At 58.7% G+C, this 55837-nt stretch carries 57 protein-coding genes and 1 pseudogene (2 of these 58 only partly in view); 21 read left to right on the top strand and 37 right to left on the bottom strand.

Annotated elements, in window-relative coordinates; translation table 11 throughout:
• Window positions 1-1000: the 3' portion of an excinuclease ABC subunit UvrC gene (gene uvrC, locus OP500_RS01620; RefSeq protein WP_274069978.1), read on the top strand. Its footprint begins 857 nt before the window's first position; the window shows 1000 of its 1857 coding nt (coding positions 858-1857); its start codon lies off the left edge, out of view; it ends in the stop codon at window positions 998-1000.
• A gap of 106 nt (window positions 1001-1106) precedes the next feature.
• On the opposite strand, the gene ftsX is transcribed toward uvrC, so the two are convergent.
• The gene (gene ftsX / locus OP500_RS01625; protein WP_274070055.1) at window positions 1107-2021 is read right to left on the bottom strand and encodes a permease-like cell division protein FtsX; all 915 of its coding nucleotides are present in this window, start codon (window positions 2019-2021) and stop codon (window positions 1107-1109) included.
• Entirely contained in the window at window positions 2015-2668 is a 654-nt protein-coding gene (locus OP500_RS01630; protein ID WP_274069979.1) for a cell division ATP-binding protein FtsE, read from the bottom strand. The genes ftsX and OP500_RS01630 overlap by 7 nt, the downstream gene beginning before the upstream one ends.
• 275 nt (window positions 2669-2943) lie before the next feature.
• Here OP500_RS01630 and infC point away from each other — a divergent pair, with 275 nt between their 5' ends.
• The 3 genes from infC (at window position 2944) to rplT (ending at window position 4167) form a co-directional block, all read left to right on the top strand.
• Window positions 2944-3465: a translation initiation factor IF-3 gene (gene infC, locus OP500_RS01635; protein ID WP_328516363.1), complete on the top strand. Its 522-nt coding sequence runs from the start codon at window positions 2944-2946 to the stop codon at window positions 3463-3465.
• Window positions 3466-3600: 135 nt separating this feature from the next.
• The gene (rpmI, locus tag OP500_RS01640; RefSeq protein ID WP_002232040.1) at window positions 3601-3798 is read left to right on the top strand and encodes a 50S ribosomal protein L35; all 198 of its coding nucleotides are present in this window, start codon (window positions 3601-3603) and stop codon (window positions 3796-3798) included.
• Window positions 3799-3810: 12 nt separating this feature from the next.
• Window positions 3811-4167 (top strand): 50S ribosomal protein L20, encoded by a 357-nt coding sequence (rplT, locus tag OP500_RS01645; RefSeq protein ID WP_197902937.1) that lies wholly within the window; start codon window positions 3811-3813, stop codon window positions 4165-4167.
• Between the two features lie 212 nt (window positions 4168-4379).
• Here rplT and iscA read toward each other — a convergent pair whose 3' ends face one another.
• The 4 genes from iscA to OP500_RS01665 all read right to left on the bottom strand — a co-directional run bounded on the left by iscA (window position 4380) and on the right by OP500_RS01665 (window position 7484).
• Window positions 4380-4700, bottom strand: a complete 321-nt coding sequence (iscA, locus tag OP500_RS01650) for an iron-sulfur cluster assembly protein IscA (RefSeq protein WP_238745135.1) — start codon at window positions 4698-4700, stop codon at window positions 4380-4382.
• A 112-nt stretch (window positions 4701-4812) separates the two neighbouring features.
• The gene (locus OP500_RS01655) at window positions 4813-5541 is read right to left on the bottom strand and encodes an amino acid ABC transporter ATP-binding protein (RefSeq protein ID WP_274070057.1); all 729 of its coding nucleotides are present in this window, start codon (window positions 5539-5541) and stop codon (window positions 4813-4815) included.
• 52 nt (window positions 5542-5593) lie between these two features.
• Window positions 5594-6373: a 16S rRNA (adenine(1518)-N(6)/adenine(1519)-N(6))-dimethyltransferase RsmA gene (gene rsmA, locus OP500_RS01660; protein ID WP_274069982.1), complete on the bottom strand. Its 780-nt coding sequence runs from the start codon at window positions 6371-6373 to the stop codon at window positions 5594-5596.
• Between the two features lie 160 nt (window positions 6374-6533).
• A complete protein-coding gene (locus OP500_RS01665; RefSeq protein ID WP_274069983.1) occupies window positions 6534-7484 on the bottom strand; it encodes a YheT family hydrolase in 951 nt (316 codons plus the stop codon).
• Between the two features lie 322 nt (window positions 7485-7806).
• On the opposite strand from OP500_RS01665, the gene gdhA reads away from it, so the two are divergent.
• A complete protein-coding gene (gene gdhA, locus OP500_RS01670; RefSeq protein ID WP_274069984.1) occupies window positions 7807-9144 on the top strand; it encodes an NADP-specific glutamate dehydrogenase in 1338 nt (445 codons plus the stop codon).
• A 364-nt stretch (window positions 9145-9508) separates the two neighbouring features.
• Here the strand turns inward: gdhA and OP500_RS01675 are convergent, their stop codons facing one another.
• The gene (locus OP500_RS01675) at window positions 9509-12184 is read right to left on the bottom strand and encodes a S8 family serine peptidase (RefSeq protein WP_274069985.1); all 2676 of its coding nucleotides are present in this window, start codon (window positions 12182-12184) and stop codon (window positions 9509-9511) included.
• 333 nt (window positions 12185-12517) lie between these two features.
• On the opposite strand from OP500_RS01675, the gene OP500_RS01680 reads away from it, so the two are divergent.
• The 3 genes from OP500_RS01680 (at window position 12518) to OP500_RS01690 (ending at window position 16339) form a co-directional block, all read left to right on the top strand.
• Window positions 12518-13660 carry an aminotransferase class V-fold PLP-dependent enzyme gene (locus OP500_RS01680; protein ID WP_274069986.1) on the top strand — a complete coding sequence of 381 codons (1143 nt, stop codon included), beginning with the start codon at window positions 12518-12520 and terminating at the stop codon, window positions 13658-13660.
• Window positions 13661-13760: 100 nt separating this feature from the next.
• On the top strand, window positions 13761-15560 hold the full coding sequence (lpdA, locus tag OP500_RS01685; RefSeq protein WP_238746151.1) for a dihydrolipoyl dehydrogenase: 1800 nt from the start codon (window positions 13761-13763) through the stop codon (window positions 15558-15560).
• Window positions 15561-15655: 95 nt separating this feature from the next.
• A complete protein-coding gene (locus OP500_RS01690) occupies window positions 15656-16339 on the top strand; it encodes an SIR2 family NAD-dependent protein deacylase (RefSeq protein WP_238746149.1) in 684 nt (227 codons plus the stop codon).
• A gap of 46 nt (window positions 16340-16385) precedes the next feature.
• On the opposite strand, the gene OP500_RS01695 is transcribed toward OP500_RS01690, so the two are convergent.
• From OP500_RS01695 to accD, 20 genes are all read right to left on the bottom strand, one after another.
• Window positions 16386-17315 (bottom strand): 3-oxoacyl-[acyl-carrier-protein] synthase III C-terminal domain-containing protein, encoded by a 930-nt coding sequence (locus tag OP500_RS01695; protein ID WP_238746147.1) that lies wholly within the window; start codon window positions 17313-17315, stop codon window positions 16386-16388.
• On the bottom strand, window positions 17312-18583 hold the full coding sequence (locus tag OP500_RS01700) for a F390 synthetase-related protein (protein WP_238746145.1): 1272 nt from the start codon (window positions 18581-18583) through the stop codon (window positions 17312-17314). The genes OP500_RS01695 and OP500_RS01700 overlap by 4 nt, the downstream gene beginning before the upstream one ends.
• Window positions 18580-19386 (bottom strand): MBL fold metallo-hydrolase, encoded by an 807-nt coding sequence (locus OP500_RS01705; protein WP_238746143.1) that lies wholly within the window; start codon window positions 19384-19386, stop codon window positions 18580-18582. The genes OP500_RS01700 and OP500_RS01705 overlap by 4 nt, the downstream gene beginning before the upstream one ends.
• On the bottom strand, window positions 19361-20341 hold the full coding sequence (locus OP500_RS01710) for an NAD-dependent epimerase/dehydratase family protein (protein ID WP_238746141.1): 981 nt from the start codon (window positions 20339-20341) through the stop codon (window positions 19361-19363). The genes OP500_RS01705 and OP500_RS01710 overlap by 26 nt, the downstream gene beginning before the upstream one ends.
• A 111-nt stretch (window positions 20342-20452) precedes the next feature.
• A complete protein-coding gene (locus OP500_RS01715) occupies window positions 20453-21523 on the bottom strand; it encodes a GNAT family N-acetyltransferase (protein ID WP_274069987.1) in 1071 nt (356 codons plus the stop codon).
• A complete protein-coding gene (locus OP500_RS01720; protein WP_274069988.1) occupies window positions 21520-22650 on the bottom strand; it encodes a carbamoyl-phosphate synthase large subunit in 1131 nt (376 codons plus the stop codon). Before OP500_RS01720 ends, OP500_RS01715 begins: the two co-directional genes overlap by 4 nt.
• Window positions 22651-22730: 80 nt before the next feature.
• Window positions 22731-23996 (bottom strand): UDP-N-acetylglucosamine 1-carboxyvinyltransferase, encoded by a 1266-nt coding sequence (murA, locus tag OP500_RS01725; RefSeq protein WP_238746135.1) that lies wholly within the window; start codon window positions 23994-23996, stop codon window positions 22731-22733.
• Window positions 23997-24322: 326 nt separating this feature from the next.
• On the bottom strand, window positions 24323-25249 hold the full coding sequence (locus OP500_RS01730; protein WP_238746133.1) for a MetQ/NlpA family ABC transporter substrate-binding protein: 927 nt from the start codon (window positions 25247-25249) through the stop codon (window positions 24323-24325).
• 131 nt (window positions 25250-25380) lie between these two features.
• Entirely contained in the window at window positions 25381-26058 is a 678-nt protein-coding gene (locus tag OP500_RS01735) for an alpha/beta hydrolase-fold protein (RefSeq protein ID WP_274069989.1), read from the bottom strand.
• A 35-nt stretch (window positions 26059-26093) separates the two neighbouring features.
• Complete coding sequence (locus OP500_RS01740; RefSeq protein ID WP_274069990.1) at window positions 26094-26717, bottom strand: LysE family transporter; 624 nt, start codon at window positions 26715-26717, stop codon at window positions 26094-26096.
• A gap of 60 nt (window positions 26718-26777) precedes the next feature.
• Complete coding sequence (locus tag OP500_RS01745; RefSeq protein WP_274069991.1) at window positions 26778-27266, bottom strand: hypothetical protein; 489 nt, start codon at window positions 27264-27266, stop codon at window positions 26778-26780.
• A gap of 61 nt (window positions 27267-27327) precedes the next feature.
• The gene (locus tag OP500_RS01750; protein ID WP_274069992.1) at window positions 27328-27759 is read right to left on the bottom strand and encodes a hypothetical protein; all 432 of its coding nucleotides are present in this window, start codon (window positions 27757-27759) and stop codon (window positions 27328-27330) included.
• 132 nt (window positions 27760-27891) lie between these two features.
• Window positions 27892-28743, bottom strand: a complete 852-nt coding sequence (gene folD / locus OP500_RS01755) for a bifunctional methylenetetrahydrofolate dehydrogenase/methenyltetrahydrofolate cyclohydrolase FolD (RefSeq protein ID WP_274069993.1) — start codon at window positions 28741-28743, stop codon at window positions 27892-27894.
• Between the two features lie 278 nt (window positions 28744-29021).
• Window positions 29022-29609 carry a hypothetical protein gene (locus OP500_RS01760; RefSeq protein ID WP_274069994.1) on the bottom strand — a complete coding sequence of 196 codons (588 nt, stop codon included), beginning with the start codon at window positions 29607-29609 and terminating at the stop codon, window positions 29022-29024.
• Between the two features lies 1 nt (window position 29610).
• Window positions 29611-30114: a hypothetical protein gene (locus OP500_RS01765; RefSeq protein WP_274069995.1), complete on the bottom strand. Its 504-nt coding sequence runs from the start codon at window positions 30112-30114 to the stop codon at window positions 29611-29613.
• A 97-nt stretch (window positions 30115-30211) separates the two neighbouring features.
• Window positions 30212-30658, bottom strand: a complete 447-nt coding sequence (locus tag OP500_RS01770; protein WP_274069996.1) for an ASCH domain-containing protein — start codon at window positions 30656-30658, stop codon at window positions 30212-30214.
• A 94-nt stretch (window positions 30659-30752) separates the two neighbouring features.
• Window positions 30753-32267, bottom strand: a complete 1515-nt coding sequence (gene msrAB, locus OP500_RS01775; RefSeq protein WP_255778260.1) for a bifunctional peptide-methionine (S)-S-oxide reductase MsrA/peptide-methionine (R)-S-oxide reductase MsrB — start codon at window positions 32265-32267, stop codon at window positions 30753-30755.
• A 464-nt stretch (window positions 32268-32731) separates the two neighbouring features.
• Window positions 32732-33799, bottom strand: a complete 1068-nt coding sequence (lptG, locus tag OP500_RS01780) for an LPS export ABC transporter permease LptG (RefSeq protein ID WP_274069997.1) — start codon at window positions 33797-33799, stop codon at window positions 32732-32734.
• Entirely contained in the window at window positions 33796-34908 is a 1113-nt protein-coding gene (gene lptF, locus OP500_RS01785) for an LPS export ABC transporter permease LptF (RefSeq protein WP_274069998.1), read from the bottom strand. The genes lptG and lptF overlap by 4 nt, the downstream gene beginning before the upstream one ends.
• 188 nt (window positions 34909-35096) lie before the next feature.
• The gene (accD, locus tag OP500_RS01790; protein WP_238746116.1) at window positions 35097-35960 is read right to left on the bottom strand and encodes an acetyl-CoA carboxylase, carboxyltransferase subunit beta; all 864 of its coding nucleotides are present in this window, start codon (window positions 35958-35960) and stop codon (window positions 35097-35099) included.
• 214 nt (window positions 35961-36174) lie between these two features.
• On the opposite strand from accD, the gene ubiG reads away from it, so the two are divergent.
• Complete coding sequence (gene ubiG, locus OP500_RS01795; protein ID WP_274069999.1) at window positions 36175-36897, top strand: bifunctional 2-polyprenyl-6-hydroxyphenol methylase/3-demethylubiquinol 3-O-methyltransferase UbiG; 723 nt, start codon at window positions 36175-36177, stop codon at window positions 36895-36897.
• Window positions 36898-36983: 86 nt separating this feature from the next.
• The gene (locus OP500_RS01800; RefSeq protein WP_274070000.1) at window positions 36984-37487 is read left to right on the top strand and encodes a hypothetical protein; all 504 of its coding nucleotides are present in this window, start codon (window positions 36984-36986) and stop codon (window positions 37485-37487) included.
• A gap of 124 nt (window positions 37488-37611) precedes the next feature.
• Here the strand turns inward: OP500_RS01800 and OP500_RS01805 are convergent, their stop codons facing one another.
• On the bottom strand, window positions 37612-38307 hold the full coding sequence (locus OP500_RS01805) for an SIMPL domain-containing protein (protein ID WP_274070001.1): 696 nt from the start codon (window positions 38305-38307) through the stop codon (window positions 37612-37614).
• Window positions 38308-38483: 176 nt separating this feature from the next.
• Here OP500_RS01805 and OP500_RS01810 point away from each other — a divergent pair, with 176 nt between their 5' ends.
• The gene (locus OP500_RS01810; protein ID WP_274070002.1) at window positions 38484-39677 is read left to right on the top strand and encodes an amino acid aminotransferase; all 1194 of its coding nucleotides are present in this window, start codon (window positions 38484-38486) and stop codon (window positions 39675-39677) included.
• A gap of 400 nt (window positions 39678-40077) precedes the next feature.
• Window positions 40078-41637, top strand: coding sequence for a TerC family protein (locus OP500_RS01815; protein WP_274070003.1), 1560 nt, complete (start codon window positions 40078-40080; stop codon window positions 41635-41637).
• 117 nt (window positions 41638-41754) lie between these two features.
• Here OP500_RS01815 and OP500_RS01820 read toward each other — a convergent pair whose 3' ends face one another.
• Window positions 41755-41985, bottom strand: coding sequence for a YdcH family protein (locus tag OP500_RS01820; RefSeq protein WP_274070004.1), 231 nt, complete (start codon window positions 41983-41985; stop codon window positions 41755-41757).
• Window positions 41986-42123: 138 nt separating this feature from the next.
• Here OP500_RS01820 and tmk point away from each other — a divergent pair, with 138 nt between their 5' ends.
• Window positions 42124-42747 (top strand): dTMP kinase, encoded by a 624-nt coding sequence (gene tmk / locus OP500_RS01825; protein ID WP_274070005.1) that lies wholly within the window; start codon window positions 42124-42126, stop codon window positions 42745-42747.
• A 240-nt stretch (window positions 42748-42987) separates the two neighbouring features.
• Here the strand turns inward: tmk and OP500_RS01830 are convergent, their stop codons facing one another.
• The 3 genes from OP500_RS01830 to OP500_RS01840 all read right to left on the bottom strand — a co-directional run bounded on the left by OP500_RS01830 (window position 42988) and on the right by OP500_RS01840 (window position 45702).
• Window positions 42988-43908, bottom strand: a complete 921-nt coding sequence (locus OP500_RS01830) for an ABC transporter substrate-binding protein (RefSeq protein WP_274070006.1) — start codon at window positions 43906-43908, stop codon at window positions 42988-42990.
• A gap of 282 nt (window positions 43909-44190) precedes the next feature.
• Window positions 44191-44922: a histidine phosphatase family protein gene (locus OP500_RS01835; RefSeq protein WP_274070007.1), complete on the bottom strand. Its 732-nt coding sequence runs from the start codon at window positions 44920-44922 to the stop codon at window positions 44191-44193.
• Between the two features lie 189 nt (window positions 44923-45111).
• On the bottom strand, window positions 45112-45702 hold the full coding sequence (locus OP500_RS01840) for a phosphatase PAP2 family protein (protein WP_274070008.1): 591 nt from the start codon (window positions 45700-45702) through the stop codon (window positions 45112-45114).
• Window positions 45703-45830: 128 nt separating this feature from the next.
• Between OP500_RS01840 and OP500_RS01845 the strand changes: the two are divergent.
• Window positions 45831-46220: pseudogene (locus tag OP500_RS01845) on the top strand (UbiX family flavin prenyltransferase); the annotation flags it as partial.
• A gap of 515 nt (window positions 46221-46735) precedes the next feature.
• On the opposite strand, the gene OP500_RS01850 reads toward OP500_RS01845, so the two are convergent.
• Window positions 46736-47524 (bottom strand): hypothetical protein, encoded by a 789-nt coding sequence (locus OP500_RS01850; protein ID WP_274070009.1) that lies wholly within the window; start codon window positions 47522-47524, stop codon window positions 46736-46738.
• Window positions 47525-47937: 413 nt separating this feature from the next.
• Here OP500_RS01850 and OP500_RS01855 point away from each other — a divergent pair, with 413 nt between their 5' ends.
• From OP500_RS01855 to OP500_RS01880, 6 genes are all read left to right on the top strand, one after another.
• Complete coding sequence (locus OP500_RS01855) at window positions 47938-48285, top strand: hypothetical protein (protein ID WP_274070010.1); 348 nt, start codon at window positions 47938-47940, stop codon at window positions 48283-48285.
• A gap of 304 nt (window positions 48286-48589) precedes the next feature.
• Window positions 48590-49561, top strand: a complete 972-nt coding sequence (locus tag OP500_RS01860) for an ABC transporter substrate-binding protein (protein WP_238746091.1) — start codon at window positions 48590-48592, stop codon at window positions 49559-49561.
• 165 nt (window positions 49562-49726) lie between these two features.
• Entirely contained in the window at window positions 49727-50524 is a 798-nt protein-coding gene (locus OP500_RS01865) for an ABC transporter permease (protein ID WP_238746089.1), read from the top strand.
• A 1-nt stretch (window position 50525) separates the two neighbouring features.
• Complete coding sequence (locus OP500_RS01870) at window positions 50526-51224, top strand: ABC transporter ATP-binding protein (protein ID WP_238746087.1); 699 nt, start codon at window positions 50526-50528, stop codon at window positions 51222-51224.
• Window positions 51217-52437: an NnrS family protein gene (locus OP500_RS01875; protein WP_238746085.1), complete on the top strand. Its 1221-nt coding sequence runs from the start codon at window positions 51217-51219 to the stop codon at window positions 52435-52437. The genes OP500_RS01870 and OP500_RS01875 overlap by 8 nt, the downstream gene beginning before the upstream one ends.
• A 265-nt stretch (window positions 52438-52702) precedes the next feature.
• The gene (locus tag OP500_RS01880; protein WP_274070011.1) at window positions 52703-53053 is read left to right on the top strand and encodes a hypothetical protein; all 351 of its coding nucleotides are present in this window, start codon (window positions 52703-52705) and stop codon (window positions 53051-53053) included.
• A gap of 109 nt (window positions 53054-53162) precedes the next feature.
• On the opposite strand, the gene aat is transcribed toward OP500_RS01880, so the two are convergent.
• The 4 genes from aat to fur all read right to left on the bottom strand — a co-directional run bounded on the left by aat (window position 53163) and on the right by fur (window position 55435).
• Window positions 53163-53891, bottom strand: a complete 729-nt coding sequence (gene aat, locus OP500_RS01885) for a leucyl/phenylalanyl-tRNA--protein transferase (protein ID WP_238746081.1) — start codon at window positions 53889-53891, stop codon at window positions 53163-53165.
• Window positions 53892-53951: 60 nt separating this feature from the next.
• Window positions 53952-54338 carry an MAPEG family protein gene (locus OP500_RS01890; protein WP_238746079.1) on the bottom strand — a complete coding sequence of 129 codons (387 nt, stop codon included), beginning with the start codon at window positions 54336-54338 and terminating at the stop codon, window positions 53952-53954.
• 102 nt (window positions 54339-54440) lie between these two features.
• On the bottom strand, window positions 54441-54932 hold the full coding sequence (locus OP500_RS01895) for a DUF302 domain-containing protein (RefSeq protein WP_238746077.1): 492 nt from the start codon (window positions 54930-54932) through the stop codon (window positions 54441-54443).
• A gap of 77 nt (window positions 54933-55009) precedes the next feature.
• Window positions 55010-55435: a ferric iron uptake transcriptional regulator gene (gene fur, locus OP500_RS01900; protein ID WP_238746075.1), complete on the bottom strand. Its 426-nt coding sequence runs from the start codon at window positions 55433-55435 to the stop codon at window positions 55010-55012.
• Window positions 55436-55651: 216 nt separating this feature from the next.
• Between fur and OP500_RS01905 the strand changes: the two genes are divergently transcribed.
• A protein-coding gene (locus OP500_RS01905) for an outer membrane protein assembly factor BamE (protein WP_238746073.1) crosses the window boundary here: on the top strand, window positions 55652-55837 show its 5' end (the start). Its footprint extends 198 nt past the window's final position; only the first 186 of its 384 coding nucleotides appear in the window; its start codon is at window positions 55652-55654; the stop codon falls past the right edge of the window.

Raw genomic sequence — 55837 nt, forward strand, 5'->3', positions numbered from 1 at the left:
CAAAAACTTCTTTCCCGACACCCGCCACGACCCCGATCCCAACGGCCAGGACTACGCCGAAGCCTTCGCCGCCCAGCACTATCTGGGCAAAACCAAGCCCGATCTCGTCATCAGCAATTTCAGGCTGCCTGAAAGCCTGCAGGAAGCCGTCAGCAGCGAGCACGGCAAGGCCGTCCAATTCGTTTCCAACACGCGCGGCGAGCGCAAAGTATGGCTCGACATGGCGGTGCAGAACGCCCGCCTTGCCCTGTCGCGCCACCTGCTGCAAAACAGCAGCCAGATCCGGCGCACCGCCGCGCTGGCCGAACTCATCGGCCTGCCCGAAGCCGAATTGCAGCGGCTCGAATGCTTCGACATCAGCCACACCCAGGGCGAAGCCACCGTCGCATCCTGCGTGGTGTACGACGAACACGCCATCCAGCCCGCCCAATACCGCCGCTACAACATCACCACCGCCAAAGCCGGCGACGACTACGCCGCCATGCGCGAAGTGCTCACCCGCCGCTACGGCAAACTCGCCGAAGCCCAGGCCAACGGCGAAATCGTGCGCTGGCCGGACGCCGTGCTGATCGACGGTGGCAAAGGCCAAATCGGCATGGCGCTCGAAGTTTGGGAAGAACTCGGCCTGAGCATCCCGCTGATCGGCATCGCCAAAGGCCCCGAGCGCAAAGCCGGCTTGGAAGAACTGATCCTGCCCTTCCAAAACCGCACCCTGCGCCTGCCCGACAACAGCCCCGCCCTGCACCTGCTGCAAACCGTGCGCGACGAATCCCACCGCTTCGCCATCACCGGCCACCGCAAAAAACGCGACAAAGCCCGCATCACATCGTCGCTCAACGACATCGCCGGCATCGGCAGCAAACGTAAAGCCGCCCTGCTCACCCGCTTCGGCGGCCTGCGCGGCATCCAGGCCGCCAGCATCGACGACCTTGCCCAAACCGAAGGCATCAGCCGCGCACTGGCGGAAAAGATTTACGCCGCGCTGCACACGCATGCGTAAATGCAAAAAGGTAGCCTGAAAACGGTTTAAGCGGTTTTCAGGCTGCTTTTGCGGCGAAACACCCGTTTCAGGCAGCCTGAAACGGGTGTTGTGCGTTTGGGCGGGTTTAATGGCGCCGCGCTTTGAAGCCGATCAGGTGGCGGCGGGTGGCGGCCCAGGCGCCGGCGATGCCGAGCAGGCAGACGACGATCAGCACCGATACCGTTTCCCACCAATAGAAAGTGCGCCACTGCAGATTGATGCCGTAGGGCTGGAAAATCTGGGTAATCAGCGGGCGGGTCTGCGCCATCAGCCAGGTGCACAGGATAAGGCTGAGCAGGGCGGAAAGCAGGCTCTGCCAGGCGGCCTGGTAGAGAAAGGGGCGGCGCACAAAGGAAGAGGGCGCGCCCAGCAGTTTGGTGATTTCGATTTCTTCTTTGCGGCTGAGAATCTGCAGGCGGATGGTGTTGTGCGCCACCAGCACGAAGGCAAAGCCCAGCGTTACCGCCAGAAACCAGAAAATCTGGTTGGCCAGGGTGTTGAGACGGTAGAGGGTCTGCATCCATTCCTGGTCGAGCTGGGTGCTTTCCACCATCGGATAGGCGGCAAGGTCTTTTTGCAGCGCGAGCACCGCCTGCGGGTCGGCATCGGCGGGGGTGATGACAAAGGCGTCGGGCAGCGGGTTTTCGTCGAGCATCGACACCACTTCCTGCGTGCCCATCGCCGCTTTCATTTCTTCCAGCCCTTCGGCTTTGGCAACAAAACGGCTCTCTTTTACCCGCGGGTCGCCGGCGAGCAGTTTTTGCACGGCGTCGGTATCCGCGCCGGCGGCGCCCATGTCCATATACAGGGTGATCTGCGGCACGCCGCTTAGGCGGTCGAGCACGTTTTTGCTGCTTTGCACGCCCAAGTAGAGCGTTAGCGGCAGGGTCATGGCGATGGCGAGCATGGCGAGTATCATCAGCGCGGCCAGCGGCTGTTTGAAGAAATAGGCGGCGGCGCGGCGGGCGCTTTCCCAATGGAGCGACAGATAATTCATGATGCGAACCTGCCTTCCTGCAGGCGCAGGATGCGGTGGCCGTAGTCCTGCATCAGGGTTTCGTCGTGCGCCGACACGATGACGGTGGTGCCGGCTTCGTGAAAGGTTTTAAACAGTTCCATAATGTCGAGCGCGTAGGCACGGTCGAGGTTGGCCGAAGGTTCATCGGCAATCAGCAGGCTGGGCTGGTGGACGACGGCGCGGGCGATGCACAGACGCTGCTGCTCACCGCCGGAGAGACCGCGCGGGTCGGCGGTTTCACGGCCACCCAAACCGACTTTTTCAATCGCGATGCGGGCGCGTTTGTCGGCGGTTTTGCTGTCGTAACCGATAATCCGCAAGGGCAGCAGCACGTTTTCCAGCACGTTGCGGTCAAACAGGATTTTGTGGTCTTGGAATACGATGCCGATGTGCTGGCGCAGGTAGCACAGCTGGTTGTCGGAAAGGCGGCCGATGTCCTGTTTGTTCATCAGCACGCGGCCGCCGCTGGGGCGGGTGATGCCGGAAATCAGCTTCAGCACCGTCGATTTGCCGGCGCCGGAATGGCCGGCGATGAAAATCATCTCGCCTTTGGCAATGGCGAAGCTGACGTTTTTCAGAGCCTGAAAACCGCCCTGATAGGTTTTGGATACGGATTCGAATCGAATCATGGATCAAGCACTCCCGTGTTTTCAGGCTGCCTGCAGACGCGGGCGCAGACAGGCAAAGGTGGAGATTATAAGCGGACTTTGCGCGCCGCCCCAAACGCTGCCGCCGGCCGCTTGGCGGCGCTTGCGGCAAAAAAGCGCCGTTAAACAGAAAATTGCCGTAGTAAAGGCAAATTTTGCTATAATCGCGGCTTTTCGCGCAGCAGCGGCAGTCTGAAAAACAGGCAGCCTGAAAATACCGTCAAGGCTGCGCCAATCCGAAACCAGACAGGAGATTTATCATCGCACAAGAACGCGAAGCACGTATCAACGGCGAAATCACCGCCAAAGAAGTGCGTTTAATCAGTGGTACGGGCGAACAGCTCGGCGTGGTATCCGTAAAAGAAGCCCTCGCATTGGCCGAAGAGCAGGACGTGGACCTGGTGGAGATTTCCCCCACCGCCAAACCGCCTGTGTGCAAGCTGATGGACTTTGGCAAATACAAATACGAGCAGTCGAAAAAACGCGACGAAGCCAAGAAAAAACAGAAGCAGGTGCAGATTAAGGAAATCAAATTCCGCCCGGGCACCGACGAAGGCGATTACCAAATCAAAATGCGCAACATCGTGCGCTTTTTGAGCGAAGGCGACAAAGTCAAAGTTACCCTGCGTTTTCGCGGCCGCGAGATGGCGCACCAGCAGCTGGGCGCCCAACTGCTCGAGCGCGTGAAAGAAGATTTGGCGGAAATCGGCCAAGTGGAGCAGTTCCCGAAAATGGAAGGCCGTCAGATGGTGATGATGATTGCGCCGAAAAAGAAATAAGCCTATAATCCCGCGCCTTTCGCATCCGCCGCGCGCGAAAGGCGTTTTTCAGCGGCAAAAACCGTGGCAGCGGGTTTCAAGTGCGGATTTTTCCGCCTCCTTCTGCCTTATCCTATAAGTAACCCGGAGTTTTCCATGCCTAAAATGAAAACCAAATCCAGCGCGAAAAAACGCTTCAAAGTGCTGGGCAACGGCGGCGTGAAACGCGCCCACGCGTTCAAACGCCACATTCTGACCAAGAAAACCACCAAAAACAAACGCCAGCTGCGCGGCACCTCTATGGTGAACGACCGCGATTTGGCTTCTGTTGCCAAAATGTTGCCCTACGCATAAGGAGATTGAAACATGCCACGCGTAAAACGCGGTGTAACCGCACGAGCCCGTCATAAAAAAGTATTAGCATTGGCCAAAGGCTACCGCGGCCGCCGTAAAAACGTCTACCGCGTTGCCAAGCAGGCGGTAATGAAAGCAGGCCAGTACGCCTACCGCGACCGCCGCCAGCGCAAACGCCAGTTCCGCCAGCTGTGGATCGCCCGTATCAATGCCGGCGCCCGCCAAAACGGCCTGTCTTACAGCAAATTCATGAACGGCCTGAAACGCGCCGCCATCGAGCTGGACCGCAAAGTATTGGCAGACTTGGCCGTATTCGACAAAGCCGCCTTCGCGCAGCTGGTTGAAAAAGCCAAAGCCGCTCTGGCCTAATCCGCCGCAGCCGCAATGATTCAAGGGAAACCGTTTTCGGTTTCCCTTGTTTTTTCGTGTTGTCCGGCGTGCCTGCCTAGACGAAACCGGCAGGGTAGGGCGGTGGCGTATTGCCGCTTGCAGGCAATATGGCTCAAACCAAGCATGCAAAAAAGCAGCCTGAAAAGCACCAATCGGCTTTTCAGGCTGCTTTTATTGCGCGTCTGGCCAAATCAAACGTGGAAACTTTCGCCGCAGCCGCAAGACTCTTTCACGTTCGGGTTTTGGAACTTAAAGCCTTCCTGCAAGCCTTCTTTGGCGTAGTCCAGTTCGGTGCCGTCCAAATAAACGTGGCTTTTGGGATCGACGAATACTTTGACGCCGTGTTCTTCAAAAACCAAGTCGTCGGGATCGACGGTGTCGGCGAATTCGACGGTGTAGGCCAAGCCCGAGCAGCCGCTGGTTTTCACGCCCAAGCGCACGCCTTCGCCTTTGCCGCGTTTTTCGAGAAAGTCGCGGATGCGTTCGGCGGCATTGCTGGTGATGGTAATCATAATTTTGCCCTTTCAGAATGAGTGTGTCCGATATGCGGGCGATTGTACCGCAAACAAGGTTTTCAGGCTGCCTGAAAAACCACAACCGAGTGCGGGGAATCGGTGTCGCGGTTTAGTGCGACATAATCTGGCGCAGAAACTGGCGCGCGCGTTCGGTTTTCGGTGCGGTGAAAAACTGTTCGGGCGTCGAGTCTTCGAGAATCTGCCCCTGATCGACAAACACGATGCGGTCGGCCGCTTCGCGGGCGAAGCCCATTTCGTGGGTAACGCACATCATGGTCATGCCGCTGAAAGCCAGCTCTTTAATCACTTTGAGCACTTCGCCCACCATTTCTGGGTCGAGCGCCGAAGTCGGCTCGTCAAACAGCATCACGCGCGGCTCCATTGCCAGGCCGCGGGCGATGGCGACACGCTGCTGCTGGCCGCCGGAAAGCTCGGTGGGAAAAGCGTCGGCCTTGTGCGCCAGCCCCACCGTTTCCAGCAGCGCACGCGCTTTTTCTTCCGCCGCCGCCTTGCTCAGGCCTTTGACTTTAACCGGCGAGAGCGTGATGTTGTCGAGCACGCTCAGGTGCGGATAAAGATTGAAGTGTTGGAACACAAAGCCGACTTCGGTGCGCAGGCGGTTGAGATCGGTTTTCGGGTCGGCCACATTGACGCCGTCCACCCAGATTTCGCCGCCCTGCACCGGCTCGAGCTGGTTGACGGTGCGGATCAGCGTCGATTTGCCGCTGCCAGAAGGGCCGCACACCACCACCACTTCACCTTTGCGGATGTCGAGACTGACGCCGTTGATTACATGCAGGTTGTTGAAATGTTTGTGGACGTTTTGAAAGCTGACCACGATGTCGGAAGCGGGTTTTGCCATGGGGTTCTCCAAAGTAGGGCGGGCATTTTCAGGCTGCCTGCGCGGCCAGGCGGTTGCTCAGGGCGACGTAGCGCTCGGGCGCGACGGCTTCGGCACGCTGCTGAGGGTCGATGCCGGCGGCGGCCATGTCTGCTTCGCCGGCCAGCCCTTTCAGATTGTTGCGCAGGGTTTTGCGCCGTTGGGAAAAAGCCTGTCTGACCAGCGCGGCAAAGCCGTCGAAATCGGCGGCGGTGCCGATGCGGCCGCTCTGCGGAATCATGCGCACCACCGCCGAATCGACTTTCGGCGCGGGCGTAAACGATTCGGGCGGTACGTCGATCAGTTTTTCCATATCGAAAAAATACTGCAGCATCACGCTCAGGCGGCCGTAATCGTTGCTTTCAGGCTGCGCCACCATGCGCTCGACCACTTCTTTTTGCAGCATAAAGTGCATGTCTTCGATTTCGCCGGCATAGGTGCTGAGCTTGAACAGCAGCGGCGTGGAAATATTGTAGGGCAGGTTGCCGACGATTTTTTTGCGCCCGGGCACGCCGGAAAAATCAAACTGCAGCACGTCGCCTTCGTGGATTTGCAGTTTGGCGGCAAAGGGCTGCGCGCGCAGGTAGGCGATGATGTCGCGGTCGATTTCGCAAACATGCAGCCGGCTCAGGCGGCGGCACAGCGGCTCGGTAATTGCCGCCAGCCCGGGGCCGATTTCGATAACGGTGTCTTCAGGCTGCGGCCGCACGGCATTGACGATGTCCTGAATGATGCGCGTGTCCTGCAGGAAATTCTGGCCGAAGCGCTTGCGTGCCTGATGGGGTTTCATGGAAATGTGCCGGAAATCAAAAGGGCGCCATTGTACCGAAAAGCATTGGTACTGTGCGGAAAACGGCTAAAAGCAGCCTGAAAGGGATTTTCAGGCTGCTTTTGGTTTTCAGGCTGCCTTTATTTGGGTTAAAGCGGATAACAGACAGCCTGAAAACGGTTTAACCGCGCCGGCGCTCGAGTCCGTCGAAAAAAGCGAGCAGGGTGTCGGGCAGCCAGCGCAGGTGGCCGCGGCCGCCGCCGCTGACAAAGCCGCAATGGCCGCCGTGCTCGGGCTGCAGCAGGCAGACGCTGGGCGAGATATCGGCGGCAGTAGGCAGGCTGTCGGCGGGAACAAAGGGATCGTTGCGCGCGTTCAGCAGCAGCGTCGGCACGGCAATGTTTTTCAGCAGCGGCTTGGCGGACGATTGGGCGTAATAGTCGTCCTTATCGGCAAAACCGTGCAGCGGCGCGGTGTAGCGGTTGTCAAACTCCGCCAGCGAGCGGCAGAAACGGCGGCGGCCGGCCGGCACTTTGCCCATCAGCGTGTGCATGAAATAGGGCGTGTAGAGCAGGCGCGACAGCCCGCTTTCGAGCAGGCGGCTGCCGGCGCCCAAATCGAGCGGCGAAGAAACCGTTGCCGCGGCGGCGGGCAGGGCGGCGCTGCCCTGTTCGCCAAGGTATTTCGCCAGCACATTGCCGCCCAGCGACACGCCGACGGCGTAAATCCGCCGGTAGCGCTGCGCCAAAAGCGCGAGCATATGCGCTGCTTCGCGGGTGTCGCCGCTGTGGTAAAGCCGTTTGGACGCCACGCCGCCGCAAGAGCGGAAATGGGCGACCACGCCGTGCCAGCCGTGCGCGCGCACGCGGTGCATCAGTTCGACGGCGTAATGGCTGGTGCTGCTGCCTTCGAGTCCGTGAAACAGCACCACCAGTGGCGCGTCGGGGTCGGCGGCATCGACAAAATCGTAGGCGGCCAAATCTTCGCCGTAGCTGTCGGGCAGCAGCTCGCGGCGGTAGGCGGGCGGCGGCGACTGCAGGGCTTTGGCGTACAGCGTTTGCGCATGGCCGCCCTTGAGCCAGGGCGGCGCCTGCAGCGGCGGCAGCTGTTGCAGCAGATCGTGCGGATTCATGGCAAAACTTTGCGATAACAAAAACGGCGGCCAGTATAGGAAAGCACGGCGGCAGCGGCAAGGGCAGCCTGAAAACTATCCGGCGCGCGAAAAAGGTGCTGCTCATTCTTTTCAGGCTGCTTTCGGGATTGGGATTCGCCGGCGGGCGGCAAAGGGCTTTCAGGCTGCCTACAGCGCCTGCGGCAAGGCGGTTTTATCCGGTTTTCGCTATGGCAAAGACAGGCAATTCTTGCTAGACTACACGCCGCAACAAACCGCCTGTGCCGGCACGGAGCGCAGGCGGATTTCCACCACCAACCGCCTTAACTAAATGGAGAATGGCATGAGCAACCTAGATTCCCTGTTCCAGCAGATCAAACAGCGCGATCCGAACCAAACCGTATTCCACCAAGCCGTTGAAGAAGTATTCGGCAGCCTGAAACCGTTTTTGGACAAAAACCCGCAATACACCAAAGCCGGCCTGCTGGAGCGCATCGTCGAGCCCGAGCGCGTGATTATGTTCCGCATCTCCTGGGTGGACGACCAAGGCCAAGTGCAGGTAAACCGCGGCTACCGCATCCAGATGAACTCCGTCATCGGCCCCTACAAAGGCGGCCTGCGCTTCCACCCCACCGTAGATTTGGGCGTGCTCAAATTCCTGGCTTTCGAACAAGTCTTCAAAAATGCGCTGACCACCCTGCCGATGGGCGGCGGTAAAGGCGGTTCCGACTTCGATCCCAAAGGCAAATCCGACGCCGAAGTGATGCGTTTCTGCCAAGCCTTTATGACCGAACTTTCCCGCCACATCGGCGCCGATCTGGACGTGCCCGCCGGCGACATCGGCGTGGGCGCGCGCGAAATCGGCTATCTCTACGGCCAATACCGCCGCGTACGCAACGAATTCACTTCCGTACTCACCGGCAAAGGCCTGACCTACGGCGGCAGCCTGATCCGCCCCGAAGCCACCGGCTACGGCACCGTGTACTTCGCCCGCAACATGCTCAAAACCAAAGGCGACAGCTTCGACGGCAAACGCGTGGTGATTTCCGGCTCCGGCAACGTTGCCCAATACGCCGCCCAAAAAGCCCTGCAGCTGGGCGCCAAAGTGCTGACCGTTTCCGACTCTTCCGGCTTCGTCAAATTCCCCGATTCCGGCATGACCGAAGCCCACTTCGACGCGCTGCAGGAAGTGAAAAACGTCCGCCGCGAGCGCCTGTCGGTGTTTGCCAAAGAGCAGGGTCTGGAATACTTCGAAGGCAAACGTCCGTGGGGCGTGGCCTGCGACATCGCGCTGCCCTGCGCCACCCAGAACGAACTGGATGAAAACGACGCCAAAGAGCTGCTGAAAAACGGCGTCAAATGCGTGGCCGAAGGCGCCAATATGCCCTCCACCCTCGGCGCGGTTGAAGCCTTTATCGGCGCGAAAATCCTTTACGCCCCGGGCAAGGCCTCCAACGCCGGCGGCGTCGCCACTTCCGGTCTGGAAATGAGCCAAAACGCCATCCGCCTGTCTTGGAGCGCCGAAGAAGTTGACCAACGCCTGCACGGCATCATGGAAAACATCCATGAAAACTGCGTTGCCAACGGCAGCGAAGGCGGCTATGTGAACTACGTAAACGGCGCCAACATCGCCGGCTTCAAGAAAGTTGCCGAAGCCATGCTGGCACAAGGCGTAATCTAATCCCCGCCTAAACGCGCGGCGGTTCGGACTCTTTAGAGTATCCGAGCCGCCGCGTTTTTTTGTGCCGGCAGGGCAGGGCGCAGGCAGCCTGAAAGCCGGGTTTTCGGTTTTCAGGCTGCTTTGGGGTTGCGCAGTTTGCTGCCCATCGGCAGGTCGTAGGTTGGGTCGAGCCCCAACAAAATCTTTAAGCGTTAAAAATGTTGGGTTTGGCAACCCAACCTACCTGCTTTCAGGCTGCTTTTGGGTTGCGTAGTTTGCTGCCCGCAGGCAGCCTGAAACGGTAAACAGGCAAAGCAAACAGACAAAAAGCAGCCTGAAAGCGCAATATCGGCTTTCAGGCTGCCTGATTGGGGCGGATGCCGTTTTAGAAACGGTATTTCACTTGGGCATTCACCGAGCTGTTGTGCCAGTGCGAAGCGCGGATGTGCTGCAGGGCAAGGCCGAGCTTCCAGTTTTCGCTGACGCTGTAGGCGGCGCCGGCGGCAAGGTTGAAGCGCGTTTTCTTGTCGCTGCTGTCGAGCGCGACGCTGATGCCGGTGTTTTTCACCGTGGTGTGCTCGGCGGTTTTGCGCTGCAGATCGCGGGCAAGGCCGGCTTTGCCGAACACGGTCAGCTGGTCGTTGAACGAATACAGCGCGCTGATGCCGAGTTTGGCGGCGGTGGCTTTGGTGTTCATGCCATCAAGATACTGGGTGGCGGAAACATCGATGTTTTTGGCGTCCACCTTGGCGTATTGCAGCGAGAACTCGGGTTTCAGCGCCAGCGACGAGAGCATAAAGGTTTTGTTCACGCCCACGCCGAAACTGTAGAGCTTGCCCGCATCTTTGAGCTTGTTCCAGCCCAGCGTGCCATAGATGCCGATGCCGTGCGGCGCGGCATAGCCGTAGCCGAGATCCAGGCCGTAGCCTTCGGTTTTGACGGTTTTCTCAACGCTGCCGAAACGCTCTTCCCAGCGGTTGTCCAGGCGGTTGGCGCCGGCGGCGATAAGGTGGCGGCCGAAGGCGTGTGATGCGCCGACGCCGATGCCGTAGTCGCGGCTTTTGCCGGAAATGCCGTCCATTTTCAGGCGGGAAGCGGAGCCGGTGTAATCCAGCCATACCGCGCCGTTTTGGCCGGCCGCTTCGCCCAGTTTTTCGGCAAACCGCTCGTTCTGCATCATATCGGTGTCGATTTGGTTGTGCTGGCTGTGCAGATGGGTGTCGGTGCCTTGGGCAAACAGGGTTTCGGTCAGCTGGCGGCTTTGGGTGTAGATGCGGGCGGCGGCCAGTTGCCCGTCGTTCAGGCTGCCTTGCTCGGCGGCCTGGTCGAAGGCGGCGAATACCTGCTCCAGTTTGCGGGCATCGCGGCCGGCGCCTTCGTAGGCGGATGCCGGTACCACTTTGCCGACTTCGTTGCGCTTGCTGCTGACGGTGATGGCGCTGCTGTTTTGGTTTACCTGGTTTTCAATCAGGCCGTTGGTTTTGTCGTTTACTTTAAAGCTGCCATTGATGTTTTTGGCGGTGAGCAGGGTTTCGGTTTGGCCGACTTTGGTGGCGTAGCCGCTGTAGGCGCCGGTAATGTTCAGCACGCTGTTGCCGGAAATGTCGGCGTTGCCGCTGACTTTCACCGCCGAGCCGATGGCTTTGTCGAGCGTGCCGCCGTTGAATTTCAGGCTGCCGTCGATGTAAAAATCGTTGGCGGTTTCGGCCGAGAGCGTGCCGCCGTTGACTAAAACGTCGCCGCTGCTGATGCGGGCGTTCTGGTTGGCGCCGACGGTCAGCCGCCCGCCCGCGGTAACGACGTTGCCGGCGCGGTTGTTGCCGGCCAAAACCAGCGAGCCCTGCTGGATTTGGTTGGTGCCGGTGTAGCTGTTGTTGCCGGTTAATACCAGCGATGCGGCGCCGTTTTTCACGATGCCGCCGCTGCCGCTGATGTCGTTGTCGAAATAGTATTCGCGTTTTTTGCCGGCCACATTGAGGATTTCCTGGCCATTGACTTTGCCGTAGCCGCCCAGCGCGCGCGCTTCGTTGAGAATACCGACGCCGTAGGTGCTGTCGTTGCCTTTGGCGCCGGCGTCATCGGTGGTGCTGATCAGCGTTTTTTTCAATTCGGCGCCGCGCATCCAGTCAAAGCGCGAACGGATGCGCGCGGCGGTGGCGGAAACCACGGCGGTGGCGTTGGACGAGCCAATGGTGCCGCCGGTTTTTTTGGTATTGACGTCGGTTACATTGTGGAACTCTTTGGCGGCGATGCAGTGGTCTTTGGTGATGCCGCAGCGGTTTTCAATCACCGAACCGTCCAGATAAACGCCGGTGGCAACCAGCCAATTTTTCTCCAGCTCGCGCGCCAGCGGTGTATTGATGCGGTAGATGGCGGCGTCGATATCGGGATTGGCTTTGCCGTCGTTGCCGGCGGCAGAAACAAACAGCGCGCCTGACTGCTGCGCCATCGCACCGAAAAGGCTAGCAACCGCACTATAGTCGTTGAGCTTGCTGTAATCCTGCTCGCCGGTGGAGAAGGAATGGTTGATAACGGCGACATTGTCGCGCTTGCTCAGAATCGAAGCTTCGATTTTGATGATGTCGGCATCGGTGCTTTGCGAGAAATTCACCCCGCCAACGGCTATTTGGGCGCCTTTGGCACCATGCTGCATCATCACTTCCACCATATTGGTGCCGTGGCTGTTCAGGCCGCCGTTTTTCAAATCGGCCGTCGGTTTGGTGTCGACTTCCTTCACATTGCCTTGGGCATCGGTGGTGGTCATCTTGGCATCGACTTTGGCGCCGGTCTTGCGGGCGATGGTCAGATCGACGCCGCTGTCGGTAAGCAGGATGGTGGTGTCGCGGCCGTCGGCCTGCGCACGATCCTGATCGGACGATTTTTGGTAGTCTTTTTGCTGGCTGAAATTGCCCGGCTGCGGCTGTTTCGGCCGGTTGGGCGTGGGAGTGGCGTTGGTGTCGGGACGGCTGTTGTCGTCCCCGCTGCCGCCGCCTCCGCCGCCGCAGGCGGCCAGCAGGGCGGCGGAAATGGATACGGCAATCAGGTTTTTCTTCAGTTTCATGGTGCTGGCTTTCCTTGCAGGCGGGATGGTTCCGATGTGGCGGCCGGCGGGTCGGGATTGGTGTTTTGTGCTTGGATGCTGCGCGTTTTCAGGCAGCCGGATTCTGCCAGCATACCGCATGCCCGAATGCAAGATTTTTGCCGTTCGGCGGCAACAGGCAGCCTGAAACGGCAAAAAACGCGCATTTATCTTTTTTCAGGCTGCCTGATTGTTGGGGATTATTGTTTTTGTGCCGTTTTCATCGGGCGCGTTTCTTGCCGCTGCTGCCGCTATCGGCCACAATAGGCCGGCAGCTTCGGCTGCCCTCTACAATAACGAAATAAGGAGTCTGTTATGCCTGCCCTGCTCAAACACCCCGATCCCGACGGCCTGCTCGAGTATTCCGTGGTCTATACCGATCGTGCGCTCAACCATATGTCGCAGCAGTTCCAAACCGCTATGCGCGATTTGTCGGCGATGCTGCGCGAAGTGTATGCCGCCGATGCTGCCGCCATTGTGCCCGGCAGCGGCACCGCCGGCATGGAAGCGGTGGCGCGCCAGCTGGCGCGCGGCAAGCGCTGCCTGATTGTGCGCAACGGCTTTTTCAGTTTCCGCTGGTCGCAGATACTCGAGCGCGGCGGTTTGGCGGCCGACACGCGGGTGCTGAGCGCCCGCCGCATTGCCGAAGGCGCGCAGCAGCCCTTTGCGCCGGCGCCGATTGAAGAAGTGGAAGCCGCAATCGCCGAATTCCGTCCCGACATCGTTTTCGCCCCGCATGTGGAAACCGCTTCGGGCATGATGCTGCCGCCGGACTACATCCGCCGCCTGTCCGCCGCCGCCCATGCGGTTGGCGCGCTCACGGTAATCGACTGCATCGCTTCAGGCTGCATCTGGCTGGATATGCGCGGTTTGGGCATCGACATCCTGCTGAGCGCGCCGCAAAAAGGCTGGAGCGGCACGCCCTGCGCCGGACTGGTGATGCTGTCCGAACGCGCGGTGCAGGCGGTGCAAGACAGCGAGTCCGACAGCTTCGCGCTCGATTTGAAAAAATGGCTCGACATCATGCGCGCCTATGAACAGGGCGGCCACGCCTACCACGCCACCCTGCCCACCGATTCGCTGCTGCGCCTGCGCGACACCATGCTCGAAGCGCGCCGGATCGGTTGGGGCAACCTGAAAACCGCCCAGGAAGATTTGGGACGCGAAGTGCGCGCCCTGCTGGCGGAAAATGGCTTTGCCAGCGCCGCCGCGCCCGGCTTCGAAGCGCCCGGCGTGGTGGTCTGCTACACCGGGCGCGACGACATCCGCAGCGGCCAAGCCTTTGCCGCAGCCGGCGTGCAGATTGCCGCCGGCGTGCCGCTGCAATGCGGCGAAGGCGCCGACTTCCGAACCTTCCGCATCGGTCTGTTCGGTCTCGACAAGCTGGCCGATACCGGCCGCACGGTGCGGCTGCTGCGCCAGGCGCTCGAGCAGATTGCCGCCGGCACAGCCGTGTGAATGCGCCCGGCTTGGGCTATAATGGCAGCGCCCTTTCAGGCAGCCTGGCAGCCTGAAAGGGCGCTGCAACCTTACCGAACCCCCGACAGAAAGGCCGAAAATGAGCTTAATCGAATTGAAAGTCCCCGACATCGGCGGACATGAAAACGTGGACATCATCGCCGTGGAAATCAAAGCCGGCGATACGGTTGCCATCGACGACACCCTGATTACTTTGGAAACCGACAAAGCCACCATGGACGTACCGGCCGAAGCCGCCGGTGTGGTGAAAGAAGTCAAAGTCAAAGTGGGCGACAAAATCTCCGAAGGCGGCCTGATTGCCGTGATCGAAGCCGAAGGCGCTGCCGCCGAAGCACCCAAAGCTGCAGCCGCTCCTGCGCCCGCCGCGCAGCCTGAAGCCCCGAAAGCCGCAACGCCTGCGCCGCAAGCCGCATCGTTCAGCGGCAATGCCGATGCCGAATACGACGTAGTGGTACTGGGCGGCGGCCCGGGCGGCTATTCCGCCGCGTTTGCTGCAGCCGACGAAGGCTTGAAAGTCGCCATCGTCGATCAGTACAAAACCCTCGGCGGCGTGTGCCTGAACGTGGGCTGTATCCCGTCTAAAGCCCTGCTGCACAATGCGGCAGTAATTGACGAAGTGAAGCACCTAGCCGCCAACGGCATCAAATACCCCGCGCCGGAAATCGACATCGACATGCTGCGCGGCTACAAAGAAAAAGTCATCGGCAAACTTACCGGCGGTCTGGCCGGTATGGCCAAAGCCCGTAAAGTCGATCTGATTCAGGGCAAAGGCGAATTTGTCGGCGCGAACCATCTGGAAGTGAAGCTGACCGAAGGTGCGCAATACGACGGAGCGCTCACCGAAACTGGCGCGAAGAAAACCATCGCTTTCAAAAACGCTATCATCGCCGTGGGCAGCCGCGTGGTAAACCTGCCGTTTATCCCGCAAGATCCGCGCATCGTCGATAGCACCGGCGCACTCGAATTGCGCCAAGTGCCGAAAAAAATGCTGATTATCGGCGGCGGCATCATCGGCCTGGAAATGGGCACGGTTTACAGCACGCTGGGCGCACGTTTGGATGTGGTGGAAATGATGGACGGCCTGATGCAGGGCGCAGACCGCGACTTGGTGAAAGTATGGGAAAAAATGAACGCCCACCGCTTCGACAACATCATGACCAACACCAAAACCGTGGCTGTGGAAGCCAAAGCAGACGGCATCTATGTGAGCTTTGAAGGCGAAAAAGCGCCCAAAGAGCCGCAGCGCTACGATTTGGTGCTGGTGGCCGCAGGCCGCGCACCCAACGGCAAACTGTGCGGCGCGGAAAAAGCCGGCGTGGCCGTTACCGAACGCGGCTTTATCGAAGTGGACAAACAAATGCGTACCAACGTGCCGCACATCTACGCCATCGGCGACGTAGTCGGCCAGCCGATGCTGGCGCACAAAGCCGTGCACGAAGGCCACGTTGCCGCCGAAAACTGCGCGGGACACAAAGCCTACTTCGACGCCCGCGTGATTCCCGGCGTGGCCTACACCGACCCCGAAGTGGCCTGGGTGGGCGTAACCGAAGAGATTGCCAAACGCGACGGCATCAAAATCACCAAATCCGTGTTCCCGTGGGCAGCTTCCGGCCGCGCCATCGCCAACGGCCGCGACGAAGGCTTCACCAAGCTGATTTTCGACGCCGAAACCGGCCTGATTATCGGCGGCGCCATCGTCGGCACCCATGCGGGCGACATGATCGGCGAAATCTGCCTGGCCATCGAAATGGGCTGCGACGCCGAAGACATCGGCAAAACCATCCACCCGCACCCCACGCTCGGCGAATCCATCGGCATGAGCGCGGAAGTGGCATTGGGCGTATGCACCGACTTGCCGCCGCAGAAAAAGAAAAAATAAGCGCTTGAGTGCTTAAATGCAGAATAAGGCAGCCTGAAAACCGGTTTCATGGTTTTCAGGCTGCCTTTTAATCCGATTATCCCAAGGGAAAACACATGAAAAAATGCGTGATACTGAGCGGCGCCGGCATCAGCGCCGAGAGCGGGCTGCAGACTTTCCGCGACAGCGACGGCCTGTGGGAAGGGCACCGCATCGAAGACGTCTGCACCCCCTCAGCCTTTGAGCGCAGCCCGCAAACCGTTATCGACTTTTACAACGAGCGCCGCCGCAAAGCCGCGGCCGCCGCGCCCAACGCCGCCCATCTTGCCCTCGCGCGCCTGCAACAGGGCTACGACACCCGCATCGTTACCCAAAACGTGGACGACCTGCACGAGCGCGCCGGCAGCCGCAGCGTACTGCATCTGCACGGCGAGCTGAACAAGCTGCGCAGCAGCGCCGACGAAGACGAAATCATCGGCTGGCAGGGCGACCAGCGGCTGGAAGACTGCGACAGCAAAGGCCGGCCGCTGCGCCCGCATATCGTTTGGTTCGGCGAAGAAGTGCCGCTGATCGGGCAGGCCGCGCAATGGGTGGAAGCGGCCGACACCGTCATCGTGGTCGGCACGTCGCTCAAAGTCTATCCCGCCGCCGGCCTGCTCGCCTACGCCCGCGCCGACGCCGACATCTACCTGATCGACCCCAAGCCCAACCTGAGCAGCCGCCGCGTCGAAATCATCCCCCAAACCGCCTGCGCCGGCGTACCGCCGCTGGTGGAATGGCTGTTGGCAAAGGCAGCCTGAAAAATAAAAGCAGCTTGAAAACCGTTTTGCGGCTTTCAGGCTGCCCTTAAATCTGCAAACACAAAATATTGCATGTCAGCCCGGCGGCGGTGCCGGTGAGCAGGATTTTGTTTCCTGTTTTCAGACGGCCTTCGTCGAGCGCCTGGCACAGGGCGAAGGGAACGGAGGCGGAGACCATATTGCCGTATTGCGCTACGGTGTCGATGTATTGCCCTGTTTTGAAACCCAGCGTTTTCATCATCAATGGTAGGGCTTTGCTGGCCTGATGGGGGATGACGAGGTCGATGTCGGCCGGGCTTAACCGTGTTTGCGTCCAAAATTCGGCGAACAGGGCGGGGATTTTCTGCAGCGAGAGTTTGAGCACGTCGCGCCCTTTCATGTCGAAAAGAAAGTCGGTGGGGTCGCTCTGTGCGTAGCGCTGCGGCGGCAGGGCGGTCAGGCCGCCGCGGATTTCGGTGCTGTGTGCGCCTTGCGACCAGGTTTGCTGCATGGCGCCGATAACGCCTTTTTCGGCATCGGTATGGCGGATAACGACGGCGGCCGCGCCGTCGCCAAACAGCTCGAAACTCTCGCGCTGGGCAGGGTTGAGCGCGCAGGAAGCGAGATCGCCGGCCACAATCAGCACGGTGCGGTAGCGTTTGGCGGCAATCAGGTAGGAAACGGTGTCGAGCGCTGTGATGAAGCCGGTGCAGGTGGAATTGATGTCGAAGGCGGGAATGTCGCTGCCTTGGGCGATTTGTTCGTGAACTAAGGCGGCGGTGCAGGGAATGGGCTGTACGCCGACGGCTGCGGCGGCAACGATGCAGTCCAAATCGGCGGTGGCGATGCCGGCTTTGGCCAGCGCTTTGCGGGCGGCGGCGCACATCATGCCGAGCTGGGTTTCGCCCTCTGCGGCGCGGTAGCGGGTTTGGCCGCCTGTCTGTACGCGCTGCGACGGCAGGCTGCTGCCCCAGCCGATGATTTCCAGTTTATTCATGTTTTTCTCTCGATGCGTTTGAGTTTGCGGTATTCAGGCTGCGAGTAGGGGACAAAGCGGTAGCGCACGCCGTCGATGCCGTATTGCGCCATCAGGTTTTCAAACTGGCGGACGATGGCGTTTTGCTGCTGCCTGCTGCCGTCTGAAAGGGCGATTTCGACGGTATGGCTGTCGGTTTGGCAGACGCGGTATTCGCGGATGCCGTCGATAAACAGGATGCAGCGGCGGATAAAGTCGGGATAGATTTCGACGGCTTTGCCCGCGCGGTCGGTGAAAACAAAAATATCGTCGGTGCGGCCTTCGATTTTTTCCAGCGCCAGATGGGGCGAGCCGCATGGGCAGGGCGTGCGGCGGATGTGCAGGATGTCGTTGAGCCGGTAGCGTACAAAGGCCTGCGAGCGGCGCTTGAGATCGGTGATAACGGGAATAAAGCGGGTGTCGTCCAGCCATTGCGGTTCGACCATCACGATGTCTTCGTTCAGGTGCAGGGTGCCGCAGCGGCAGGTGGCGGCGAGAAAGCCTTCGGTGGCCTGGTAAATCTGGCCGGTAAACGGCAGCCTGAAAGCGGCGGCGATGTAGTCGGCATCGCGCGTTTCCAAAACTTCGGCCACCGAGATGACCTGCTGCGGGGCAATGTTCAGACGGCCCTGGTTTTGGTATTGCGCCAGACGCGCGAGCACCGAAGCGGGAGCGACGAGTATGGTCGGCCGGGCGTTTTGCAGGGCGGACAGATGCGCTTCAAGCGGTGTCTGCATGTCGAAAAAACGGAAAGACAGCAGGGGCGAGTCGAGCGTTTGGTACAGATTGTTGTCGGCGCGTAAAAAGAAAGCGATGCGCTGGCCGAACAGCCGGCGCGGCGGCAGCATTTTCGCCAGCACCGCCGCCGCCCACATCGCCTGCTCTTCGGGCGTGGTGAGAAACAGGCCGCGGTGGCCGGAAGTGCCGGAAGACAGGCCGACGGACACGCGGCCGACCGTCGGCGAGAAATCGCGGCTGCGCTCGGCTTCCAGGGCAACGGCCAGCGCCTGCTCTTTGCCGATGCCGACGGTGTTGAGCGCGTCGAAGTTTTCCATCATCAGCGCCTTGTCCATTTGGAAGGCGGCAAAGTCGATGCCGTCGCGAAAATAGGGCGCATGCTGTCTGAAAAATGCCAGCTGCCCTGCAAGTGTGCGCTGCTGCCAGGCGAGCAACGCGGCGCGGGTTTTGCGTGGAAACCAGCGGGTGCGGATAAAGGTGGCTAGAAACAGCCACAGCCGGTTGATGCTCATAAGATGCCGCCGATGTATTCGGGTTTGTCGTGGCTCACCAGCACGCGGATGCCGTTTTGCTGCAGGGTTTGCAGCAGCGCACTGCTGCGGCGGTAGGCGGCGAAATCGTCTTGAATCAGGCGCGGCAGGCGGCGCATTTGTTCGGTAAAGGCGAGTACGTCCTGCCCCCAACAGACGTCGGCGGCAATAAAGAGATTGCGCTCGGGAATATACAGGCAGCCCTGCCCTTTGGCGTGGCCGTCGAGCGCGGCCAGAAACAGCGAACCGTCGCCGAACAAATCGGCGGTTTCGGCATAGGGAAAGGCCGTCTGAATACCGTTTATCGGCACGATTTGCGCGCGCTGCTCGAAATCGTCGGGCAGAAATTCGGGAAAAATCAGCGAGCGGAAACGGTTTTCGCGGTAGGTGTCCCAGCAGCCTTGCGTGAGCAGCAAGTGGGCATGGGGAAAGGATTTGAGACCGCCGATGTGGTCGGGATGCAGGTGGGAAACGATGACGGTGCCGATGCTCTCGGGCGCGATACCGGCGGCTTCAAGCCGGGCGGCAATGGTGTCTTCGGCGCGGACATAAGTGGGGTTGATGGCGCGGTAAATCAGGTATTTCCAATAAAAGCGGTTGAGCGCAGTGCCGTAGCCGGTGTCGTACAGGATATGGCCGTGAACGCGGTGTTTGATTAAAAACACGCCTGCCTGGAACACGCGTTTTTGCTTGGGGTGGTGGCGGAAAATGCGTTGTAAGTGGTTGACGCAGTGGCCGCAGGCGAAATAGCGGACGGATTCAATCAAGGGGGCAGTGGCGGACATAGTGTTCGATTCCTTGTGCGATGCTGATGCGCGTCTTGTAGCCCAGCTCGCGGCGTGCTTTATTGATGTTTAGGGTTTGGCCGTAGGTGAGCAGGCAGGCGGTGTAGCGGGTAAGCGGCGGCTCTTTGCCGATATTAAGCAGCCTGAACGCGCTTTCAAGCACATTGGCCGCCAGCCACAGGCCGCGCCGCGATACGGCACGGGTGCGCATATTTTGGCCGGCAGCCTGAAAAAACTGCGCCAGCAAATCGGCAAAAGGCTGCGGCTCGCCGTTGGTAATGTTGTAGGTTTGGCCGGCGGCCGCTTCGCTTTCCAGCGCCAGCCGCAGCGCGTAGGCGGCGTTTTCCACGCAGGTCAGGTCGGTCAGGTGGCGGCCGCCGTTGACCAGCGGAATGCCGGTGCTGCGGTTGCGTGCCAGCAGGCGCGGAATGATGCTGGTGTCGCCGACGCCGAACAGCCCGCGCGGGCGGATAATCACGCTCGGTACGCCGCCCGAGCGTACTGAGCGCTCAGCCAGGATTTTGCTGCGGATGTAGTGGTTGAGCCGGTTGTCGGCCGGCGCGTCTTCTTCGCGGATATCGAGCTGCTCGCGCGGCGCGGCGTAAATGCTGGGCGAGGAAACAAACACCAGCCGCCGGATGCCGTGTTTGAGGCAGCCTGAAAGTACGTTTTGCGTGCCCAGCACATTGGCGCGGTAAAAATCGTCCCAGCGTCCCCACACGCTCGACAACGCGCCCGAGTGGATGCAGTAATCCGCGCCCGCCAGTGCGTCGGAAACGGCATCGGCATCGGACAAATCGCCCAGATGCACTTTGATGCCGCATTCGAGCTCCAGTTGCGCCGCCTTGGCCGCATCGCGCCCGAAACCGTGCACCGTATAGCCCGCCGCCAGCAGCTCGCGCACGGCATAGCCGCCGAGAAAACCGGTTGCGCCGGTGATAAGAACTGTTGCCATGGATTTTCTTTCGACTGTGGTTGCCTGCAGGCAGCCTGAAACGGGGTTTCAGGCTGCCTTTTGCTTTCAGGCTGCTTTTGGGCGCTTGGCAATGCCCGTTATTCCCGGGCCTTAAAGCCCGTTTTTCTCCAATAGCCGCCGGTACGGCCCGTTACTCAGTTTTTCCAGCAGCCGCCATACCGCACGCCGCTGCAGCGGCAGATGGCGGACGTATACCGCCGTGTATTCCAATTCGGGCACGGCGCCGCGCGATTTTTTGAAACCGGCTGCACCGCCGCTCCAGTGCTGGCTCAGGTTGCGCTCGGCACAGTAGCGCACGATAAACGCCGACAGCCGCCGGTATAGCGCTTCATTCTGCGGCAGGCTCAAATCGTAACCCAGCACGGGGGTGGTCAGCCTGCCTTCTTCGCAGATCATGCCCGCGCAGCCTGCCGCCGCGCCGTTGGCCGTGCACTCCATCAGATACAGCGCCAGCAGGTCCCGCGCTACGGTTTCGCGCAGCCACAAATGGGTAAACCGAACATTTCCTATCGAGTATTTTCCCAGATACAGCCCGTTGTAAAAATCCAAGGCAGCCTGAAAATCGGCGTCGGCGCTGGCGGCACTCAGGCGGCGGAAGCGGTAGCGGCCATCGTTCAGTAATTTTGCGTCGCGTTTGCTGTCGCTGCGGCAGGTGATTTGTTTGATGGTGTCGGTAAGGTAAATTTGCCGCGTAAGCAGAAACCGCCAACCGTCCTGTTGCAGCGCGTCCATCAAATCCCGGTGGTGCGCTGCATTGAGTGAGCGGATGATAACTGCCGTGTGCGGATAGGCGGCTTGAGCGGCCGCACGCAGGGCGGCAGGCGGGCGGTTAAGGAAATCGTGGCTGTAAAGATTGGTGGAAAGGCCGAAATTCTGCACCGCTACGGTACGGTCGATTTGCCCTAGGCGCAACAGCCGTGCCAACACCGTAATCAGCCCTCCCGTTGCGGCAGCCTGAAAGTGCGGCAGCTTTACCAGTTCGTCCCGCCCCGCCTGCACTAACGCAGCATAGAGAGACACCGTCCACGCCTGATCGCCCGTGCCTTTGCTGTATGAAAGCAGCAGGCCGTCTGCCATCCGCTTTTCGCTGTGGTCGTTGGCAATCAAACCGGTGGCGGGGAACTCGGTAAGCAGGCGGCACAGTCCGTCGTTCAGATTCATGGCGTATCACCGTTCCATTCGATGTCGGCGGTAGATGCGTCGGTAAAGGCAATGCCCTGCCGCCACGCCTGCCATGTGGTTTCGCTGGCGGCAAGCAGCAAGCCGCGGGCAGGGATACCGGCCAATACGTCGCGCGCCGCCGCGTAGTCGGCACGCACTTGGCGCAGGGTTTTCTTACCGCGCACCTGCCGCGCAAACAGCGGCCACAGTTTTTTGGACACCGTGGCTGCCGTGCCGACGCGGCTTTCGTCAAAATGCCAACGGTCGTCGGCAAAGGACAGCGCACCGGCAAGCAGATGGATGCCGCTGGTGGCACGCGGATTGCATTCGATAACGTAAATCTCGCGGCCGTCGTCGATAAAATCAAAGGCCACTTGGCCGTGATAAGCGTTTTGCGCGGCAAAGCGTGCAACAAAATCCAGAATGCGCGGCTCGGCAACACGGCGGAAATAAGTGGAAGCCGAGCCGTTGAGCGGATACATCGGATCGTACACCACCTGCGCCGCCACCTGCCCGTGTCCGCACACTGCATAGCTGCACAGCGGTCGGCCGAAAATGCGCTGCTGCTGCACCCACGGCCGCGCCGGCGAAACCGGCAGCGCCGCAATTTCAGACGGCACGGGCGCGATTTTCACCTGTCGCCCGAAGCGGCTGTACACCGGCTTGAACACCGAATCGGCCAAACGCGAAAAATCAATCTCTGCCGCCGATTCCAGCAGCCGCGTTTCGGGAAAACACACCCCTGCGCCGCGCGGCAGATAATCAAAAAACCGCGCCTTGTGGTGCAGCCCCAGCAGCAGATCGCGCAGCGGCATAAACAGTTTTTCCCGCTGCGCTTCGGGCAACGGCACATGCGCCAGATGGAAAATGTCTTCGCAGGTCGGCACCACCAGGTCGGCCTGCGCCACCAAATCCGCCATCGCCGCCGCATAAGCGGCAAAATCGGTGCGCGGCGCGGGAATGCGGCAATAACGCAACCGCGCACCGCGCCGCGCGGCAAAGGCCGCCAGCGGAAAGCGCAGGCTGTCGCACAGCACAATCTGGCCGGCGTTTTTCAGGCTGCCTGAAAAAACGGCAATCCAGTCCAAAACCGCAGGCGCGCGCGGGCAGGTGATCAGGATGTTCATGGGAAGATGTGAATGTTCGGGCAGCCTGAAAACCGCTTTACGGGCTTTCAGGCTGCTTGTGGCGGCGCAGCGGCGGCCGTTTACGCGCTGACGCGCTCGATATTGGCGCCGACGCCGCGCAGCTTGGTTTCGATATGCTCGTAGCCGCGGTCGAGATGGTAGATGCGGTCAACAATGGTTTCGCCGTCGGCCACCAGTCCGGCGATGACCAGGCTGGCGGAGGCGCGCAGGTCGGTGGCCATTACTGATGCGCCGGAGAGTTTGGCGACGCCGCGCACGATGGCGGTGTTGCCTTCGGCTTCGATGTCGGCGCCCATGCGGTTGAGTTCGGGCACGTGCATAAAGCGGTTTTCAAAGATGTTTTCGGTTACGGTGGCGCTGCCTTCGGCGACGGCGTTCATCGCCATAAACTGCGCCTGCATGTCGGTGGGAAAGCCCGGGTGCGGCGCGGTTTTGATGACGACGGCTTTGGGACGGCCGGGCATGTCGATGCCGATCCAGTCGTCGCCGGTGCTGATTTGGGCGCCGGCTTCGCGCAGTTTGTCGAGCACCGCGCCCATGGTGTGCGGCGCGGCATGGTTCAGGCGGACTTTGCCGCCGGCCATCGCCACCGCGCACAGGAAGGTGCCGGCTTCGATGCGGTCGGGGACGACGCTGTGTTCGGCGCCGTGCAGCTCTTTGACGCCTTCGACGGTCATGACCGGCGTGCCGATGCCGCTGATTTTCGCGCCCATTTTGACCAGGCATTCGGCCAGATCGACCACTTCGGGCTCGACGGCGCAGTTTTCCAGCACGGTGGTGCCTTCGGCCAGCGTGGCGGCCATCAGCAGGTTTTCGGTGCCGCCGACGGTAACCATGTCCATCAGCACGCGCGCGCCTTTGAGCTTGCCGCGCGCTTTGACATAGCCGTGTTCGATAACAATTTCGGCGCCCATGGCTTCGAGCCCTTTCAGGTGCTGGTCAACCGGACGCGAGCCGATGGCGCAGCCGCCGGGCAGGCTGACCTGGGCTTCGCCGAAGCGGGCGAGGGTGGGGCCGAGCACCAGGATCGAGGCGCGCATGGTGCGCACCAGATCATAGGGGGCGCAGGTGTTGGAAACGGTGCCGCCGTTGATTTCAAATTCGTGGATGTTGTCGGTAAGCACGCGGGCACCCATGCCTTGCAGCAGTTTTTGGGTGGTTTTGACGTCGGCCAGCATCGGCACGTTTTTCAGGCGCAGGGTGCCGGCGGTCAAAAGCCCGGCGCACATCAGCGGCAGGGCGGCATTTTTAGCGCCGGAGATGGTGATTTCGCCATTGAGCGGGCCGTTGCCCGTGATTTTGAGTTTGCTGGCCACAGTAGTCATACCTTTCGTGTTTTGTGTTGCAGGCAGCCTGAAAACAGTAAATGCCGTCGGTTATAAGGGGTGTTAAAGGGGTTTGGATTGTGCAAAGGCTTCAGGCTGCCTGAATGCCGTATGGGAAAGCGGCGGATTATAGCGGAAAACGGCCAAAGCGGCCTGAATCCGCTTTCAGGCTGCCTTATGCTTGGGGGCGGCGCGCCGGCGGCCAGACCAAATGTCTTTGCATGCGCCGTTTTCGCACTTTAACGCCGCACGGCAGCGCGAACCGAAAGCAGCCTGAAAACCGCCAACGGGTTTTCAGGCTGCTTGGATTTGCCGTTCGGGCGGCTTTATTTGGCTGCGGATGCGGCGGCGGACGCTTCGGCTTTGGCGCCGGCGGCCGCGCCTTCGCCCCAGGATGCCGGATATTTGTAGCCGGCAAAGCGTTTGTGCGCGTAGGCTTTGAATTCGTCGGAATTGTAGGCGGCTTCAACGTCTTTAACCCATTTGGCGTCTTTATCGGCGCTGCGCACGGCCGACCAGTTCACATAGGCGAAGCTCGGTTCTTGGAACAGCGCTTCGGTGAGCTTCATGCCGCTGCTTATGGCGTAGTTGCCGTTGACGATGGCGAAATCGACGTCTTGGCGGCTGCGCGGCAGATTGGCCGCTTCCATTTCGACAAACTCGATGTTTTTGGTGTTTTCGGCGATGTCGGCGCGCGAGGCTTTAAGCGGATCGACGCCGTCTTTGAGCTTGATCCAGCCCAGTTCGTTCATCATCACCAGCGCGCGGGCAAGGTTGGAGGGGTCGTTGGGAATGGAAACGGTGCTGCCGTTTTTCACGTCTTCCAGCTTCGAGAGTTTGCCCGGGTAGATGCCCAGCGGCGCGGTCGGCACTTGGAATACTTCGACCAAATCCAGCTTGTGTTCGGCTTTGAACGCGTCAAGATAGGGCTTGTGCTGGAAGATATTGATATCGATGGCGTTCTGATCCAGCGCCTGATTGGGGGTAACGTAGTCGGGAAACTCGGTCAGGGTTACGGTGTAGCCCTGTTTTTCCAGCGCGGGCTGGATCTGCTCTTTAACCATGTCGGCAAAGTCGCCGGGGGTGGAACCGAAGCGGATTTCGGTTTTCTCGGCGCCGGCGCTGCTGCCGGAAGCGGGGGCGGCACCGGCACCGGCACCGGATGCGGCGGCATTGTCCGCGCCCTGGTTGCCGCAGGCGGCCAGAGTCAGGCCGAAAGCGGCGGCCAAAGTGTATTTCAATAGTGTGTTCATCAATGTTCTCCTAATGGTTTCGGGGTGCCGCCAAAAGCGGCGAAACAGGCCGGCCGGCGTTTCAGGCTGCCTGAAAGCGGTGATTATACCGAATCGGCGGTAGATGCGGTTTGGCCGGCGCAAACGGGCTTTCAGGCTGCCTGCGCCAGCCGGGCGATTGCGGCGGCAATGCGCTCGGGCACCTGGTGGAAATGGCCGCCGCTGTTGCTTGCAAACGTGCTGCGGATGCCGCGCTCGCGCCACAGCGCTTCGGTGGTGCGCATATTGTCTTCCACCGCCGCCATGCGCGGGTTTTTGCTGTTTTTCTCTTCGTCGCCCAGCGAGAAATAGGCGTATTGCGGCGGGCTGGGCATGGCGTGGGCGGCAAACTCAAGCCAGCCGTCGTACCACATCGAGCCGGACACGCAGGCGGTGCGGCTAAAGGGCTGGCCGCTTTGATAGGCGCTCCAGGCGGCAAACAACCCGGCCAGCGAGTAGCCGGCAATGCCGCGCCATTCGGGCTGCAGATTCAGGCTGCTTTCGATTGCGGGCAGCATGGCGCACAGGCGGGCGAAATAAGTGCCGGCACCGCCACCAAAATCGGCGCCTTTTTTAAACACTTTCGGCGCCGGCCACGGCGTGAACGACTGCTCCCAGTCTGCTTCGTCGATGGCCAGCAGCACCAAATCTTGCTCCAACAGCGCTGCCAGCGCGTCGGCTTCGTGCGGCTGCAGAAAGGTCAGCACCAGCGGCGCATCGGCAGACGGGTTTTCCGCAGCGTACACGCGGATGCTTTGCTGGTTTAGGGTAAGGGTTTGACTAAGTTTCATCGGTAGGTTTCCGTTTAGGCAGCCTGAAAGGCGGTTTAGCTCATCATCACTTTGATGCCCAAGAGCGCCATCACCGAGCCGAGCAAGCGGTCGAGCCAGTGGCCGGCCTGGCGGAAATGGCGGTTTACGCGCGGCACGGACAGAAGCAGTGCCACCGCGGCAAACCATACCAACTGCAGCACAATCATCCATACGCCGTAAACCGCCAGCTGCCACAGCGGCATCGCTGGCGACAGTACCACGGTAAAGACCGACACCAGATAAACCGGCGCTTTGGGATTGAGCAGGTTGCACAGAAAACCTTTCCACAAGCCCGCCGCGACCGACTGCGCAGGCAGCGTTCGGGCGTGCAGTTCTACCGTTTTGCCTTGGGCTTTGGCGCGCAGCCCTTTAATGCCGAGATACAGCAGATAGGCGCCGCCACTAATTTTTATGGCACTCAGCAGCCAGGCCGCCGAGGCGATTACCGCCGCCAGCCCCAGCACCGAGTATGCGATGTGCACACCCAAGCCGAGCGCGATACCGAGCGAGCACACCAGCCCCGCCCGCCGCCCGCGCGAGAGCGTCTGCTGCGAAACAAATACAAAATCGGGGCCGGGCGAAGCCGCCGCCAGCAGATGAATGCCGGTGATTACCCAAAATCCGTGCCAAAAGTCCATGCGGTTTCCTATATCGGGACAAAACAAGCAGCCTGAAAAGTTTTCAGGCTGCTTGTGCGCTTATTCAACGATTATTGCTTCGGGGAAGATGGAGGCAATCAAAAAGGCGACTATAAAAGCATAGGCCAGATAGGCTACCATGCCCAGCACCGCCAGCGCCAAGGGTTTAAACCAGGGTCTGCGCGGGTAGTTGCTACCGTATTTCTGTTTGACTGCTTCCACCTGCCGGCGGCCGATCGCGAAATACCAGCCCAGCAGCAAAATCAGGCCGAATGTATTGTTCTTGGGGTTAAAAAACAGCGCCACCAGCGGAAGCAGCAGAAAAATAACCAATAAGATAATCAGCGCCCATTTGCTTTGGCGTATCTGATCTTTATCGCCCATCGCACGGGCATTGAGCATATGCAGTGTGGCACCGAAAACGGGCGAAAACAGCAGCGACCACGAAGCGGCGGCATTGGGGTTCCACAGCGCGGGCGCATCGGAGTTGTCCAACGCGGCATTGCTATCGTTGCTTTGCGGGGCGCGGTAACGTTCGTCAAGACTCATCATTTATCCTTATTTGGGTGCTTATTTGAGTGAAGGGGAAAGTTTTCAGGCTGCCTTGCGTTTAAATCCGGCGCATTAGCCAGCGGCTGAATGCGCCAGCGCGAAACAGCAGCAAAGCGCCGGCCAGCAGTTCGAACACATTGATCAGCACGGCGGCCTTGCCGTCGGTATCGAGTGTTTGCCAAATGGAAGCACCGGCATCCAGGCTGCGGATGTAGCTGATCCGCGTTGCTAGATACAGCGCGTCGCTTAGGGCGCCGATCAGCGTAAACAGGCCGATAAGAGCAATGCCGGTAGTCAGCCACGGCGCGGGATGTTTGGGCGGCTCCTGCGGCGCGGCTTCGGCGGCGGGCAGCAGCAGTTTGGCCAGCGGCAGGGAAAACAGCCACAAAACCACGCAGCAGGCGGCATTGGCGGCGTACATCCAGTAAGTCATTTCCAAATCGGCGCCGATTTCGCGGTTGCCCGCATAAATGGCAACGGCGGCGGACAAGGTTCGGAGCAGTATCAGCAGGGCGGCGGTACGCAGGGCGACGGCGGTTATCTGGCGGGGGGCATGGCGGGTTTCTAAAAAACAAAGGAAAAAAGGTTTCAGGCTGCCTTGTGGCCAAGGCAGCCTGAAAAATCATCCGCGCTGTTCGGCGGCTTCGAGCGTGTTTTCCAGCAGGCTGGCGATGGTCATCGGACCGACGCCGCCGGGCACGGGGGTAATGTAGCCGGCGCGCTCTTTGGCGCTGTCAAATTCGACGTCGCCGCACAGGCTGCCGTCGGGCAGGCGGTTGATGCCGACATCGACCACCACTGCGCCGGGTTTGATCCATTCGCCTTTCACCAGCCCGGGTTTGCCCACGGCAACGACAACGATATCGGCGGCGGCCACTTCGTCGGCAAGATTCAGGGTGAAGCGGTGGCAGATGGTGGGGGTGGCGCCTGCCAGCATCATTTCTAGCATCAGCGGCCGGCCGACGATATTGGACGCGCCAACGATGGTCACTTTCTTGCCTTTGGGGCTGATGCCGTAGGCGGCCAGCAGCGTCATCACGCCTTTGGGGGTGCACGGGCGCATCAGCGGCATGCGCACGGCAAGGCGGCCGACGTTGTAGGGATGAAAGCCGTCTACGTCTTTGTCGGGGCGGATGCGTTCGAGCACTTTCTGGCTGTCGATCTGCGGCGGCAGCGGCAGTTGCACCAAAATGCCGTCCACCGCGGGATTGGCGTTCAATTCATCAACCAGCGCCAGCAGCTCGGCTTCGGCGGTATCGGCGGCAAGATGATAGGAAAATGATTGGAAACCGGCTTTTTCGCAGGCGGTGTTTTTGTTGCGCACATAAACGGCGCTGGCGGGATCGTCGCCCACCAGCACCACGGCCAGCCCGGGCGGACGCAGGCCGGCGGCGGCACGCTCGGCAGTTTTGGCGCGGACGGTTTCGAGACATTGGGCGGCAGTTTTTTTGCCGTCGATCAGAATGGCGGTCATGGCAGTCTTTCAGGTGGCTTAAGGCGGCGGCATTATAGCGGAAAAGGCAGCCTGAAAGACGTTTCAGGCTGCCTGCGGGCAGCTGCTTCTGCGAATGGCGAAACGGCTGCCTCGTCTGGATAAAAAGCCCGCTAAAGTACGGCGGGCGTAGTTTTCAGGCTGCCTTTAGGTTTGGTTTCAGGCAGCCTGAAATGCAGAAAATCCCAGTGCTTTTTACACAATTGTCCTTGAGAGCCTGTAAGCAACATCAGGATTTCCCATGTGTAACTTATTATAAGTTATATTTTATTTGAAGAAATTGCTAAATTTCTTGCGGAAGTGATGAAGCAAGGAAAAGAAAATAAAGCACAGATTAGTGAAATAAAAAAGAAACTTTTATGTATATAAACCTTCACCTTTCCTTTTTTTAATTCTTTCTCAAAAAAATCATTATTTTCAGTAAAAAAGTATATTTTATCCTTGTCTTTCTCTTTAAATTGTCCGCTTATCAGCACTCCTTCAATATTTTGCTTGGAGTCTGCAGAAATCTCGAAAATTTTGACATCCTTCCCGGTTAGGGTTTTATCATATAATTTTTTATTGCATGGAGCGTTAATATCCATATTGTTTACCCCACACGATACGGAATAGTCGATGCCATTGGCATGAAATTGCAGCCAATCGGCACCACGACGCCCGCCTTGTTTGACTATATATTCAATATCACTCGACATTATCACTTCTTTAAGTAATAAATTTTCTTCTACAGCTCCGGCAAAATAAAAGGCTATTGATGCGAAAAAAGAGATTAAAAAAGTAACGCCGAATCCTACAAAATCCAGTAATGTCGGATTTTTAATGGAATGAATAAGGTTTTTGCAAAACAATTTATTTTTCCTCAATCAATGTAGGGAATCTTAAATATAAAATTAAAGGATAAATAAGAAATGAAAGCAAAAAAATCAGCGAGCAAATAATGTTGATCACGCTTAATTCAAAATGAAAAACAAACCATAAATTAAATAAGAAAAACATAAATACTGAAATATTAATCATAATTTTTGAGTTGTTATCTCCTATCCAAGGATTTTTTTTAATTATATATATATCTTCAAGGCATTTAAACTGAATGAAAGTGCCAAATGCCACTATAAACATTGAGGCAGCTATCTGGAAGGTTATTCCTGAAAAATTAGAAAACATACCTAGCAAGAAAACGACTAGAAAAGAAATAAATTGTTTTTTTGCTAGATCCTTATGTAATGCAACCCATTCTATAGCAGTGATTTTTTCGGATGTATCAAAATTCAGCATTAAATCCCCCAATAGGTTTGCTGCTTTGTGCTCATATAAGCAGGTGTTCTCAGTATGTGGAATTCTAGTTTTAACCAAATCTATGCGTCAATTAAAACCAATCCTAATCAAACAGCTCTGAATATTTAACCAACAAGCAGCCTGAAACTGTGTTTTTCCGGTTTTCAGGCTGCCTTTAGCTTTCAAGCGGATAAATCCTGCAGAATTCTTCGAGCACGATTTTGCTTTCTTCGCCAAATGCCAGCCCGGCTTCATGCAGCCATTGGGAAAATACTTCGCGGTGGGTGCGGCGCCAGTAATCAAGGCTTTTGTCGCCTTCGCCTTCTTTGTGGGCGTGTTCGGCGGGAACTTGGCAAAAGGGCAGGATGCTGACTTTGCGGATTTCGATAATGCAGACTGCCTGATGGCGGCTGTCCAAAATCAGATGGAAGCTGCCGGCCTGCGGCAGGGCTTCTTGATCGACGGCGTAAAGGTCGTAGGCGGATGACGTGGCGGTTTTTTCGCCGCGCAGAACCAAATCGGCCAGGTGGTCGGCTTCGACGCCGAAAGACCAGGCGTTTGGCTGTTCGCCGAGTTCGGGATAGATTTTCCGGCATTCGTGCCACATTTGTTGCGCATCCATAAATGCTCCTTGTGATTGTCGGTACGAAAACACTCGTCGGCCGCATGCGGCAAACGGGTGTTTGCGTTTTCAGGCTGCTTCTCGTTCAGGCTGCCTATTTGGCGCGGTCTTTCCATTCACCGTAGCCTTCGGCGTCGAGTTTGGCGGCGGGGACGAAGCGCAGGGCGGCGCCGTTGATGCAGTAGCGCAGGCCGCCTTTGTCGGCGGGGCCGTCGTTAAAGACGTGGCCGAGATGGGAATCGGCGCCGCTGCTGCGCACTTCGGTGCGGTGCATATTGTAGCTGTTGTCGTCGCGCTCGGTTACGGCGTCGGGACGGATCGGGCGGGTGAAGCTGGGCCAGCCGCAGCCAGATTGGAATTTGTCGCCCGATGCAAACAGGGGCTGTCCGCTGACGACATCGACGTAGATTCCCGGCTCGAACAGGCGGTCATATTCGTGGCTGAAGGCGTATTCGGTGCCGGCTTCCTGGGTTACGCGGTACTGCTCGGCGGTGAGTTTGCTTTTAAGCTCGTCCGCGCTCGGTTTGCGGTAGCCGGAAGCGGCTTTGCCGGGCAGGGGCTCGTCGGCTTTTTTGATGTCGATGTGGCAGTAGCCGTTGGGGTTTTTCGCCAGATAGTCCTGATGGTATTCCTCGGCTTCGTAAAAGTGCTCGAGCGCTTTGTTTTCCACCACCACGGGCAGGCTGAATTTTTTCTGCTCGCGCTCGATGGCGGCGGCAATCACGGTGCGGTCGGCTTCGTCGGTGTAATAGATGCCGCTGCGGTACTGCTCGCCGATGTCGTTGCCCTGTTTGTTCAGGCTGGTGGGATCGACGACGCGGAAATAATACTGCAGGATGTCGTCCAGGCTGAGTTTGTCGGCATCGTAGGTTACTTTGACGGTTTCGGCATGGCCGCTGTGGCGGTGGGAAACGTCTTCATAGCTGGGATTGGCGGTGCGGCCGTTGGCATAGCCGGACACTGCGTCCACCACGCCGTCTATGCGTTGGAAATAGGCTTCCAATCCCCAGAAACAGCCGCCGGCCAGATAGATGGTGCGGGTATTCATGGCTTGACTTCCTTTGTTGTTGTCGGATTTTTTGTAAAACACGTTTTGCGCCGCCTGCAGCTTGGCCTGCGGGTCGGCAATCAGCGCCAGCGCCTGCTCTTTGCTGATACGGCCGCGCACGATCCGCGCCACTTCGCCCTTGGCGTCCAGCACCACCCACGAAGGATAGACGTTCACGCCGAGCGATTTGGCCAGCCGGCCGCCATCGTCGGTCAGCACCGGCAGCTGCGGATAATCCAGGCCTTTATACCACGCCTCAAAGCCGGCCTGCGGTTTTTCGTTGAGATAAGACGGCGAAGCAACGGTAACCAGATTGGCAGCCTGAAAACGGCTGTCGCGCGCCCATTCCTGCGTCGGCTCAAGTTCCGACAGGCACAAGGGGCACCAGCTCGCCCAGAATTTCACCAGCGTCGGTTTGCCGGCTTTCAGGCTGCCTCCCACCGGCGGCGTCTGCACCTTGAGTTTGGCCAGCGCCTGATACGGCGTATCCGCAGCATGGGCAGCCATGCTGTCCGGATAAAATCTGACGGCGGCAAGCGCGGCGGCAGCAGCCACGCCCAACCAAGCGGCGGTTTTGAGATTAACGGTGCTCACAAGCTCTCCTTTCGCGAGAAAACGGATAATTTCCGAGAAAAACACAAAAATAAAAAACTTTTTACACATTTAAATCATAATCATGCATAAAATACACTCAATAATAACAATTATTGTTTGCAATCTTTAGAAAAAGTCTGTAGTATCCGCTCTACCAACTGCACGGCAGGAAATTCTGCCTAGCAAAGTCTCCGGCAGTGCAGTCCATTTTGGTAGTGGTTTGTGTTCCTTTTGCGCCCCCGTTGCGAAACGCGGGGCGGTTTTTTTGTGCCGCATTTTGCCGGCAGTGCATCGGCTTTTTTGGTTTAGACGAAGCAGTACCGGCTTTCTGACATTTTGTTCTGTATGTTTTAAATCCCAGTGAAAAAAAGGCAGCCTGAAAGTTTTTCAGGCTGCCTTTTTGCGGTATTTGATGGCTTAAAACCTGAGTCCTAGCGGCGCTCTTGTTTGCGGATCAGATACACCGCCCACAGGGCAAAGGCTAAGGTGGGCAGGGTGGCGGAGACAAAGGCGGGGACGCCGTAGAGACGGGTGGTGAAGCCGAAAAACTGTCCGGCAAAGAAAAACAGCAGCCCCAAGCAAATGCCGGCGAAAAGGCGCAGGCCCATATTGGTGTGGCGGCCGGATTGGGGGGTGAAGGCCAGCGCCACCAGCGCCATTACGATGGTGGCGATTGGGTACACCAGTTTGTTCCACCAGGCGACGCGGTATTCTTGGGTCTGCTGGCCGTTGTCTTCCAGATAGCGAATGTAGCCGGTGAGCGCGCTGAGCGGCATTTGCTCGGGTTTGACCAGCAGGATGTCGAGCAGTTTGCCGCCGATATTGTTTGGCCAGCGGCGCTGGGCTTCACGGCTGGTGTGCACGGCATTGTCGTCCAGCCGGCTGCTTTGGGCATCCTGCAGCAGCCAGTAGTCGGTATGGACGACGGCGCTTTGGGCGGCAACGGCTTCGGTGAGTTTGAAATCGCTGCCGTAGCGCCAGATTTTGATGCCGTGCAGGCTGTGGTCGGGCAGCATTTCGGCGATATAGACCATGCTGTCGGACTGTTTGATCCACAGGCCGTTGGCGGCGCTGCTGATGCGGCCGGTTTTGGCGTTGTTTTTCATGGTGTCGGCGCGGCGGCTGAGTTCGGGTGCCAGCCATTCGCCCAGGCAGGCGGTGGCGGTGGCGAAAATCAGGCTGAAGCCGAGTGCGATACGGATAATCTGGCCGCTGCTCATGCCGCTGGTTTTGATAACGGCCATTTCGCTGCTGCCGGCAAGCTGGCTGAAGGCAAACAGGCCGCCGATCAGTACCGCCAGCGGCATCAGCTGGTAGGCGTGGGCGGGGGTTTTCATCAGCACGTAGAAAAAGGCGGTGGCGCCGGTGTAGTTGTTGGTGCCGATGCTGCCGACTTCGTTAATCAAATCAAGAAAGCTGTACAGCGCGAGTAGGGCAAAGAGCGCGAGCAGGGTGGAAACGCTCAGGCGGCGGATCAGGTAGCGGGTCAGCAGTTTCATCGGCGGCTCCCCGGCAATGCGGCTTTTAAGGCTGCCCAAAACGGGCGGGCGGGCATGCTGCGGATGCGCAGCAGCAGCAGGGCGCAGGCGGTCATCAGGATGTGCATCGGCAGCAGGCCGAGCCAGAAAGGGATTTTGCCGTCTTCCACCGCGTCGCGCAGCAGGGTCAGGCCGTTTTGGTAAATCAGGAAAAACACCACCGCCAGCAGCACGTGATAGGAATTGCCGGAGCGGATGTTGCTGTAGGACAGCGGCACCGCCAACAGCGATAGCACCAGCACCGTGAGCGGCAGAGAGATGCGCCACATCAGTTCGGCCTGAAGCTCGGGTTTGTCGCTGCTGATCAGCTCAAGGGTGGGAACGGCGTGGCGGTGGCGTTCGCTGTTGTTGAGTTTGGGCACGGTGCTGATCACCAGTTCCATATGCTCGAAAGACACACGGTCGAAATCGCCTTTGCCGGCGGTGCCGCTGTAGCGGTAGCCCTGATCGAGCACCAGCGTGCGGCGGTTGTTGTCGAGCCGGAAGCTGCCGGACTTGGCAAAGACCACGCTGTCGCGGTTTTTGTCGTCCACTTCGCGGATAAACAGGTTTTTCATCTCGCCTTTTTCCGCGTCAAACTGTTCGACAAAATACACCCGCCCGTTTTTCTTGCCCAATTCGCGGAACACGCCTTCTTCCACCAGCGACAGATTCTGCTTCTGCTTCAGGATTTCGGCGTATTCGCGGCTGCGCATGTCCGCCCACGGCAGCACGCCCAGCTGCAGCACCGCCAGCAGCACCGCCAGCGGCAGCGCAAACGAAAACACCGGCCGCAGCCAGTTTTTCAGCCCCAGCCCGCAGGAGAGCCAAACCGCCATCTCGCTGCCGTGCCAATAGCGGGTCAGCACCGTGAGAATGCTGATGTAGGCGGTGAGCACCAGCAGCAGCGGCGTCATATTCAGCGTCCAAAAGCCGATCAGCGCCGCCACCGCATCCACCGCCACCCGTCCGTCGGCTGCGCGGCCGAGTAGGGTAACCGACTGGGTGGAAACCAAAATCGCCAGCAGCACGAAAAAAATGCCGACGGCGGTGAGCGTGGTTTCCTTAACAAACTGTTTCTGATAAATCATGGCGGGCTTGGGAAGAGATGGGGAAAGACAGCCGGACGGCGCAAGGCAGCCTGAAAAATAGGGATGCGGCCGTGCGGCCGCTTTCAGGCTGCCTTTGGGCGGCGTTTTGCCGCTTGGGAAAATCTACCGCCGGCGGATGGCGGACACCGCAGCCGGTGGTTTTCAGGCAGCCTGAAAGGGCAGATGTTTCAGGCTGCTTTGTCTTGGCGGCTCAGCAGCGTAATCAGATCGGCCAGACGCTGCTTCATTTCGCGGCGGTCAACGATTTGGTCGATGGCGCCTTTTTCCAGCAGGAACTCGGCGCGCTGGAAGCCTTCGGGCAGTTTTTCGCGCACGGTCTGCTCGATCACGCGCGGGCCGGCAAAACCGATCAGCGCGTTGGGTTCGGCCAGCACCACGTCGCCCAAAAAGGCGAAGCTGGCGGAAACGCCACCCATAGTCGGGTCGGTCAGCACCGAAATAAACGGCAGCCGTTTTTCGCTCAAGAGATGCAGCGCGGCGCTGGTTTTGGTCATCTGCATCAGCGAGTTCAGGCCTTCCTGCATCCGCGCCCCGCCCGAAGCGGCCACGCAGACAAAGGCGCAGCCTGAAGCTGCCGCGCGGCGCACGCCTTCGACAAAACGCTCGCCCACTACCGAACCCATCGAGCCGCCGATAAAGCGGAACTCAAACGCCGCTACCACCGCCGGCACGCCGTTGATGCTGCCTTTCATCACCACCAGCGCGTCGTCTTCGCCGGTGGCTTTGCGCGCGGCTGAGAGCCGGTCGGGATATTTTTTGCTGTCTTTGAATTTCAAAATATCGGTGGGTTTGATTTCGCCGCCGATTTCTTCGCGCCCGTCTTCATCCAGAATCAGGTTCAGCCGCGTGCGCGCGCCGATGCTTTCGTGGTGGTTGCATTTGGGGCAGACGTGGAAGTTTTGCGCCACGTCGGTGGCATACTGGGTGCTGCCGCAGGACGGGCATTTGCGCCACAGGCCTTCGGGCACGCCGGAACTTCTGCTGTCGGCCTTTTTGATTTTCGGCGGCAGGATTTTGTCCAACCAACTCATACTGACTCCTTCACAATCGGGAAAGCTGCCCGAAACCGCGTTCAGGCAGCCTGAAAAAACCGTCGGCCGCGCGGCAAAACGTGTAGAACATCTGCACCAATCGCGGACAAGTGGCGCATTATAGCCAAAGAAACCGAACAATCCTACTGCGTTATGCCGCCGCCGCCGCTTTGCTATACAATAGCCGCTTTCCAACAGACTTCGGGCTTTTGCCATGAACCAGCAACAACAGCATATCAATGTCGATCAGTCCGAAATCGACAAATTCAGCCGTCTGGCCGACCAATGGTGGGACGAAAACGGCGACTTCAAATCCCTGCACGATATCAACCCACTGCGCCTGGACTATATCGACCGCCACGCGCATCTTGCCGGCAAAACCGTGCTCGATGTCGGCTGCGGCGGCGGCATTCTCGCCGAGAGCATGGCGCGGCGCGGCGCGGCTTCGGTGCTGGGCATCGACATGGCCGAAAAATCGCTGCAGGCTGCTGCCGCCCACGCGCAAAACAATGGTGTGGACAATCTTGCCTACCGTTGCGTGAGCGTGGAAGACCTGGCCGCCGAAATGCCGCACACTTTCGACGTGGTCAGCTGCATGGAAATGCTCGAGCATGTGCCCGATCCCGCTTCGGTGGTGCGGGCCTGCGCCAAGCTCGCCAAGCCCGAGGGCATGGTATTTTTCTCCACCATCAACCGCAATCCCAAATCCTACGTCCACGCCATTGTCGGCGCCGAATACCTGTTGCGCATGGTGCCCAAAGGCACGCACGACTGGCAAAAATTCATCGCCCCGGCCGAGCTGGCGCGGATGTGCCGCCAGGGCGGTTTGGACGTGGCCGACACCGCCGGCATGGGCTACCACCCGTTGTGGCGCCAGTATCATCTGAATCAGGATTTGTCGGTGAACTACCTGATGGCCTGCCGTCCCGCCGCTTAAGTTTTCAGGCAGCCTTGATTGTTTAAGGCAGCCTGAAAACCGTTTTACCCGTTTGATTTATCCGCTCTCTTTACAAGGAAACGCCCATGAAACGTTTGATAATTGCCGCTCTGTTCGGTATTTGTGCCGCATCCGTCCAAGCCGCCGATAGCCAAAACGCTGCGCCAAACGCTGCCCAAAACCCCAAAGCCGCCGCCCTGCTGCGCGCGCAATACAAAAATCCGACCTGGCTTTACGATTACGACGTGCCCGAAGACGGCAAATATTCCGCCAAAGTCTTCCCCAAAAGCATCAAACCTTTGGGCGATAACTGGTTTGCGGTGGTAACGGAGCACAAAGCCAAGCGCAGCAACGTGCCTGCCATGCTGATTTTGGACTGGGTACATTGCAGCGCCCAGCCCACCAGCGTAATGAGCGCGCTGGTGCTGCTCAGTCCGCAGGGGCAGGCGGTAAAAATGGCAGACACACATCCGGCCGCGTCGCCCAAAGACTTGGACGCCGCCACGATCCGGCAGATTCAGGCGGAAGACAGCAGCGAGCCTGCGCACGTGAAAAAGATGACGGACTTCGTGTGTAAAAAAGCGAAGTAGCAGAACAAACCAAGCAGCCTGAAAAGCCGGTTTCGGTTTTTCAGGCTGCTTTTTGCGTTTTCAGGCTGCCTTGGCTGTTTAATTGTTTCGCAGCAAGGTAGCCTGAAAACTGCAAGGGGCGGGCTTACTGCATCTGCACCGTAGCCGAAACGGTTTGATTAACTTCTTCTTCGCCGCTCTGCACCTGCATATCGGCGGCCGCTTTGGCTTTCAAGCTCAGGGCGGGGGCGGCAGACAAACCAAAGGAAGTATCTCTGTTTTCAATATTGTTAAACGAATGGCGCAGGTTCAGGCGCACGATTTTGTAGCCGCCAAAACCCAGGCTGCGGCTTAAAGACTGCGCGCGTTGGGCAAACGATTTGAGCGCGATGTCGCCCGCTTCTTCCACCGCTTTGGCGCGTTTTTCCGGCGATACGCTGAAATACAGGTTTTGTACCGACGCTTCTTTCTGGCTGTCGGCGGCGAATTTGGACAGCGCGGCAAAATCGCGGCTTTCGACGAAAATGGTCGCACTGTCGGTCCAGTTGCGGATTCTGTTTTTGTCGTCGCGGTTGGCTTCGGCGTAGCGGCGGCCGCTTTCGGCTTTCAGGCTGCTTTTGGCGCGGGCAAGCACGGCATTGACGCGGGCGGTAACCTTATTGGCGGCCGCTTCGCGGCTGGGTGCGGTTTCGCTCACTTCCAGCATGATGTGCATGGTGTCGTGCGGCACGCGCACCGAAGCGCTTTCATGAAATTCGACCAGATTGTAGTGCAGCTCTTCGGCGGCGGCGGGCAGGGCGAGCGCGGCGGCCAGCGGCAGCAGGGCAAGGTTTTTTTTCATGGCGTTTCCTTCGGGTGTCGGTTAAAGCGGCGATTATATAGTTTTCAGGCTGCCTGAAAACGGTTTTCCTTGCCAGCGCCGCCGCTTCGCAGTATATATGCGCTGCCTGTCTGCGCCGCTGGCGGTTTGGCGGCGGCGCGCCTTTTTCACCCGTTTGTTCCAGCAAGGATGCGATTATGTTGTTCGATAAAATCACCGCCGCCCCCGCCGACCCGATTCTCGGTCTGGGCGAAGCCTTCAAAGCCGAAAAGCGCCCCGAGAAAGTCAATCTGGGCATCGGCGTGTACAAAGACGCCGCCGGCAAAACGCCGGTGCTCAAAGCCGTTAAGGCCGCCGAAACCCGCCTGCTGGCCGAAGAGCAGAGCAAAAACTACCTGACCATCGACGGCGTGGCCGCCTACAATGCCGAAACCCAAAAACTGCTGTTCGGTGAAGGCAGCGAAGTGATTGCTTCGCGCCGCGCCAAAACCGCGCAAAGCCTTGGCGGCACCGGCGCCCTGCGCGTGGCCGCCGAATTTATCAAACGCCAGACCGGCGCGCAGAACGTGTGGATTTCCGTCCCCACCTGGCCGAACCACAACGCCATTTTCAACGCCGTCGGCATCAATATCCGCGACTACCGCTATTACGACAAAGCCAGCCACAGCCTGGATTGGGACGGTATGATCGCCGATCTGTCCGAAGCCGAAGCCGGCGACGTGGTACTCTTTCACGGCTGCTGCCACAACCCCACCGGCATCGACCCCACGCCCGAGCAATGGGAAAAACTGGCCGAACTCTCCGCACAAAAAGGCTGGCTGCCGCTGTTTGACTTCGCCTACCAGGGTTTTGCCAACGGCATCGAAGAAGACGCCTACGGCCTGCGTGCCTTTGCCAAACGCAATCCCGAGCTGCTGGTGGCCAGCTCCTATTCCAAAAACTTCGGCATGTACAACGAGCGCGTAGGCGCCTTTACCGTAGTCGCCGCCGACGAAGACACCGCCAACCGCGCCTTCAGCCAGGTCAAAGCGATTATCCGCACCCTGTACTCCAACCCCGCTTCCCACGGCGGCCACACCGTGGCGATGGTGCTGCAAGACCCCACGCTCAAAGCGCAGTGGATTGCCGAACTCGACGAAATGCGCGCGCGCATCAAAGAAATGCGCGGCCAGTTTGTCGCCCTGCTCAAAGAATGCGGCGCCAAACAGGATTTCGACTTTATCGTTAAGCAAAACGGCATGTTCTCGTTCAGCGGCCTGACTCCCGAGCAGGTGGATCGCCTGAAAAACGAGTTTGCCATCTACGCCGTGCGCAGCGGCCGCATCAACGTGGCCGGCATCACCGCCGACAATATCCGCTATCTGTGCGAGAGCATTGTGAAAGTGCTGTAAAGCGGTTTCACTTTGGTTTTCAGGCTGCCTTATCGCGGGGATAAGGCAGCCTGAAACGTTTGCGGCAGCCCCGTTCCACGGGCAGCCTGATGCAAAGGCAGCCTGAAAACCATCCCGCGCCGGCGGGCATGACCCGGCTTGGGTGAAGCTCAGATGAGCCAAGACGGCAGCCTGAAAACCGCCGCCGGCCGTTTCCAGGCTGCCCTGCCGCCGCGCGCGGTTTGCATTTGCGCGCCAAGCTGCTACACTTGCCGCGTTTTCATTTTTCAAAGAACGCAATGAAAGACTCCGAGCAGACAAGCCCTTTACCTTGTTTTGCCGCCCGATTCAGGCAGCCTGAAAACCTTTCAGGCTGCCTTTTGCCGCCTGCGCTCCGCCCGCGGCGGATAAGGAGCGCGCGATGGATTTGAGCTGGCTGGCCGAACCGCAAACCTGGATCGGTTTTCTAACGCTGTTTGTGCTCGAAGTGGTACTGGGCATCGACAATCTGGTGTTTGTCGCCATCATCGCCAACAAAGTCAAACCCGCGCTGCGCGACAAAGCCCGCATCAGCGGCCTGACGCTGGCGGTGGGCATGCGCATACTGATGCTGGCGTTTATGGCGCACATCATCACGCTGACCGCGCCGCTGTTTAGCGCCGGCGGCCACGCGGTGTCGGGCAAGGATCTGATTATGCTCGGCGGCGGGCTGTTTCTCTTATACAAGGCAACCACCGAGCTGCACGAGCGGCTGGAAGGCAGCAACCACTACGCCGTGGCCGACCAGCACAAAAAACACAGCCCGTTTTTCAGCGTGGTCGCCCAGATTCTGATTCTGGACGCGGTGTTTTCCATCGATAGCGTGATTACCGCGGTGGCGATGGTCGAACACATCACGGTGGCGATGGCGGCGGTGGTGGTGGCGATGGCCACCATGATTTGGGCGAGCAAGCCGCTCACCGCTTTTGTCGAGCGCCATCCCACGGTGGTGATGCTGTGCCTGGGCTTTTTGCTGATGATCGGCTTCAGCCTGATTGCCGAAGCCTTCCATTTCCACATTCCCAAAGGCTATCTCTACGCCGCCATCGGTTTTTCGATACTGATCGAAGCCTTCAACCAAGTCGCCCAGCGCAACGCCAAGAAAAACGACTACGCCGGCAGTTCGTGGCGCCAACGCACCGCCGAAAACGTGCTCGGCATGATGGGCATCCGCGAAAGCCTGCTGGCCGCTTCGGGCAGCGGCGACGAAGACGACGAGCATTTTGAAGAAAACGAAAAATCGATGATCCGCAGCGTGCTCACGCTGGCCGAGCGGCCGATTTTCGGCGTGATGATTCCGCGCAGCGACATCGAGCGGCTCGACATCTCGCAAAGCCGCGACGAGCAGAAAAAACGCCTGATCGAATGCCCCTATTCGCGGATGCTGGTGGTCGGCAAGGCAGGCGTGGACGAGCCTTTGGGCTATATCAACAAAAAAGAGCTGCTGGTGCAGCTGCTCGAAGAGGGCGACGTCAATATCCAAAGCGCGCTGCGCCAGCCGCTGATGCTGCCTGAAAGCGCCACCGCGCTGGCGGCGATCGAGCTCTTTCGCCAGCACAGCGCCGATTACGCGCTGGTGGTGGACGAATTGGGCGCCGTGCTGGGCATGGTTACCATGAAAGACCTGCTCGAAACCATTGCCGGCGAGTTTCCCGAAGAATTCGAGCGCGAAGAAGAGGCCGCCGTGCAAACCCATGCCGACGACAGCCTGACCGTGGACGGCGCGCTCGAATACGTCGAACTCGCCCCCCAGCTCAACCTGCCGCCGCAAAGCGAGGATGCCGAGTTCCATACCGTTGCCGGCCTGATTATCGAAAAACTGCAGGCACTGCCCGAAGAGGGCGCGGGCATCGACTATTACGGCTGGCATTTCCAAGTGGTGGAAAAAGACGGCCACCGCATCAGCCGCGTGAAAATCACCCCGCTGCCGGCCGAAGAATAGCCGCCGCGTCTGCCCCGAACGGGCGCGGACAGGCAGGCAGCCTGAAAGAATCGTTGCGGCAACACGCACAAAACGGACGCTTAATGCGTCCGTTTTGTGGTTCAAGGCAGCCTGAAACTATTTGCCGGCGGCGTCTGCTCTTTTCAGCAGCACATACAGCTCGTCTTTAAGCGCCAGTTTTTTCTGTTTCAGCGCCTGGATTTCTTCTTCCGCAGAGCTGCTGGTTACGGGGTTGTTTTCCAAACCGGTAATTTTATCGTCCAGTTCGTTGTGTTCGTTAAACAGACGGGCAAAATGCTGGTCTTCTTGTTTCAGTTTTGAAATCAGGTCGCGGTATTCGGGAAACATGCTGCATCCTTTTCTGTACGGGTGTTGTGGGAATGCCGTTACGGCAGTTACATTATACGGAATATGCCCCTTTTTGTCAGCGTCGCCGCGCCGCTTTCGGCTAAAATGCCGGCTTTTTGGCACAGCAAAGGAAACACCATGCCCCCCCGCTTCATCACGCTCGATGGCATCGACGGCGCCGGCAAAACCACCCAGCTCGAAGTGGTGCGCCAGTGGTTCGAACGGCGCAGCCTGCCGGTGCGCTTCACCCGCGAACCCGGTGGCACCGCGCTCGGGGAAGAGCTGCGCCGCATCCTACTCGATCCCGCCACCCGCGCTTCGCTGCACAGCGAAACCCTGCTGATGTTTGCCGCGCGCAGCCAGCATTTGGAAGAAGTGGTGCGCCCCGCGCTCGAGCAGGGCAGCAGCATCGTTTGCGACCGCTTTACCGACGCCACCTTTGCCTATCAGGGCGGCGGCCGCGGTTTGGATGCCGGCAAAATCGCCGAACTCGAGCGCTGGGTGCAAGGCAGCCTGAAACCCGACTTAACGCTGATACTCGACGTGCCTTTGGAAGTGGCGCGCGAGCGCATCGAATCCGGCCGCGACAAAGACCGCTTTGAATTGGAAGACGCCGCCTTTTTCGAGCGCACCCGCGCCGTTTACCTGCAGCGCGCCGCCGCCGCGCCCGAGCGCTATGCCGTAATCGACAGCAGCCGCGAACGCGCCGCCGTCCGCGCCGAAATCGAAAGCGTACTCGACAAACTCTACGGCTTCGCCTAAATACGCCTATCCCGACCAAGCAGCCTGAAAACGGTTTTTCCGTTTTCAGGCTGCTTTGGGTTGTAGCTTGGGTCGCGACCCAATATATCTTTTGGCATCGGAGAATGTTGGGTTTAACAACCCAACCTACCTGCTGCTTTGGTTTCAGGCAGCCTGAAACGATAAACAGACAAAGCGAACAGACAAAAAGGCAGCCTGAAAGCGCACTATCGGCTTTCAGGCTGCTTTGTTTGACGGCGTTCAGGCCAAGCCCAGCATGCGCAGTTGCGCGGCATCGGGCAGGCGGTGGTAGAGCGCCTGCATCAGCGGCAGGATGCGTTCGCGCTGCTGCTTGGGCGGCTGGCCGGAAAGCGCGGCGTCGAGCGCGTAGATGCCGATCAGGCGGTTGATGCCGGGCGGGCTGTCGATCCAGCCGTAGGGCAGGCGCGGCAGCAGTACCACACGCCGGTTTTTTACCGCTTCCACGCCGCGCCACAGCGGATTGGCGGCCACTTGGTGGGCGAATTTGGCGTCTTGGGTCACAATCCATTCAGGCTGCCATTGCAACACACGCTCGAGCGACACTTTGGCCAGCCCGCCGCTGCCTTCGAGATCGTCGCCGACGCTCTTGGCGCCGATCATGCTGATGACTTCGGTGTGGATGGAGCCGCTGCGGCCGGTTTCCAATCCGTCTTCGCCGCGGGCGAGATACACGGTGGGCGGGGCGCTGCGGCGCTCGGCGGCGCGTTGGACGGCGAAGGCTAAGGCCTGTTCGGCCAGCGCGGCCAGTTTGTCGGTGTGCGGCGAATCAAGCAGTTTGCCGAGCAGGCGGACTTGTTCGGCAGCCTGATCCAGACGGCCGTCGATCAGCAGATAGGGTACGCCCAACTGTTTGGCGGTGTGTTCGCCGGTGCTGAGCATGCCGTCGTTTACGGTGCCGGCATCGATCACCAGATCGACTTTGGCCGCGAGCAGCTCTTCCAGCGACACTGGCCGGCCGCGGCCGTTGATGCCGCCGAGCACCGGCAGTTTGCGCTCGGATGCGCCCAGCAGCGCCAGCGCCGCTTCGGGTTTTTGCGCCGTCCAGCCGAGCATGCGCTCGGGTGCCAGCGCGTGCAGCAGCACTTCGACCGGCGGGCCGGCGGCGTAGATGCGGCGGAAGGCGGGAGGGTTTTGCGGCATGCCGAAGCTGTACACCAGCCGGCGGCCGGCCGGTTCGGATGCGGCAGGCGCGGCGGCGGATGCGGCGTGGACGCATCGGCGACAACAACGCGAGATGCGGGGCGATTATCCGTAGGCAGCCTGAAAATGGTTTTGCCGAAGCTGGCTTCATTTATTTTAACTTCGGTGCAGCCTTTGGTTTTCAGGCTGCCTTTGTTTCCCTAACCCAAAGGCAGCCTGAAAATGCTGTTCAACTCAATCACACAAGGGCAGATTCTCGCTGCCCTTTTTGTTTGCACGCGATTAGGGCAGCGGCAACGCCTTGCCTGCTTCGCTGATAATCTGCAAGCCGCCGATTAGGTTGTAGCGCAGCAGCGTTGCGCTGGCGTTGGGCACGCTGCGGTAGGGGATGGCTTGCGGGTTGATGCTGCGCAGCAGCGCGGTAATCGCCATGCCGTGGGAGACGATTAACACGTTGGGCGTTGGGATTTCGCCGCTGCTTTCGGTTTTCAGGCTGCCTTGGGCTGAACGCGCAAGGCTGTTGGCAATAATGTGCTGAATGCCGCGATGTAGGCGCTGGATAAACTGGCTTTCTTGCTCGGCGCGTGGGTCTATGCGGTGGAGCGTGTGCATCAGTTTGTTGTTGCTGTGTTTGCCGCTGCGGTAGTCGGCAAGCCAGTCTTCCACGTTGCCGTAGCCGAGTTCTTGCGCGATGGTTTGGTGGATGCGGGCGGAAGGCTGTCCTTCAAACGAGCCGAAGTGGTATTCGCGCAAATCGTCCAAGGGCGCAGGTGCGATGTGCGGCTGCTGCGTGTGTTGCAGGATGATTTGCGCGGTGGCAGCGGTGCGCGGGCTGGTGCTGCAATAGGCGGCAGCAAAGCGGATTTGGGCTTGGGCGATGGCGTTGCCCGTTTGCGCGGCGCCTGCTTTGCCTTCGGCGGTGAGCGGGGAATCGCACCAGCCTTGCACGATGCCTGCGGTGTTGTATTCGGTTTGCCCGTGGCGGATGAGATAGAGATTGAGCGTGGTGGGCATAGGGTTCTCTTTTGGTTGGGTTTGTTTAACGGTGTTTCAGGCTGCCTTGGGATGTTTGGGGCAGCCTGAAAACGCGTTTGCGGGCTGTTGCGAAGTGAAAAGCGCAAACTGCAATGGGGTTAAAACAGTTGAACAAGATAAACCAAAGACAGCCTGAAACAATAACCCCATTTCAGGCTGCCTTTTGCGCTATGCCACCCAGCCATAGACCCCATAAGCCAAGCAACCGAGCAGCGCGCCTGCGGGCAGGTCTATCAGATAATGCTGCTTGGTGTAGATGCACGATAGGGCGATAAACAGGGGGAAGAGCAAACCCCATGCGCCTAGGCTGCTCCATGCGTGCAAGGTGGTGAGCATGGCAACGGAAACGTGCATACTGGGAAAACAGTTGGTGGATTGGTCAAATTTTTGCACAAACAATAGGAATTTTTCGGAATAGGTTTTGCCTGTGTTGATGCTGCGCCAATGCTCGGGCGTGGAGACGGGAAACAGCCAGAAAAAAATCATCTGCATAAACAGCAATACCAAAAAGCTGAACGCCATTTTGTTGAAATGGGCGCTGTCTTCGGCAAGCAGGTTCAGATACAAAATGGCGGGGTAATACAAAAAGCTGTACACCCAAGACCATTGCGGTTTGAACGGGATGGATTCATCAATCGGCGAGCGCCAAACAATCGGCTTGCGCAGCGGATGGCGTTGCGTGAAAAAATAAAATTGATAAGCGCCGACAATTAAGATGCCGCTTAACACGAGATTAACAAAATAATCGCTCAATTCCATGAGTTGCGTTCCTTGGGTTTGAAAGCGGCGGATACTGCATGAAAACAAGGCTTTGTGCAAGGTTTTCAGGCTGCCTTGGGCGCGAAACGGCTATAATCGCGCGTTTTTTGAGTTTACGAGTGAGCAAAATGGTTCAACGTTTGATTATTGGCATCAGCGGCGCAAGTGGCTTTGCGTATGGCTACAAGGCATTGCAATTGCTGCAACCGCTGGCGCAGATTGAAACGCATTTGGTGGTTTCCAAAGGGGCGGAACTCACCCGCGCCGCGGAAACGGCATACAGCAAAGAAGCGGTTTACGCGCTGGCGGATGTGGTGCATCCGATTGGCAATTTGGCGGCGAGCATTGCCAGCGGCTCGTTTCACAGCGCAGGGATGCTGGTTGCGCCTTGCTCCATGCGCACGCTCTCGGCAATCGCCCATGCCATAAGCGACAACCTGCTCACGCGCGCGGCGGACGTAACGCTGAAAGAGCGGCGGCGCTTGGTGCTGATGGTGCGCTCGTCGGCCGCCACATTGCTGCGGCGCCCCTGCACAGTAATCTGGCCAAGCTCGAAAGCGGCGTCGCCGTCGCTTTGTGCGTCGTCATCGGCATAGACGGGTAACACAAACGAAGCGGCCAGTAGGCCGAGCAAAATGGTATTGGGACGGAGTTTCATGGGAGTTTTGTATGCTTGGGTTAAAAAACGCAAAATCTAGTCGCGGCGGGCGTGGCTGGCTATCCGCCAAAAGGATATGTCCGTTTGAATAAGGTGGGCGGCCAAACCCAGCTTTCAGGCTGCCTGAAAGGCAGTTCATCCCTAATAACTAATCCGTGCTGCCGATAGGAAAGGAGTTTACGTTTCTTAATAATCCGCGCCGCCCAAGTAAATTTTTATGGCAGTCTGAAAGCCTGATGCTGCCGTTGGTGCCATTGGCAAAAAGCAGCCTGAAGACCGGATTTACGGCTTTCAGGCTGCTTTTGTTTGTGCAAAACATTTAGGCGGCGGGGTAGAAGGCAGCCTGCGTAGCGAAGCGGAGTTGCGAATCTAAAATCAGTTTTTCCACTCGCGGTAGGCTTTTATTTCGCGCAGGATTTCGGGTTTGACGATGCCCTTGAGCTTGTCGGCGGGGATGGTGAAGGACGGGGTGTCCACGTAGCTGCCGAAGGTGTAGTGGTTGTAGGTGTAGGAAAGGGCGTTTTTGTAGAAGGTCCAGTTTTCCAGATGTTCGTCGGTGAGGTGGTGGGAACTGTTTTTGTCGTCGAAGTCCGCTTCGATTTCCTGCCGGGTTTTGCCGCCTTCTTTTAAGTAATAGTCGAGCATGCCTTGGCGGTGCAGGGCGGCGAAGGCGGCTTTTTTGCCGGGCAGCAGGATGTCGGCGAGTTTGAGGGGCACGGGTTTGCCGCTGCGGGGGATAACGTAGTCGCTGCCGTCGCCCGCGCCGTGTGCGCCGCCGGAGAATTCGTAGTCGGTAGTGGAGAGAACGTAGTAGTTGGGGGTGTAGCCTTCGAGGTCTGCTTCGACGATGTATTGGTGGCGCGGGTAGCCTTCGTCGTCGCGGTTTTCATTGACGCGTTTTTTCAGTTCGCGCAGGGCGGCGGCTTTGGTGAGGGTTTTGAGACCGTCGGCGGCGGACATCGGGCGCAGCAGTTTGTCAATAAAGGCGTTTTGCGCGGCATCGGGGAAGACGGGGTGGGAGACGATGAATTCGCTGCACCCGGTGTCGGGCGAGGGTTTGGGGCAGTATTTTGCGGTGAACGATTGGATTTTGACCTGCGGCGGCGCGGCAAGGGCGGGTAGGACGAGGGCGGCGGCAAGCAGGGCGGGAAGGTGTTTGTTCATGGCTGGGGTCTTTCGTTTGGAAAAAGTGGTTGCGGGAGCCGGGATTTTAATCCAAGCAGACGGCAAAAGGCAGTCTGAAAGCCGCAGATACGGTTTTTCCACTCGCGGTAGGCTTCCATCTCGTGCAGGATTTCGGGTTTGACGATACCTTTGAGCTTGTTGGCGGGGAGGGTAAAGGCGGTAGTGTCGGTGTAGCTGCCGAAGGTGTAGGGCTGGTAAACGTAGGAAAGGACGTTTGGATTGCTGCAGTATAGCTAAACGTATAGCTGCGAAGTTTGTTTTCTGAGTTTGTTTGTGTTATAGCTTGTTATGTTCATCAAAATAGGGAAGAGCTTATTAAACGGCGCTTCATATAATTTCAAATGGTAAAAATAATTTTCTTTTTGTAGGTGTTGTTTTGTATCATATTTTATATGATATTAGGTAAGTTAAATATAACTTATTTCCCTTTGTTTGAGCATTTTCTGTATGTTTTAGTTTTTATTTTTGGTGTTTTTTATTTTTTGGCTTTGGGGAGTAAGATATTTGTTATTAGCGATCATGTTTTTTTGAACGGGAATCGTATAAACGGAAAGCTTGTATTTGCTTATATATTAACCAATATTCTTGCCTTTCCTATATTTATGTCTTTAGATGATATGGAAATAAATTTAGGAAACATAATTGAATTTTCTTTATATTTTATAGGGGGAAGTTGGTTCATTCCTTTGGTTTTAGCCGGTTTGATTAGAGCGGTATATTTATTTTTTGCAAGAAGGTAATATTTTCACTTATTAATCAATATGCTATCTGCTCAATCCACTGCGAACCAAAGTGGACGGGAGTTTGCGCGATCGCTAAGGGCAGCGTAAATCGGCGGCACGGATTCTGCTGTAGAACGCGGTGCGGCGGCGGTAAAAGCGGGCGTTGTTTCCCGCTATTCCCGCCGCCCCTTAGCGCCGCAGACGCTAATGCGGTATATTCCCATTGGCGCCGGCACAGGTGCTTTCAGGCTGCTGCCGTGTTGCGCAGGCAGCCTGAAAGCAGCAGGGCGGCTTTTTGCACCGACGAGAACAGGAGTTTTCCATGAAACGCAGACATTTTCTCCAACTGATGGGCGCATCCGCTGCGGCGGTGTGCAGTCCGGGGCTGTTGGCGGCCGACAGCAAAACCAAGTTTACGGTGTACGGCCCGCCGGTGATGCCTACTGTGCTGCTGGGTGTGGCGGCGCAGCGGGGCGAGCTGAAAAACAGCCGGCCGTTTGATGTGAAGGTGTGGCGCAATGTTGATGCGCTGCGTGCCGGCCTGGCCAACGGCACGATGCAGGCCAGCGTGGTGCCGAGCTATGTGGCGGCCAATCTGGCGGCGCGCGGGCAGGATGTGAAGCTGGTCAATATTATGAGCTTCGGCCTGCTGTATGTGCTGGGGCGCGACCGTGCGCTGTCGGGCATCGGCGATTTGGCGGGCAAAACGCTGGCGCTGCCGTTTAAAAACGATATGCCGGATTTGGTGCTGCAGGCGCTGTGCCGGCGGCTGAAAATCGATTTTTCGCGCATCCGCGTCCAATACGCCGCCACGCCGCCGGAAGCGATGATGATGTTTATGCAAAAACGCGCCGACTTCGCGCTGCTGCCCGAGCCGATGGTGAGCATGGGCATTATCCGCGGCCGCCAAATGGGGCAGAACGTGGTGCGTGCGCTGGATATGCAGCAGGAATGGGAAAAAACGATGAAGGTTTCCGGCGGCATTCCGCAGGCGGGGCTGATGGTCAGCGGCGCTTTTCTGAAGCAAAACGGCGACGCGGTGCGCCGGCTGCAGGCCGATCTGCTGCAGGCGGCGGCTTGGAGCAAGGCCAATGCGGCGCAGGCCGCGGCCATCGGCGCCAAGCATCTCGGCCTGCCCGAGCAGGCGCTGGCGGCGGGTCTGCCGCATGCCCGTCTGGCGGCAACGCCGGCCAAAGAAGCCGCCGCCGGCATCAAGCTGTTTTTCCGCGAGCTCTACCAGCTCAATCCGGCGATTGTCGGCGGCAAGCTGCCGGCGGACAGCCTGTTTGTCTGAACGCCTGCGCGGCGGCCGATAACAAAGGCAGCCTGAAAACCGCATTCCGGCTTTTCAGGCTGCCTGCCGTTTTGGCGGGCGGCGCATTGCTTTATACTGGCGCCGGTGGCGCTGCTGCCGCGTTTTTGTTTGCCGTTTTTTTGTTTTGCCGACTGTTTTACCGAGATGATTACCGATTCCGGCGGTCCGCTGCGGCGCGGCCGTTTTGCCCAGACCCTGCATTATCTGTGGGGCGGATTTGCTTCCGCCGCCGCGGTGGCGGTGTTTTGCGCGCTGTGGCAGCTGGCTGCCGGCAGCTTGGGCGATTTGGTGCTGCCGGCGCCGCTGCCGGTGTTTGCCAAAGCGCTGGATTTGCTGTCGGATTTTGATGCCGCCGAGATTGTGCCCACGCTGTACCGCGCCGGCAGCGGCATTGCGCTGGCGCTGGCGCTGGGCATCGGGCTGGGGCTGCTGGCCGGTTCGTTTAAAACGCTGGGGATTTTCTGCCGGCCGCTGATCAGCATTTTGCTGGGCATGCCGCCGATTGTGTGGGTGGTGCTGGCGCTGTTTTGGTTTGAAATGGGCACGGTGGGGGCGGTGTTTACCATTGTGATTACCGTGCTGCCGCTCACCTTTGCCGCCGCCATGCGCGGCATGATGACGGTGGATGGCAGCCTGAAAGAAATGCTCGAAGCCTACCGCGTGCCGTGGCCGGGGCGGGTGCGCCACCTGTATCTGCCGCATCTGGCCAACCACCTGCTGCCCGCGGTCGGCGTGGCGGTGGGTATGGGAGTGAAAATCGCGGTGATGGCCGAACTGCTTGCTACTGACAACGGCATCGGCGCCCGCATCGCCGCCGCCCGCTCGATGCTCGACACCCAGGAAGTGCTGGCCTATGTGCTGGTGGTGCTGGCGGTGATTTTTGTCGTCGAATATCTGCTGGTCGAACCTTTGCGCATCCTGCTGATGCCGTGGGAGCATTGACATGCTGAAGGTGGAAAAACTGCGTTGCAGCCTGATGGGCGACGACATCGTGCGCGATCTCGATCTCACGATTCAAGCCGGCGAAGCGGTATGCCTGTACGGCCCTTCAGGCTGCGGCAAAACCACCGTGCTGCGGATTATTGCCGGCCTGATTGATTTTGACAGTGGCCTGATCGAGCAGGGCTTTCGCCGCATCAGCTATCTGTTTCAAGAGCCGCGCCTGCTGCCGTGGCGCACGCTGTGGGAAAACGTGCTGCTGACTACGCCGCAGCCTGAAAGCGGCGCCGTGCGCGAGCGCGTCCGCGCCATTTTGCAGCGCCTGCATCTGGCCGAAGCCGACTGGCGCAAATACCCGCACGAGCTCTCCGGCGGCATGCGCCAGCGTGCCGCGCTGGCCCGCGCGCTGGCCGGCGAGCCCGACCTTTTGCTGCTGGACGAACCCTTTTCCGCGCTTGATTACGAGCTCAAACTCGGCCTGTACCGCTGGATGAACGAGCTGGTGGATAGCGGCATGGCGGTCATTATGGTGTCGCACGACCGCTATGAAGCGCTGAAACTGGCACAGCGCATTTATCTGCTCGACCACAAGCCCGCCCATTGCCGGCGGGTGGTCGAACTTGCCGCCCCCTTTGCCGAGCGCGGCGAAGACTTCACCAACCACTATCTGCAACAACCCTTCTGGCGCGCCTACCATGAATAAAAGCAGCCTGAAAACCGCCACGCCCCTGCGCCAGGCACTCGCCACCTTTCCCGCCTATCCCTTCCGCCCCTATTTTCTGCTGGCCGCCGCGCTGGTGCCCCTTGCCGGCGCGGTGTGGGCGCTCGCTGCCGCCGGTTGGTGGCCGTTGGCTGCCACGCCGCTTGAATTTCATGCCTACGCCTTTCTCAACATTATCGGCGGCGCTTCATTCGCCGGCTTTCTGTTTACCGCGCTGCCAGAATGGACGCACGACGCCCGCCCGCTGCAGCGCCATTTTTACGCCACCTGCGCCCTGTGGCTGGCCGCGCTGGCCGCCGCGCCGTTTGCCATTGCGGTTTCCGCCTGGCTGATGCTGCCGTTTTGGCTGTATCTGGCGCTGTTTGCCGCCCATCTGGCCTGGCGCGCGCGCGACAGCCGCCAAATCAGCGTAACCGTGCTGATGCTCGCCATCGCCGCCGCCGATGCCGGCTATGCCGCCGATGCCGGCTATGCCGCCGGCGGTGGGACTCTGTGGCTGAAAACCCTTGCCCATTTGTTTGCCGCCGGCATTTTGCTGATTAATTTCCGCATCGGCCGCGCCATCGGCCAAAAAGCGCTGGAAGAAGCCGGCCGCAGCGACTGCAGCTTTATGCCCAACCCGTTTTACCGCAACCTGTCGGTATGGCTGGTGTACGCCTATGCCACTGCCGAACTCTTGCTGCGCCGCCCCGAAGTTTCCGCCTGGCTGGCGCTCGCGGCCGGTCTGGCGGTACTCGGCCGCCTGCGCGAATGGCATTACTTCGTGCTGCTGCGCCGCTACTACATCCGCTGGTACTACCTGACCATGCTCGCCACCGGCGCCGGCTACGTCTGGCTCGGCGCCGCCGGCATACTCGGGCGCGGCAGCCCGCTGCTGCCCTTCCACCTGATTATGCTCGGCGGCTACCTGATGATGCTGATGCAGGTGTTTTCAATCGCCGGCGCCGTCCACAGCAGCCTGAAACTGCACTATCCCGCCACCAGCCGCCTGTCGCTGGCGCTGATTCTTGCTGCCGCCCTTAGCCGCAGCCTGGGCGTATATGCCGGCCTAGACTACGCGCTGGCCGTTTTCAGGCTGCCTGCGCTGCTGCTGGCCGCCGCCTTCTGGCTCTACCTGCCTGTTTACTGGCGCATCTTCCGCTGCCACCCGCCGCTGGCCGTGCAGCCTGCCGCCAAACAGCGGCGCAGCCTGTAAACGCGGCGGGCGGTTTTCAGGCTGCCTTGGCCGTTGTCGGCAAAAGCAGCCTGAAAGTCGAATAAACGGAGTTTCAGGCTGTCTGTTATGTAAACATTTTAGATAGTTTGATTAAGGTCTATTTGCGTTGGCGTATTGATTTGTTGGAAAATGAAATTCCCAACTTTAGAAAAACTGGTATGCAACGCAGGTATTAACCAAACGGCAAACAAATGGGCATGATGAGTACATTTTTTACAATAACTTCAGTTAAATGAGATAGGTAATGAGAAAGATAAATTATTTGGAAAATAACGCCATTATGGCTTTAAGCGCCATAGCTTATATTTTTATAATGGGAATCGCCATATTTTTAAATTTTAAAAATGAATTAGTTATAGATAAATTATTTCATATTAATAAATATATTATAATATCTTTTGCTTTGATTGTTTCTTTTTCAACATCCATTGTAAAACGATATTGTAAAAAAATTCATCATAGAGAAATCATAGATGATGCCAATTTAGAATTTCATCCTTGGATTTTAAATATGTTTAGGGTTGAATCCTTATTGTTTGGATTGGCTATAGGGGCTCTTTTTTGGTTATTTCCACTTACGGGTTTAGTCAAATAACAGCTTTTAAAGGTTATTAACCTATATATCTATTCTCGAATGAAGGGCTTTATGAAATAGTACGGTTGTTGTCAAAATGGCGGCAACTGCTTTTTTTTAGGCAGAAAGCTTACGCCAGCCGGTTTTCCGCCAGCGTGCCGCTGCCGATATCTTGCCGCAGCTCTTGGCCGCACAGGGTATCCAAGGCAGCCTGAAAGTCGTCAAACGGCAGCAGCCGCGAGCCGAAGCGCGCCATGTGTCCGGTGTTTTGCTGGCAGTCGATCAGGGCGATGCCGCAGCGCTGCAGGTGGGCGGCGGCGTGGACAAAGGCGGTTTTGGAAGCGTCGCTGCGGCGGGCGAACATCGATTCGCCGAAAAACACCCGTCCGATCTGCACGCCGTAGCAGCCGCCGGCCAGCTCGGGTGTGCCGTCGGCGGCGGGATACCAGCATTCGAAGGAATGGGCGTGCCCCAGGCGGTGCAGCGCGGTATAGGCAGCCTGAAACTCGGGTTCGATCCAAGTACCGTCCTGCCCCGGGCGCGGCGCGGCGGCGCAGGCGGCAATCACTTGGGCAAAGCAGCGGTTGGCGGTAACGCGGTAGGGTTTATTGCGCAGGTGTTTGTGCAGCGAGCGGCCGATGTGCAGCGCGTCCGGCTCGATAACGGCGCGCGGGGCGGTGGCAAACCAGTAGTGCAGATTGTCTTGGCTGAACCACGGGAAAATGCCGCGCGGATAGGCGGCCAGCAGGCGTGCGGGCGCGAGATCGGCGCTGACGCAGACTAGGCCGTCGTTCTCCGCCAGCGCGGGGCGCGGGTCGGGAAAGCGGTGGTTGCCGGGTTCGAGAAAGGGAATGTGCATGGCGAAAGTGGCGAATCAAAAGCAGCCTGAAAGTTTTTCAGGCTGCCTGACGGGGGAAACTCAAACGGCGGCGACAAACAGCAATACGGTGCAGAGCATCGCGCCCGACCAGGCGGCGGAGCGCAGGCTGGGGCGGTCGTTGAGATAGCAGTAGATAAAGGCCAGCCGCAGCAGCACAAACAGCACGGCTAGGCAGTTGATGGTGCCTTGAGCGGCATTGCCGGTGGCGTGGGCGATAACCACGGCGGCGGCAAACGGGGCGAAGGCTTCGTGGCCGTTTTGCTGGGCGGCATGGGCGCGGGCGGCGCGGCCTTCAAGGCGGGCGAGAAATTCGCGCGGGCTGCCGTTGTCGCGGGCGAAGTTGAAGCGGGCGGTTTTTTTGGCGTAAGCGGCGCAGCCCAAAGGCAGCAGGGCGGCAATCAGTACGCACCAGTAGGCTAGGGTCATGGCGGTTTCCTAAACGGGTAGGGTGGGGGGATAACGGTTTTTCAGGCTGCCTGAAAGTAAAAGCAGCCTGAAAACTCAAAGGCAGCCTGAAACGAACAGACCTTACTGCTGCTGTCCGACAGTAGCGCGAATCAGGATTTCGGCTTTGGCCAGCGTGCCGGCCACTTCGGCTTCGCTGACGGCGCTGTGTTTGACCAGCTCGGCGGCGGGGGTGTAGGCAACGGTTACCCGGCCGTCCTGCTCGGTTACCAGCACTTTGAGCGGCAGCTGCAGCGCCAGCAGCGGGTCTTTGACCATCAGCGGGGTGCCGGCTTTGGGCGAGCCGAAAATAATCACTTTGGCCGGCTGCATCTGCAGGCCGGCCTGCTTGGCGGCGTCTTGGTGGTCGATAACGGCAAAAACGGTCATGCCTTTGCTGCGGATGGCGGAAGTCAGGGCATCGACGGTCTGATCGAAGCCGTAGCGGCTGGCAAAGGTGGCGGTGGGCTGTGAAGACATGGCGGCGGCCTTATGCGGGTGGGCGGAATCGGCGGCGGGGGCGGCGCAGGCACTGAGCGCGGCGGCCAGCGCCAGGGCGGGAATCAGGGTTTTCATGGTACTTCCGTTTTGTGATGTTTTCGGACAAGGATAAGGCAGCCTGAAAGGCTTTCAGGCTGCCTGTGGGTGCGGGTTTAGCGTTTTTCCTTTTTCTGGCAGTCGCCGCAGACGCCGTACATATAAAGGGCGTGGTCGACTACGCGGAAACCGTGTTCGGAAGCAATCTGCTCCTGCAGCTTTTCGATTTCGGGGTTGTGGAATTCGCTGACGTTGCCGCATTTGACGCAGACGATATGGTCGTGATGGTCGCCCTTGTTCAATTCGTACACCGCTTTGCCGGTTTCGAAGTGGTGGCGCAGCAGGATGCCGGCCTGCTCGAACTGGGTGAGCACGCGGTAGATGGTGGCGACGCCGATTTCGATGCCGTTTTCCAGCAGGATGCGGTAAACGTCTTCCGCACTCAGGTGCAGATCGGCGTGGGTTTCGAACAGGTCGAGGATTTTCAGGCGCGGGCCGGTAACTTTCAGACCGTTGTCTTTCAATTGGGCGATGTTGTTCATGGTTTCGCTTTCTCAATACACTCGGATAAAGATGGCGCGTATAATAGCAAACTTTTCGCGCCTGCCGACAGCCAAACAATAAAAGTTTTTAATTGGCACTTTATCTGCGGGCGCGGCGCGTGGTATCTTGCCCGCTTTTCTTTGCGCCGCCGGCGGCGAAAACCGCAGGCAAACGCGCGAAAAACCGTTTTTAATCCTTATAGAAAGGCAGACAACGTGAAACCCCTGTTGCGATGGATGACTGTTGCGTCCGCACTCTGTGGCCTGGCGGCCTGTACCCCTTCGCTGGTCAACAAACTGCCCTATTACAAAATGCCGGTGGTGCAGGGCGTGCCGCTGAATCCCGAATCGGTGCTGGCGGTCAAACCCGGCATGAGCCGCGAGCAGGTACAGCTGGAAATC

The organism is Kingella sp. SNUBH-2017 (genome assembly GCF_028680565.1).
In the GTDB taxonomy this organism is placed as follows: Bacteria; Pseudomonadota; Gammaproteobacteria; order Burkholderiales; family Neisseriaceae; genus Kingella_D; species Kingella_D pumchi.

Coding starts and splice junctions, on each gene's coding strand:
- murA (WP_238746135.1), bottom strand. CDS start 23,996: ATGACTACTGTGGCCAGCAAACTCAAAATCACGGGCAACGGCCCGCTC.
- OP500_RS01630 (WP_274069979.1), bottom strand. CDS start 2,668: ATGATTCGATTCGAATCCGTATCCAAAACCTATCAGGGCGGTTTTCAG.
- OP500_RS01735 (WP_274069989.1), bottom strand. CDS start 26,058: ATGAAACTTAGTCAAACCCTTACCCTAAACCAGCAAAGCATCCGCGTG.
- lpdA (WP_238746151.1), top strand. CDS start 13,761: ATGAGCTTAATCGAATTGAAAGTCCCCGACATCGGCGGACATGAAAAC.
- OP500_RS01695 (WP_238746147.1), bottom strand. CDS start 17,315: ATGAATAAACTGGAAATCATCGGCTGGGGCAGCAGCCTGCCGTCGCAG.
- OP500_RS01675 (WP_274069985.1), bottom strand. CDS start 12,184: ATGAAACTGAAGAAAAACCTGATTGCCGTATCCATTTCCGCCGCCCTG.
- OP500_RS01690 (WP_238746149.1), top strand. CDS start 15,656: ATGAAAAAATGCGTGATACTGAGCGGCGCCGGCATCAGCGCCGAGAGC.
- ubiG (WP_274069999.1), top strand. CDS start 36,175: ATGAACCAGCAACAACAGCATATCAATGTCGATCAGTCCGAAATCGAC.
- iscA (WP_238745135.1), bottom strand. CDS start 4,700: ATGATTACCATCACCAGCAATGCCGCCGAACGCATCCGCGACTTTCTC.
- gdhA (WP_274069984.1), top strand. CDS start 7,807: ATGAGCAACCTAGATTCCCTGTTCCAGCAGATCAAACAGCGCGATCCG.
- rsmA (WP_274069982.1), bottom strand. CDS start 6,373: ATGAAACCCCATCAGGCACGCAAGCGCTTCGGCCAGAATTTCCTGCAG.
- OP500_RS01870 (WP_238746087.1), top strand. CDS start 50,526: ATGCTGAAGGTGGAAAAACTGCGTTGCAGCCTGATGGGCGACGACATC.
- lptF (WP_274069998.1), bottom strand. CDS start 34,908: ATGATTTATCAGAAACAGTTTGTTAAGGAAACCACGCTCACCGCCGTC.
- OP500_RS01840 (WP_274070008.1), bottom strand. CDS start 45,702: ATGGAATTGAGCGATTATTTTGTTAATCTCGTGTTAAGCGGCATCTTA.
- OP500_RS01740 (WP_274069990.1), bottom strand. CDS start 26,717: ATGGACTTTTGGCACGGATTTTGGGTAATCACCGGCATTCATCTGCTG.
- rplT (WP_197902937.1), top strand. CDS start 3,811: ATGCCACGCGTAAAACGCGGTGTAACCGCACGAGCCCGTCATAAAAAA.
- accD (WP_238746116.1), bottom strand. CDS start 35,960: ATGAGTTGGTTGGACAAAATCCTGCCGCCGAAAATCAAAAAGGCCGAC.
- OP500_RS01720 (WP_274069988.1), bottom strand. CDS start 22,650: ATGAACATCCTGATCACCTGCCCGCGCGCGCCTGCGGTTTTGGACTGG.
- OP500_RS01810 (WP_274070002.1), top strand. CDS start 38,484: ATGTTGTTCGATAAAATCACCGCCGCCCCCGCCGACCCGATTCTCGGT.
- OP500_RS01665 (WP_274069983.1), bottom strand. CDS start 7,484: ATGAATCCGCACGATCTGCTGCAACAGCTGCCGCCGCTGCAGGCGCCG.
- OP500_RS01830 (WP_274070006.1), bottom strand. CDS start 43,908: ATGCCGCAAAACCCTCCCGCCTTCCGCCGCATCTACGCCGCCGGCCCG.
- OP500_RS01805 (WP_274070001.1), bottom strand. CDS start 38,307: ATGAAAAAAAACCTTGCCCTGCTGCCGCTGGCCGCCGCGCTCGCCCTG.
- OP500_RS01800 (WP_274070000.1), top strand. CDS start 36,984: ATGAAACGTTTGATAATTGCCGCTCTGTTCGGTATTTGTGCCGCATCC.
- OP500_RS01815 (WP_274070003.1), top strand. CDS start 40,078: ATGGATTTGAGCTGGCTGGCCGAACCGCAAACCTGGATCGGTTTTCTA.
- OP500_RS01730 (WP_238746133.1), bottom strand. CDS start 25,249: ATGAACACACTATTGAAATACACTTTGGCCGCCGCTTTCGGCCTGACT.
- OP500_RS01880 (WP_274070011.1), top strand. CDS start 52,703: ATGAGAAAGATAAATTATTTGGAAAATAACGCCATTATGGCTTTAAGC.
- OP500_RS01890 (WP_238746079.1), bottom strand. CDS start 54,338: ATGACCCTAGCCTACTGGTGCGTACTGATTGCCGCCCTGCTGCCTTTG.
- folD (WP_274069993.1), bottom strand. CDS start 28,743: ATGACCGCCATTCTGATCGACGGCAAAAAAACTGCCGCCCAATGTCTC.
- fur (WP_238746075.1), bottom strand. CDS start 55,435: ATGAACAACATCGCCCAATTGAAAGACAACGGTCTGAAAGTTACCGGC.
- OP500_RS01850 (WP_274070009.1), bottom strand. CDS start 47,524: ATGAACAAACACCTTCCCGCCCTGCTTGCCGCCGCCCTCGTCCTACCC.
- rpmI (WP_002232040.1), top strand. CDS start 3,601: ATGCCTAAAATGAAAACCAAATCCAGCGCGAAAAAACGCTTCAAAGTG.
- OP500_RS01715 (WP_274069987.1), bottom strand. CDS start 21,523: ATGAATCTGAACGACGGACTGTGCCGCCTGCTTACCGAGTTCCCCGCC.
- OP500_RS01680 (WP_274069986.1), top strand. CDS start 12,518: ATGCCTGCCCTGCTCAAACACCCCGATCCCGACGGCCTGCTCGAGTAT.
- OP500_RS01860 (WP_238746091.1), top strand. CDS start 48,590: ATGAAACGCAGACATTTTCTCCAACTGATGGGCGCATCCGCTGCGGCG.
- OP500_RS01710 (WP_238746141.1), bottom strand. CDS start 20,341: ATGGCAACAGTTCTTATCACCGGCGCAACCGGTTTTCTCGGCGGCTAT.
- tmk (WP_274070005.1), top strand. CDS start 42,124: ATGCCCCCCCGCTTCATCACGCTCGATGGCATCGACGGCGCCGGCAAA.
- OP500_RS01700 (WP_238746145.1), bottom strand. CDS start 18,583: ATGAGCATCAACCGGCTGTGGCTGTTTCTAGCCACCTTTATCCGCACC.
- OP500_RS01865 (WP_238746089.1), top strand. CDS start 49,727: ATGATTACCGATTCCGGCGGTCCGCTGCGGCGCGGCCGTTTTGCCCAG.
- OP500_RS01745 (WP_274069991.1), bottom strand. CDS start 27,266: ATGAGTCTTGACGAACGTTACCGCGCCCCGCAAAGCAACGATAGCAAT.
- OP500_RS01770 (WP_274069996.1), bottom strand. CDS start 30,658: ATGGATGCGCAACAAATGTGGCACGAATGCCGGAAAATCTATCCCGAA.
- lptG (WP_274069997.1), bottom strand. CDS start 33,799: ATGAAACTGCTGACCCGCTACCTGATCCGCCGCCTGAGCGTTTCCACC.
- aat (WP_238746081.1), bottom strand. CDS start 53,891: ATGCACATTCCCTTTCTCGAACCCGGCAACCACCGCTTTCCCGACCCG.
- OP500_RS01820 (WP_274070004.1), bottom strand. CDS start 41,985: ATGTTTCCCGAATACCGCGACCTGATTTCAAAACTGAAACAAGAAGAC.
- OP500_RS01705 (WP_238746143.1), bottom strand. CDS start 19,386: ATGTCCGCCACTGCCCCCTTGATTGAATCCGTCCGCTATTTCGCCTGC.
- OP500_RS01855 (WP_274070010.1), top strand. CDS start 47,938: ATGATATTAGGTAAGTTAAATATAACTTATTTCCCTTTGTTTGAGCAT.
- OP500_RS01835 (WP_274070007.1), bottom strand. CDS start 44,922: ATGCCCACCACGCTCAATCTCTATCTCATCCGCCACGGGCAAACCGAA.
- OP500_RS01895 (WP_238746077.1), bottom strand. CDS start 54,932: ATGAAAACCCTGATTCCCGCCCTGGCGCTGGCCGCCGCGCTCAGTGCC.
- OP500_RS01875 (WP_238746085.1), top strand. CDS start 51,217: ATGAATAAAAGCAGCCTGAAAACCGCCACGCCCCTGCGCCAGGCACTC.